A 57,671-nucleotide genomic window follows, 5' to 3' on the forward strand; every position below is an offset into this window, starting at 1 on the left:
CGGTGTTTGCGGCTGGTTTAATCTTAACGGGCTCCACGCAGGGCGCCTGTGGTCCGGGGGCGACCGCCGCCGGCAGCCGTGTTTTCGCTCGCCCCGGTCGATGCGTGAAACATGCCGCTGCACCGGCCTTGCGTGAGGCTGCATAGGGGACAGGCAGGTGCCGGCGATCGGTCATGCTGCGTCGCCGCATGACAGCATGTGCTTGCGAGCGAATCAGCACGCATGACAAATCGCGTATTTGACACAGTATGTGTCGCAATCCGAATGATCGTGTGTCGCCAGCGGCGGGCGGCTGTGTCACTTCGCGGCGAAACGCGCGTGCCAGGCGCGTTAGCCCTGTTCCGGCATGGAATATGCAAACGCTCTCCGGAAGCAAGAACCTGGCGACGAATCAGGCGAAGCACGGTCGTTACCCGTATCCGAGCCAGGCGCACTCGGTGCGACACGGTAGCGCGGTCATTGACGAATCGGACGGCTTCATCAATCTGGAGGAGACATGAACGTACGCACCCTGGTTCTCGGACTGGCGGTGGTAGCGGCGACGGCCCTGAATTCATTTGTTGCACAGGCCGATCCGCAGCTCGACACGCTGATCAAGAACCCATCGAACTGGGCGGCACAGGCGGGCGATTACTCGAATCACCGCTACAGTCCACTCAAGCAGATCAACGAAAGCAATGTGGGCAAGCTGCAGGTTGCGTGGACGATGTCCACTGGCGTCCTGCGCGGTCATGAAGGCTCACCGCTCGTCATCGGCGACACGATGTATATCCACTCGCCGTTTCCTAACAAGGTCATCGCGATCAACCTGAAGGATCAGACGTTCATCTGGCAATACGAGCCGAAGCAGGACACGCAGGTGATTTCGGTGATGTGCTGCGACACGGTCAATCGCGGCCTCGCTTACGGCGACGGCAAGATCTTCCTCCAGCAGGCCGATACGAAACTCGTCGCGCTGGACGCGAAGACGGGCGATGTGATCTGGACCGCGCAGAACGGCAATCCGAAAGCGGGTGAAACCAACACCAACGCGCCGCACGTATTCGGCGACAAGGTGATCACCGGCATCTCGGGCGGCGAGTTCGGTGTGCGCGGCCGTCTGATCGCGTATGACATCAAGACCGGCAAGGAGGTCTGGAAGGCCTACAGCACGGGCCCTGACTCGGAAATGTTGATCGATCCCGACAAGACGATGACGTGGTCGGACGGCAAGATGACGCCGGTCGGCGCGGATTCGTCGCTCAAGAGCTGGAAGGGCGACCAGTGGAAGCTGGGCGGCGGCACCACGTGGGGCTGGTACGCATGGGATCCAAAGCTCAACCTTGTCTACTACGGCACCGGCAATCCGGGTACATGGAACCCGTCGCAACGTCCCGGTGACAACAAGTGGTCGATGTCGATCTTCGCGCGTGACCTGAACACCGGCATGGCGAAGTGGGTCTACCAGATGACCCCGCACGACGAATGGGACTATGACGGCGTCAACGAAATGATCCTCGTCGACCTGCCGATCGGCGGCAAGACGACCCCGGCACTCGTCCACTTCGACCGTAACGGCTTTGGTTACACATTGAATCGTGTGACCGGCCAGCTGCTGGTTGCCAACAAGTTCGACCCGGCGGTGAACTGGGCCAGCAGCGTCGATGTGAAATCGGGCCTGCCGGTGCGCGACGCGGCCTACTCGACGCAGAAAGCCGGTCCGGATCACAACGTCAAGGGCATCTGCCCGGCCGCGCTCGGTTCGAAAGACCAGCAGCCGGCGGCCTTCGACCCCGCGTCGAAGCTGTTCCTCGTGCCGACCAACCACGTCTGCATGGATTACGAGCCGTTCGATGTCGACTACGTGTCCGGTCAGCCGTTCGTGGGCGCGACGCTGTCGATGTATCCGGGTCCGAACGAGAACGGCGCGATGGGCAATTTCATCGCGTGGGATGCGGCGAAGGGCAAGATTGTCTGGTCGAAGCCGGAGAAGTTCTCGGTGTGGTCGGGCCCGCTCGTGACGGCTGGCGGCATAGCGTTCTACGGCACGCTTGAAGGCTATATCAAGGCCGTGCGCATCAAGGATGGCAAGGAACTGTGGAAGTTCAAGACGCCGTCCGGGATCATCGGCAACGTGTTTACGTACGAGTACCAGGGCAAGCAGTTCGTCGGCGTCTATTCGGGCATCGGCGGCTGGGCGGGTATCGGCATGGCCGCGGGCCTCCAGAAATCGACGGAAGGTCTCGGCGCGGTCGGCGGCTATCGCGAACTGGCGAAGTACACGGCACTCGGCGGCACGCTCTTCGTGTTCGCCATTCCAGGCGGCAACGGCTGATCGTATGCCTGGACGATGAAGTGAGGAACGACGCCCGCCGCGCAACGGTTCAGGGTTGCGCGGCGGCGTCAGCGGTAGCGGCACGACATATATGCTGCTGGCCGGAGTAATTTCGTTTCGCGACGCGTGCCGCACAGAGGCATGCGCGCGAAACCCATAAACCGATGGAGACGAACGCATGAAAGGCCGATTTTTCCTGCCGCTCGCGATGACACTCGTCGTGATGCCCGCATCCTTTGCCCAGACCAGCGGCGGGGCGATGAAACCGGTGGCTTACAAGGTCGTCGACGGCAACAAGGTCGATGCCGATACCTTGCAGGGATGGAGAACGTGGCGCGCGCTCGCGTGCGAACGGTGTCACGGCGCGAAGCAGGAAGGCCTCGTCGGCCCCTCGCTGATCGACGCATTCAAGACGCTCGACAAGACCGAATTCCATCGCACCGTATTTGGCGGACGCGTGGATAAAGGCATGCCGGATTTCAGCACCAGCACGATGATGCAGAAGAACTGGGAAAATCTGTATGCGTATCTGAAGGGCCGTTCCGACGGCAAGATCAACCCCGGCGATCTGCAGGCCATCGATGCCAAATGAAGCAATACATGAAGCAGTGCGCGATATAACAGGCGATACAACGTATGTGAGTGTTGTGTCGTGCCTCGTGAGCCGCTCGTCCCGTTCTCCCGGAGGTATCGATGGCTGATCGCAAGCAGGGCCCGCTCGCGCTCGCGCGCGTCGCCACGTTGTGCTGTGCAGGACTGGCGGCGCATGCCGCGTACGCCGATCCGCCCTTGCCGAACAACGATGGCAACGACGGCGTGCTGCGCGTCTGCGCGGACCCAAACAACATGCCCCTGTCGAACAACAAGGGTGAAGGCTACGAAAACCATATCGCCGCGCAGATGGCGAGCGATTTCGGCTACAAGCTCGAATACACGTATTTTCCGCAGCGAATGGGCTTTGTGCGGCACACGTTGCGCGACAAGGTGCCCGATACGGAAAACTTCAGGTGCGATCTGGTCATCGGCGTGCCGAAAGGCTACGACATGACGGCGACAACGCGTCCGTATCTGCATTCCACGTACGCGATGGTGTTCTCGAACCGCCCGGAACTGGCGAGCATCAATACACCCAGCGATCTGCTGAAGCTGCCGCCCGGGACATTAAGCAAGCTGCGTCTGGGCATTTTCTCGCAGACGCCGGCCGTCGACTGGCTGCTCGGCAACAACCTGATTGACCAGGCTGTGTCGTATCAGGCGCAAAGCGGCGATCCTGCTGCGTTTCCGGGCGAGATGATCGAACACGATCTGGTCGCGGGCAACGTCGACGTGGTGTTCCTGTGGGGGCCGATCGCGGGCTACTTCGCGAAGCGCGAGGGCGACAAGGTGAAACTCGTGCCGTTCCCGCCGACACCCGGCATCCGCTTCGACTATGAGATCTCGATGGGCACGCGCTACGGCGAGAAAACGTGGAATACCAAGGTCGATCAGTGGATCGGTGCGAACCAGAACAAGATCGACAAGATTCTCACGAGCTTCCAGGTGCCGATACTGCCGGTCGCGAGCGCGCCGACCGCTTCGCAATGAAGTGCCGGATGGGGTATGCGACGCGCAGTGCGGGTTGCTGCGCGTTTGCGTTTGTGTCCGCCGTCGCGATTGCTTTTGCGCTCATGCTGCCAGGCAGCGCGGCGTTCGCCGCGGACACGACAGCCGGTGGCGACATCACGCCCGCGGAGAAACTGCTCTTCATGACGACGCATATGAGCGGCGTCGAAGCGCTGACGGAACTCGACTACGCGTTCATTCTTTCCGGCCCGCCGGCGAAGATCAACGACACCGTCCGCGTGCTGGTGACGAGCCCCGCCAACGCGAAGAGCGATGCGCATATCACCGATCGCAGCGGCAACGTCGACGTTTCCTCCGAAGGGCTGCCGTGCAACCCCGTGATCCTTTATTTTCTCGAGCACGACGTTGCGGAGATGGAGCAGCTCACCGGCGGGCAGCGCCGTTATTTCCAGCGCCGCGTGCGTCTCGCGCTGGCGGCCGGACCGCCCATCACGCCCGTGGTGATGGAGGTGGGCGGCAAGTCCGTCAAGGCGCGCAAGATCGTGATCCAGCCGTACCTCGGCGATCCTAACGCGGCGCGCTTCGCGCAATACACCGGCAAGCGCTATACGTTCATCATCGCCGACGATACCGTGCCGGGGCGAGTCATGTCGATCCATACGGAGGTGCCGGGCGCGAACAACGATTTCGCGCATCCGCTCCAGACCGAATCGCTGAGTTTCACCGGCGCGTTGCGCAGCCTGGCACCACCGCCGGCCAAACCCGGCGAGCCGGCGCCGGTCAGGACACCGCAGGCGCCGCGTGCGAGTCGCTGAACGTGAACTTCATCCGCTCACTGACGCTGCGGCAGTTGCAGATTTTCGTGGTGGCGAGCCGCTACCCGAGCTTTGCGCGCGCGGCGGAGGAACTGCATCTGACGCAACCCGCGGTGTCGATGCAGATCCGCCAGCTCGAGGACGTGGTGGGCCTGCCGCTCTTCGAGCGCGTCGCGCGCAAGCTTTCGTTGACGGAGGCGGGTGAGCGTTTCTCGCATCACGCGAGCCGCATCATCGGCGAGATCAAGGATGCGGAAGACGCGATGACTTCGCTCACGCAGGCCGACAGCGGCTCGATTGCGGTGAGCATCGTGAGTTCGGCGACCTATTTCGCGCCCAAGCTGCTCGCGCTCTATTCGCAGCAGTATCCGAAAGTGGACGTGCGCTTTTCGGTGGGCAACCGGGAAACGCTGTTGCGCCTCCTGCAGGACAACGCGACCGATCTCGCGATCATGGGCCGCCCGCCGCCTGAACTCGGCACGACCGCCGAGCCGATGGCGTATCACCCGCATGTGATCGCCGCGCCGCTCTCGCATCCGCTGCGCGACGCGCGGAGTTTCGATCTGCAGGAGCTGGCAGGCGATACGTTCCTGCTGCGCGAGCCGGGTTCGGGCACACGCGCCGTGGTGGAGCACACGTTTCGTCAGCATCTGTTCCAGCCCGCGCGCACCGTCACGCTCGGCAGCAACGAGACCATCAAGCAGGCCGTCATGGCGGGAATGGGCGTGAGCCTGATTTCGCTGCATACGCTCGGGCTCGAACTGCGCACGGGCGAGATCGCGCTGCTCGACGTGAACGGCACGCCGATCGAGCGGACGTGGCAACTCGTGCATTCGCGCTCGAAGCAGTTGTCGCCGACCTGCCTCGCGTTTCGCCGGTTCCTGCTCGAACACGCCGAGCCGTTTCTCGAGAACGAATACGCGCAGTTCGCGTTCAGGCCGCCGAAGCGGGCCGCTGCGCGGATACTCGAAGGCGCGGCGCCCGCCGGGCCAGGCCAGACAAAATGAGCACTGCGCTGCGGCGTGTGATTCTCGTGGCGCTGTCAGGTTTCGCGTTGATGTTGATGATGTCCGCGGCGCAGTCGGCGAGTGCGCTGAAAGTGCGGGAAATCGCGCCTGGTCTTTACGTGCATCGCGGGCAGGACGATGTCGCGACGCGCGCGAACCGGGGCGACATCGCGAATATCGGCTTTATCGTCGGCACGCGCTGCGTGGCGGTTATCGATACCGGTGGAACCGCGCAGGAAGGCCGCGCGTTGCGCGCCGCGATTCGCGCGGTCACGCCGCTGCCGGTCTGCTACGTGATCAACACGCACATGCATCCGGACCATATTTTCGGCAATGCCGCGTTCGAGCACGATCATCCGCAGTTTGTCGGCAGCGCGACGCTCGGCGAAGCGGAAATGTCGCACGCGGAAAGCTATCTGCGCGTGCTGCATCGCGAACTGGGCACGCTCGCCGAAGGCAGCACGATCGTGCCGCCGACGTTGCCGTTCAGCGGCGATCTGACGCTCGATATCGGCAATCGCGTGCTGAAACTGCGCACATGGAAAACAGCGCATACGAACAACGACGTGACGGTCTACGATGAAAGGAGCGGCACGCTGTGGCTCGCCGATCTGCTGTTCGTGCAGTGCATTCCGGTGATCGACGGCAGCGTGCTGGGCTGGCTCGACGATATCGCGACGATCCGTCAGATGAATCCGCGTCGCGTGGTGCCCGGCCACGGCCCGATCGACACGCCGTGGCGCCCCGCGCTCGATGCGGAAGAGGCGTATCTCGCCGGGCTGGTCCGGGATGTGCGTGCAGCCATCAGGCAAGGTGTGACGATGCAGCAGGCGATCGATACGATCGGACTCGATCAGCGCGACAGGTGGCGGCTTTTCGACATCTATCATCAGCGCAATGTGAGCGCCGCGTACGCCGAGCTGGAGTGGGAGCAGTAGATCGAGGAAGGGGAACATCATGAGCACGACAATGCGAACCACGCTGCACGGTTTGCTGATGGCGCTGGCCGGACTGACGACACTGGCCGCGCTTGCCGGCCATCCGTCGTTCGCCGCGCAGCCCGGCGACGATCCGGACAAAAGCGCGCGCTGGCTCGATTTCAGGGAAGGCACGTTCAAGGATCGCCCGATCGATGCGCATGGCGACAGCGTGATCCGCTTCGACGCACCCGCGCGCGCCGCCGATGCGGCGGTCGTGCCGGTTTCGATCACCGCGCAGTTTCCGCAGACGCCGTCGCGCTACATCAAAAAGCTGTACATGTTCATCGACGAAAATCCGGAGCCGTATGTCGGCTGGTTCGAATTCACGCCGGAGTCGGGGCTCGCGAGTCTGGAAACGCGGGTCCGTGTCGAGGATTACACGTATATGCGCGTGATCGCCGAGACGAACGACGGCCATCTGTATAGCGCGGTGCGCTTCATCAAGGCTTCCGGTGGATGCTCGGCGCCGGCCGGCAAGGACGACGCCGCCGCCGAAGCGAACGCGGGGCAGGTGCGCCTGCAGCCGCAAGGACCGTCGACGCCCGGCAAGCCGCAACTCGTGCAGCTGATGGTGCGCCATCCGAACCGTACCGGCATGGCGATGGACCAGGTGACGCGCCTGTATGCGTCGGCGTATTTCGTGCGCAAGGTGGCGGTGACGTACGCGGACAAACCCGTGATGACCGCGAACGTGAATTTTTCGATCAGCGAGAATCCGAACTTCCGCTTCTACTTCGTGCCGCATGATGGCGGCGTGCTGAAAGCGCACATCGAGGATACGAAGAACCGGCAGTTCGACAGCCAGGTCGCGATCGGTCCGCATCCGGCCGCGCAGCAAACGTCGTCGGCGACGCCTTGAAGGGGACGGACCAGTTCCTGCGTCGCGCGTGGGTGGCCGCTTTCGCGGCGTGCGTAGCCATGCGGGTCGCGCACGCGGATGCCACAACGGATAGAGCGCCCGTTCAGCCGCCGCATCCGTTGACCGTGCCGGTGCCGGTTCAGGTCGCGCAGGGCGTCTATGTGATGGAAGGCAATGGCGAAGCCGTCGCGCCGGCGAATCGCGGGGTCGTCGCGAACAACGGTTTTATCGTCGGCAAGCGTGGTGTGACGGTGATCGACACCGGTTCGTCGTACCGCTATGGCCGCGCGATGATCGAGGCGATCCGCGCGATTACGCCGTTGCCGGTCGAGCGCGTGATCATCACGCATCAGGCGCCGGAATTCGTGTTCGGCGCCGCGGCGTTTCGCGATCGCGATATCCCGATCCTCGCGCACCGGCGCGCGGCCGAACTGATTCGCGACCGTTGCTGGATCTGCCTGAAGAACCTGCGGCGCACGCTCGGCGAAGATGAAATGGCGGGTTCGCGCGTGACGGTGCCCGACCATACCGTCGACAGCACGACGACGCTCGATTCCGGCGGTCGCGCACTCCAGCTGCTGTATTTCGGCCCGGCCGCCACGCCGGGAGACCTCGCCGTGCTCGACACGGCGACGGGCGTGCTGTTCGCCGGCGGACTGGTGAGCGTCGGGCGCATTCCCGAACTGCGCAACGAGAGCATTCCGGGCTGGCTCGCCGCGCTGCGGAAAATCGGCTCGCTCGATGTGCATATCGTGGTGCCGGGCTTCGGGCCGCCCGTGGCGCCCGGCGGCATCGCCCCGACGGGCGCCTATCTGCGCGAACTGGATGCGGGCGTGCGCCGCGCGTACGCGTCGGGCGCCGGACTGAGCGAAGCGATGCGCACCGTCCAGACGCCGGATTTCAGGCAATACCGGCTTTACCCGACCGCGCAGCCGGCGAACGTGCAACGGCTGTATCTGCAACTGGAAAAGCAGTGACGTCACGCGGTATTGACGCAAAAACGGCGTAACGTCGCGGCTGTGGCAAATGGTTCTAACGGACCCTTGAAGAAAGTACCTTCAACGTACCCAACGGAGACAGGATCATGGCAAAACTCGTCGTGCTTTACAAAAATCCGGCCGACAAGGCGGCGTTCGACGCGCATTACGAATCGACCCACGTGCCCCTCGCGAAGAAGATTCCCGGGCTGCAGAAATACGAAATCAGCACCGGGCCGGTCAAGCTGCTGGGCGGCGAGTCGCCGTATTACCTGATCGCCGTGCTGCACTTCGCATCGAGCGAGGCGTTGATGCAGGGACTCGGCACGCCGGAAGGCAAGGCCGCGGCCGGCGATCTCGGCAACTTCGCGCAGGCCGGCGCGGAACTGCTGGTCATGGACTCGAAGGAAGTCTGAGCCGCGCGGGGTGCCAGGCAAAGGCCGCCGTCGCGCGCTATCCTGCGAAGTCGACGTGTGGCCGGCCCCGTTCTGAACGGTTTGACAGGCGGCTCGAACCGGCGCCAGCCGGCTTGAGGGACAGGATTTCCCGGCCCGCGAAAAACGCGGGCAGCCGTGGCCAGCACGTTGGAACCTGTATAAATATACAGTATAGTGTGCAATCGAAGCCCGCCTCGCCAGGAGCGTCGCGTGGCTGGGCGCACTTCCATTCGCGGCGGCGCAGGCAGGCCGCGGCACTGGCTAAACTCATTCAGACGGACAGATAAATTGTCATCTAATGGTACGAACCGTGGAACGATCCGCATCCGCGGCGCACGTCAGCACAATCTCAAGAACCTCGACCTCGACCTGCACACCGGCGAAATGACCGTCGTGACCGGACCATCCGGTTCGGGCAAGTCGAGCCTCGTGTTCGATACGTTGTATGCGGAAGGCCAGCGGCGCTACGTCGAGACGTTCAGCGCCTACGCACGGCAGTTCCTCGACCGCATGGACCGCCCGCAGGTGGACCGGGTCGACGGCGTGCCGCCCGCCATCGCGATCGACCAGACCAATCCGGTGCGCAGCTCGCGCTCGACGGTCGGCACGATGACCGAACTCAACGACCATCTGAAGCTGCTGTACGCGCGCGGCGCCGAACTCTTCGACCGCGTGACGGCACAGCCGGTGCGGCACGACACGCCGGAAACCGTCTACGCCGATCTGATGGCGCGCACGGCGGGCACCGATCCGCGGCTCGCGGTCACGTTTCCGGTGGAACTGCCGGAAACCGCGACGCAGGCCGAAGTCGAGCAGTGGCTCTCGGCAAGCGGCTACACGCGCGTGCAGGCGCAGCGCGATGTGGTGTCGCCCACGGGCGCACGCAAGGTGCTGGATGTCGTCGCCGACCGTTTCCGCCTGCACCAGACGGAGAAGGTGCGGGCGCTGGAAGCCATCGAGGCGTCGCTCAAACGCGGCGCCGGGCGCGTGAACGTGTACGTGCTGCCGCAGGTGCCGGAAGACAGCGCCGAGCCGCGGATCTGGCGCTTCTCGACCGGGCTGCACAACCCGGATAGCGATCTGCGTTACGCCGATCCGCAGCCGGCGCTGTTCTCGTTCAACTCGGCGTATGGCGCGTGCGAAACGTGTCGCGGTTTTGGCCGGGTGATCGGCGTCGATCTGGGCCTCGTGATTCCCGACGGGCGCAAGACGCTGCGCGGCGGCGCGATCAAGCCGATGCAGACGCCGGCGTGGAAGGAATGCCAGGACGACCTGATGCGCTACGCCGCGAAGGCGGATATTCCGCGCGATACGGCGTGGTCGTCGCTGTCGCAGGCAGAGCGCGACTGGGTGATCGACGGCTCGCCCGACTGGGACGGCAAATGGCAGAGCCAGTGGTACGGCGTGAAGCGCTTCTTCGCGTACCTCGAATCGAAAGCGTACAAGATGCACATCCGCGTGCTGCTGTCGAAATACCGCAGCTACACGCCGTGCGAAACCTGCGGCGGCGCGCGCCTCAAGACGGAATCCCTGCTGTGGCGCCTCGGCACGAAGCCCAACGCGGACGCCGTGCTCGACGCCGCGAACCGCTTCCTGCCGCGCGGCGTCGACTGGTCGCGCGCGCAGCTCGAAGCGCTGCCGGGCCTGACCGTCCACGATCTGATGCTGTTGCCGATCGAGCGCATCCGGCGTTTTTTCGACGACATCACGCTGCCGGGCGTCCTGCTCGACGACGCGCTGAAACTCCTGCTGGCCGAAGTGCGCACGCGCCTCAAATATCTGTGCGACGTGGGTCTCGGTTATCTGACGCTGGATCGCCAGAGCCGCACGCTCTCGGGCGGCGAAGTGCAGCGGATCAACCTGACCACCGCGCTCGGCACGTCGCTTACCAAGACGCTCTTCGTGCTCGACGAGCCGAGCATCGGGCTGCATCCGCGCGACCTGAACCGCATCGTCGAGGCCATGCACCGGCTGCGCGATGCGGGCAATACGCTCGTCGTCGTCGAGCACGACCCTTCGGTAATGCTCGCCGCGGATCGTCTGATCGACATGGGCCCCGGCCCCGGCGAGCGCGGCGGCACGATCATCTACGATGGCACGCCCGACAACATCCGCACGGCGGGCACGCTTACGGGCGAGTACCTCAGCGGGCGCCGGCATGTGGCGGATGCGTCGCGCTGGTCGCGCCGTCCGGTCGAGGCCGGCACGCCGCGCATCGTGCTGGAGGGTGCGCGCGAACATAATCTGCGCGATGTGACGGTCGGGATTCCGCTGCAACGTCTCGTCTGCGTGACGGGCGTGTCCGGTTCGGGCAAGTCGACGCTGTTGCAGGACGTGCTGCATCCCGCGATGGCGCGGCACTTCGGCAAGGCGACGGATTCGCCGGGCGCGTTTCGCAGTCTCGAAGGCGCGGACCGCGTGAGCGATGTCGTGTTCGTCGACCAGTCGCCGATCGGCAAGACGGCGCGCTCGAACCCGGCGAGCTACGTCGGCGCGTTCGACGAAATCCGCAAGCTGTTCGCGAAGGCGCCGCTCGCGGCGCAACGCGGCTACACGGCCGGCACATTCAGCTTCAACTCCGGCGACGGGCGCTGCCCGACCTGCGGCGGCTCCGGCTTCGAACACATCGAGATGCAGTTCCTGAGCGACGTCTATCTGCGTTGCCCGGATTGCGACGGACGCCGCTATCGCGCCGAAGTGCTCGAAGTGAAGATTGAACGCGGCAACCCGTCGCGCGCGCTCTCCGTCGCGGACGTGCTGGAACTGACAGTGCATGAGGCCACCGGATACTTCGCCGCCGATGCCGAAGTGCTGCGTGTGTTGCAGCCTATCGTCGATGTCGGGCTCGAATACGTGAAGCTCGGCCAACCGGTGCCGACGCTCTCGGGCGGCGAGGCGCAGCGTCTGAAGCTCGCGGGCTTTCTCGCGGAAACGGCGCAGGCGAAGACGCCGCGCGGCGCGAAACAGGCCGCCGCCGCGGGCAAGCTCTTCATGTTCGACGAGCCGACTACGGGCCTGCATTTCGACGACATCGCGAAACTGATGCAGGCATTCGGCAAGCTGCTCGCGGGCGGGCATTCGCTGATCGTGATCGAACACAACCTGGACGTGATCCGCGCGGCCGACTGGATCATCGACCTCGGTCCGGAAGGCGGTGACGGCGGCGGGCGCGTGCTGTGCGCCGGCACGCCGGACGAAGTGAAAGAGTGCGAGGAATCGCATACCGGCCGGGCGCTGCTGCAATACGACGAATCGATGGGCGTGGAAGTCGCGCCGGCTTCGCAGGGCGTGCCGCTGCAAACGGCGCTGACGGCGGCGCGCGCGCGTCGTGCGGTGGAAGGCGAGGACGTCGTGCGGATCGTGAACGCGCGCGAGCACAATCTGAAGTCGCTCGACGTCGATATTCCGCATGGCAAGTTCAACGTCGTGACGGGCGTGTCCGGTTCGGGCAAGTCGACGCTCGCGTTCGACATTCTTTTCCACGAAGGCCAGCGTCGTTATCTGGAATCGCTGAACGCGTATGCGCGTTCGATCGTGCAGCCGGCCGGTCGGCCGGAAGTCGATGCGGTCTACGGCATTCCGCCGACGGTCGCGATCGAGCAGCGTCTGTCGCGCGGCGGGCGCAAGAGCACGGTCGCGACGACTTCCGAGGTGTGGCACTTCCTGCGGCTGCTCTACGTCAAGCTTGGGCTGCAGCATTGCATCCACGACGGCACGCCGGTTACCGCGCAGAGCGTCGAATCGATCGCCGCGCAGCTGCTGCGCGATCACAGGGGCCAGCACGTCGGGCTGCTCGCGCCGCTCGTCGTGAACCGCAAGGGCGTCTACACCGATCTCGCGAAATGGGCGAAGGCGCGCGGCAATACGCATCTGCGTGTCGACGGCGAATTCGTGCCGGTCGATCCGTGGCCGAAGCTCGACCGTTTCCGCGAACACACGATCGAACTGCCGGTGGCGGATCTCGTCGTCTCGGCGGATCACGAGGCGCAGCTGCGCCGCGCGCTCGACGACACGCTCGAAGCCGGCAAGGGCGTGATCCATCTGCTCGCGCCGCTCGACGGCCTGCACGCCGCGATGAACGGCAAGGGTGAGACGGGGCATGTCGGCGAAGTGAAGGTGCTGTCGGTGAAGCGCGCGTGTCCGGTGTGCGGCACGAGCTATCCGGAACTCGATCCGCGGATGTTCTCGTACAACAGCAAGCACGGCTGGTGCACGACCTGCGTCGGCACGGGCCTCGCGCTCACGCGCGAACAGCGCGCCGCGTACGACGACACCGTGATCGTCGACGACAATCGCGGTCGCGAGCAGAGCCTGCCTTCGGAAGAGCAGGAACCGGAAGGCGTGGGCGACGAACCGTGCCCGGACTGCAGCGGCACGCGGCTGAACCCGGTCGCGCGCGCGGTGACGTTCGACGGGCAACCCATTGTCGACGTCGCGCGGTGGACGGTGTCGCAGACGCGCCAGTGGGTCGATTCGCTCGAACTCACCGGACGCGATGCGGGCATCGCACGCGATGTCGTCAGCGAGATCGGCAGCCGGTTGCAGTTTCTCGAAGAAGTCGGGCTTGGCTATCTGAGCCTCGATCGTGCGGCGCCGAGCCTGTCGGGCGGCGAGGCGCAACGCATCCGCCTCGCGGCGCAACTCGGCAGCAACCTGCAGGGCGTCTGTTACGTGCTGGATGAACCGACCATCGGCCTGCATCCGCGCGACAACCAGATCCTGCTGAACGCATTGCGCAAGCTCGGCGAGAAGGGTAATACGCTGGTCGTCGTCGAACACGACGAAGACACGATCCGGCGCGCCGATCACATCATCGACATCGGTCCGGGCGCGGGCAAGCGCGGCGGCAATCTCGTCGCGCAGGGCAGCGTGAAGGACCTCGCGGCGCAGGCCGGGTCGCTGACCGGGCAGTTCCTCGCGAATCCGATCACGCATCCGTTGCAGCCGCGCCGTCCCGTTTCGCCCGCCCGCAAAAGCGCAGCGGCGGTGCCGGAGAACTGGCTGACGGTACACGGCGGCAAGCTGCACAACTTGCAGGACGTGACGGTCGGCATTCCGCTCGCGCGGCTCGTCGCCGTGACGGGCGTGAGCGGCTCCGGCAAATCGACGCTCGCGCGTGACGTGCTGATGGCGAACATGCTCGACGCGGTGGGCCGCTCGGTGCTGTCGTCGCCGGCTACGAAACGTGCGCGCAAGGTCGCGCAGGCCGACGCGCCCGCGAAGCAATCGCGTTCCAGCGTGCTTGCACGCAGCGCGCCGCGGCCGGCGCTGAACGTGACCCACGCGTGGCAGGGTTGCGAATCGATGACCGGCTGGGAAACGATCGACCGCGTGCTCGAAGTCGACCAGACGCCGATCGGCAAGACGCCGCGCTCGTGTCCTGCGACGTACATCGGCGTGTGGGACGCGATCCGGCGTCTTTTCGCCGATACGCTTGAGGCGCGGGCGCGCGGCTATACGGCTTCACGCTTCTCGTTCAACACGGGTGACGGCCGTTGCCCGGCGTGCGAAGGCCAGGGCGTGCGCACGATCGGCATGAGCTTCCTGCCGGATGTGAAGGTGCTGTGCGATGTCTGTCACGGCCAGCGCTTCAATCCCGAGACGCTCGCGGTGACGTGGCGCGGCAAGAACATCGGCGACGTGCTGACCATGGAGATCGACGAAGCCGTCGAGTTCTTCGCGCCGCTGTCGAACATCGCGCATCCGTTGCAGCTGATGAAGGACGTCGGGCTCGGTTATCTCACGCTCGGCCAGCCTTCACCCACGCTCTCTGGTGGGGAGGCGCAGCGCATCAAGCTCGTCACCGAACTGAGCAAGGTGCGCGACGACATCACACGTCGCGGGCAGAAGGCGCCGCATACGCTGTACGTGCTCGATGAACCGACGGTCGGCCTGCATATGGCCGACGTCGCGAAGCTGATTCGCGTGCTGCACCGGCTCGTCGATGCGGGCCATAGCGTGGTGGTGATCGAACACGATCTCGACGTGATCGCCGAAGCCGACTGGATCATCGATCTTGGGCCGGAAGGCGGCGTGGGCGGCGGCACGATCGTCGCGGCGACGCATCCGGAAGGGCTCGTGCAGGTGAAGGCGAGTCACACGGGTCGTGCGCTGGCGCCAGTGCTCGCGCGCGAGCGCAATGATGATATGGCCGCGTCTCTTGAGCAGGGCGTGGCGAAGACCGGATAACAGGGGGAGTATGCAAGGCCGCGCAGCGTGGCGGCCGTGTGGTTCTAACCGGCTGCGTCGTGCCGTGTCAGACAGCGTCAGGCAAGCATCGGGGCCGCATGCGTGAAGCATGCGGCCCCGATGTCTTTACAGCGCGCCCTGTTTCGTCGCGGCGCACGCCGGGTTTGCGACGCCATTCGCCGAAGCCTTCCCCACAGCACATTCGCGCGCGGCGATCCGCTTGCGCCAGCTCTCGAGGATGGTATCCGCGAGACTGCTGTAATCATGGCCGAAGTGATGCCCGCCGGGCGTCCGTATGACGTTCGCGCCGGTTTTGACGAGCGCCGGGCACAGCGTGTCCTCTTCGTCCTCGCCGTAGATGCACTGCACGATCGCGGGCGGCACCTTCGCTACTTCCGGCATCGCGGGCAGTGCTTCGCTGCTGGCCGGCATGCCGAGCCAGCCGGTCACGCGGATCTGGAAGTCGGCGTCGTGCGCGAAGCCGAGCAGCGCCATCTGCGAGACCTTCGCGCGCAGCGATTCGGGCAGGCGGTTGTACGCGAACGGCATCACGTCCGCGCCGAACGAATAGCCGATCAGCGCGACGTGTCGGGTATGCCAGCGCGCACCGTACGTCTCCATGATGCGTGCGAGATCGTGACTCGTCTGCTCCGGCGACTTCGTGCTCCAGAAGTAGCGCAGCGCGTCCACGCCCACCACCGAAACGTTTTTCTTTTGCAGCGCTTCGGCAATCGTCTTGTCGAGATCGCGCCAGCCGCCATCGCCGGAAATCACGATTGCAAGCATGTCGGTCGGATGGGCGGCGGGCAATTCGATCAGCGGCAGGTCGGACACGTCCTGCTCGTCCGCCTCGTGCACACGCAGATGCGGGGTGACGAGCGCGACCATCGCGTCGGCTGTCGACGTGTTCGCCGCGAGGCGCCGCACCGGCACCGGCTTGCCGCCGATGGGCGCGGGGGCGTCGACGGCGGCGGTCGTAGTGGCCGCGACTTCGACGAAACCTGGCAGGCCGTTGCCGCGGCTGATCGTCGGATCGGCCGGGCAGGGGTTGAAGCGCGCGTCGAGCTTCGCATCGGGATCGACCGATGCCGCGCCGGAAAGCGTATTCGACGGCGCGGTGGAGATCATCCGCGTGGCAAGCGTGCCGCCTTCGCCGGTGCCCGCGACGACCGGCAGGAAGTAGCGGCTCAACTGCGCTTCGCGCTGCAACTGGTGGCTGATGTTTTCGACGTCGCCCACCAGGTTGTGACAGGTCTCCGGCTGCGGCGCGGCGCTCGCGACGTAGCGCGACGTGTCGACGCCGACAACCATCGCGCCGTCTTTCGCGAGCGCGTCGGCGGCCTGCTGGTCACTCGTGTGCCAGCCGCTGGCCTTCGAAAACAGCACGACGAAGCCGCGCATCGCACCCGCGGGATGCGTGACCGTGACGTTGCCGAAACGGCCGCCGGATACGGTGGTGACCGGCGCGGCGGCCGTATGGGTGGCAGGGGCAGTCGCGGCAAGCGCATCGGACGATGCGGCAGCAAACAGGCCCGGGGACAATCCCAGGGCCACGGCGATACTCAGTAGTTTCATGAACGCCAGCCTTCGGCGAGAAGTGAGAGGTCGGCGAGGGTCAGCACGACGCCAACCGAACCGGACGCCGCGAGATAACGCGGCTCCCAGGTCGGCTGGAATTTGCTCTTGAAGCCCCGCAGACCGCGGAAGTTATAGAAGCGGCAACCGAAACGCCACATCAGACTGGCGATGCGGTGCCACGGTGAAGCGAGCGGCGTCGGGTTCATGCCCGACAGCGGTGCCATGCCGAGGCTCAGGCTGCGGAAATTTTCCTGCTTCAGATGCAGCGCGAGCTTGGTGAACAGATACTCCATCGCATACGGCGACGCATCCGGCGCGTGGCGCATCACGCCCACGGTCGCATCGAGATTCAGGTCGGTCGTCATGAACGTGACGAACGCGACCGGCGTGCCCTGCTGGCGGACCAGCATCACGGATTGCGCGGCGAGGTAGTCGTCGGTGAAGGCGGCCACCGAGAAGCTCTTTTCCTTCGCGGAACGGCTGTCGAGCCACGCATCGGAAATACCGCGCAGCGTCGGCAGCAGATCGGGAACGTGCGGCGGTTCGTACATCTCGACGGCGAGGCCGTCGCGCTCGCCGCGCTTCAACGCATAGCGCAGGTGCGTGCGATGCGAGCCGGCGAGTTCGAAGTCGCTCAGCACGATGCGCGCTTCCTCGCCAAGCTTCATCAGCGAAAGCCCGGCGTCGAGATAGAGCGGCAGCGCGTCGGCGCGCACCTGGTAGAATGCGGCGCGCCCGCCATGCGCATGCGCGAGCGCCATGAATTCGCCGATCAGCTCGACCCATTCCTCGCGCGGTCCGACCGGATCGTGCAGCGCGGCCCACGTGCGGCCGCGCTTCGCGTACATCAGGAACGCCTCGCGCGACTTCGAGAACAGGAAACTCTTGTCGCCCATCAGCGCGAGGCCGGCGTCGCTGCGCTCCTGCGCGCGGACGATTTTCGCGGCGTCGACAAGGTCGGGCGCGGGCGGTTTCACGAAGCGTCCCGCAGCCGGCCGCAGCAGCTGCCAGAACGCGATGAACATCGCGAAGAGACACGCGCCGAGCGTCGCGCGCAGCGCGCGCGGGGCGCGTTCGTCGAACGCGAAATCCCACCAGAGGTCGCGGCTGTACTGCACGTCGCGAAACGCGAAGAACATCACCCACGCCGCGACGATCATCACGATCCCGACCGACACCAGCCAGGTCACGGTAAAGCGCTCGCCAAAGAGCGACGACGAACGGTTGAAGCGGCCGCGCGTCGTGGCGAGCAGCACGATCAGCACGCCCAGCACGCCGGCCTCGCCAAACGCGAGACCCTTGGTCAGCGAAAGCGCGAGGCTTGCGACGGCGAGCAGCATCGTGAGCCACCACGCGGCGTCGAGCCGGCGCAGCAGCCCGCGCGCGACGAACAGCAGCAGCACGCCGAGCAGGCTCGCGAGCAGCTGCGAGCCTTCGAGCACCCACAGCGGCAGCACGGTCTGAAGCAGCGCGAGGCGGCGCGCGAACGCGGGCGTCGCGCCGGAGATCACCAGCATCCCGCCGACCGCGAACGTGACGACGCTCAGAAAGAGCGGCGCAAGCTGCGTGATCTGCTGCGAGTTGCGCGAGGTAAAGCGCGCCTTGAGCGCCCGACCTTCGAAACCGGCGAGGAGCGCCGACGACAGCAGCAGCGGCACGCCGAAGTAGATCACGCGATAGGCGAGCAGCGCCGCGACCATCGCGGGCGTCGGCATGGTGCCGCCGAGCGCGAATACCATCGACGCCTCGAACACGCCCAGACCGCCGGGCGTATGGCCGATCATGCCGAGCAGCATCGCCACCGAGAAAATCGCGATGAAGTGCACAAAGCCGATGTCCGTCTGCGGCAGCAGCGCCCACAGCGCGATACTGGCGGCGGCGACATCGGCGGCGGCGAGCGCGAGCTGCGCGACGAAATCGCGGCGCGCGGGCACGTCGAGCTTGAGCGGGCCGAGCTGGATCTGACGCGCAACCGGCGGGCACGCCGCGATCAGCACCGCGAAGAGCGCGACGATGACGAGGCCGGTGCAGACCAGCGGCGTGGGCGAAAGATGCGTCATGCGGCTCATCGATCCGGCGGCGTACAGCATGCCGAGGCCCGAAAGCAGCACGAGCGCGAGGCCGAGCGTGACGCTTGTGAACAGCGTGATGCGGCCGACCTGTGCCGGCTTGATGCCTTCGGCGCCGTAGATGCGGATGCGCACGGCGCCGCCCGTCAGCGCGCCAAAACCGGTGGCGTTACCGAGCGCCGACGCAACCGTCGCGCCGATCCACAGCACCGGGCGCGACACGCTTGCGCCGATCGAGCGCAGCCCGACCGCATCGCGGGCGACGAGCACGACGTAGCTGGCGGCGGTCGCGGCGAGCGACGTGATGAGCGCCTGCGGCGGCAGATTGCGCAGGCCGCGGATGACGGAGTGATAGTCGACGGTTTTCGACAGATGCTGGAAGACCAGCAGAACGATGGCGCAGACGGCCAGCGCAAGGGCGGGAACGACGACGCGCCGCAGAGGAAGGGATTTCAGCCGCCCGATCCAGATCGGACCGAGGGCGCGCGAGAAGGGGGCGAAGAAGCCCGGTTTCCCCTGGTGCACCGTATCGGTGCGTGCCGACACTTTATTTGAACCGATACTGCTCAATTGCCTGCCCCGTTGAAAGCCATACGTACTATAACGGTCAGGCAGTCAGAAAGTTGACGCGCTTTGAGTCAATCTGGTGCAAATACGCATTAAAGGCGGGAAAGGCAGTGGGGCGCCCGTCCCGCGGACGCCCTCAGTCGTTTATCCGTGCTGTTCGAGGTGCCGCTGGATGTCCTTCGCGGCCAGTTTGGAGATGTCGCCGGATATCTCGTCAAAGACGAGCTTGCGTGTCTCATCGGTCATGTGACGGCGCACGAGACCGAGAAACCGGGGCTCGATCGCAAGGCGCAGCCGCTGGAAACGCTGCTGCAGACGCCCCTGATCCAGATAATCGACGAGCATGCGGGCGAACTGGTCACGCGCGGTGTCGTCGGGGCTGTTCTGGGCGGGTTTCGCGTTCTGGCCCGGTTCGCCGTTGCGCAACGAGGGGTCGCGCGTGCGGGCCTGCGGGTCGGCAAAGCCTTCGATTTCACGCAGGTCGAGCTTGAGTCCGCTGGTTTCGAAAATACGGGCGCGATTGCCGTCCGCGACGACAACCCAGGAAGTCGTGGTCATGCTTTCCTCCTTTCAAGAGCGTGAGGGCGCACGAGGAACAATAGTGCCCCACGCGCGTGCCTGCCGGGTTTTCGCCATGGGCCGACGCCGGCCGGGGCGCAGCGCGGCGCGGCTCGCGGGCGAATGAAGCGCTCGCTTCAATGCGGGCGCGCACGTCTGGTACGGTCCTTTTTCTATTCCGTGTGCGCGCCTTTGGCGCCGCAGGCGCGAATCACCAGCGCGACGACCTGTTCGGTCGCTTCTTCGAATGCCTTCCTTGACAGCGCGCGTTTGCCCGCCAGCGCTTCGATCTGCGCATCGAAATCCGCGTAATGCTGGGTCATCGCCCAGATCATGAAAAGGAACGCGCGCGCATCGATGGGGGCAAGCAGCCCGCGCGCGATCCAGTCGTTGATCACGACGACGCGCGTTTCCATCCAGGGCTTCACGCGACCCGACAGGATGTCCTGCATGTGCGTCGCGCCGCGAATGATTTCATTTGCCCATACCTTCGATGCCAGCGGTCGACGTCGCGACAGTTCCATCTTCGCGCGCACGTAACCGCCGATTGCTTCCACCGGATCGTCGCTGCTGTCGAACGTATCGGCGGCGCGGTACCACTCCTCGAAGATGTCGTCGAGCACGCGCCGGTAGAGCGCAAGCTTGGTCGGGAAGTAGTAATGCAGGTTCGCTTTAGGCAGGCCGGCGCGTTCCGCGATCATCGCCGTGCTCGTGCCTTCAAGACCGCGTTCGGCAAACACGGCTTCGGCACAGGCAAGCAGATGCGCCTCGTTCGTATTGCGGATGTGTGCCTTGCGCCGCCGCATTGGCTTTGCCGCTTCTTCGCTTTCGACGGTCATCGCCGGCGCATCGTCGCTTTTCATCATGGCCTCGTTTGGCGCGCTTGCCGTGTCGCGCCTCATTGTAGTCGCAATGCGGCACGCGAATGCGGCGTGCCGTGCCCATGCGAACGACGTGCCTTACGTCATGTTGCAGCGCAATGGCACGCTTTTCGCTCAGAGAGAAGTCATTGAAATATAGCCGGTAATCGTCTACAACCTGTCCAACTGGACAGGATTGGACGAGCAGGGAAAACACGTAAACAACGGTGTGCGGATGGTGCACCGCAGACGGGCGCGATGCCCCACGACATGCCGCCGATGCACCGCGTTTGCGTACACAACCCCGCTTTTGAATGACCCGATTCGCTGAGGAGAGAGACTGATGAACGCAGTGACGGAGACAGGACTCGACGTGTCGATCAAGGTGAACGGTCAGCGTCTTTGGAACAGCCTCATGACGATGGCGAAGATCGGCGCAACGCCTAAAGGCGGCGTCTGCCGTCTTGCGCTAACGGATCTCGACCGGGAAGGGCGCGACCTGATCGTGAGCTGGGCAAAGGAGGCGGGCTGCACGGTGAGCGTCGACCAGATGGGCAACGTGTTCATGCGGCGCGCGGGACGCAATCCGTCGGCGCTGCCGGTGATGACAGGCTCGCACGCGGATTCGCAGCCGACGGGCGGCCGCTTTGACGGCATCTACGGTGTGCTTGGCGGCCTCGAAGTGATCCGCAGCCTGAACGACCATGGCATCGAGACCGAGCATCCGGTCGAAGTCGTGATCTGGACCAACGAGGAAGGCTCGCGTTTCGCGCCGGCCATGGTTGCATCGGGTGTATTCGCGGGCGTCTTCACGCTCGACTATGGGCTTTCGCGCAAGGACGTCGACGGCAAGACGATCGGCGAGGAACTCAAACGCATCGGCTACGCGGGCGACGTGCCGTGCGGCGGCAGGCCGGTTCACGCCGCGTTCGAACTGCATATCGAGCAGGGCCCGATTCTCGAAGCGGAGCACAAGACGATTGGCGTCGTGACCGATGCGCAAGGCCAGCGCTGGTACGAGATCGTGTTGACCGGGCAGGAGGCGCATGCGGGGCCGACGCCGATGCCGCGCCGGCGCGATGCATTGCTCGGCGCCTCGCGCGTGGTGGATCTCGTGAATCGCGTTGGGCTGAATCACGCGCCCTTTGGCTGCGCGACGGTCGGCATGATGCAGGTCTATCCGAACTCGCGCAACGTGATTCCCGGACGCGTGTTTTTCACCGTCGATTTTCGTCATCCGGACGACGCCGTGCTGGCGCGGATGGATGCGGAACTGCGTGAGGGCGTCGCGCGCATCGCGGGCGAAATCGGCCTTGAAACGCAGCTCGAACAGATTTTCTACTACAAGCCGGTCGCCTTCGATGCAGCCTGCGTGAAGTCAGTGCGCGCGGCCGCCGAACGCTTCGGCTATCCGAACCGCGACATCGTATCGGGCGCGGGCCATGACGCCTGCTATCTGTCGCAGGTCGCGCCGACCTCGATGGTGTTCGTGCCGTGTGTCGACGGCATCAGTCACAACGAGATCGAGGACGCGACGATCGAATGGATCGAAGCGGGCGCGAACGTGCTGCTGCACGCGATGCTCGAGCGCGCGTGCGAGCCTGCTTCATAGGCCCTGCCTGAACCGCTGCAGCAGACACTCTTTAAAGGCTGTTTCCAGATTTCGACGCTGGCTTTGCTAAAGGCGAAGCCAGCGGGTTCGTGTTGTTTCTCTTGCCGAAGGAACGCGCATGGCTACGAAGGAAACCGGCGATATCGCCGCGGGCCGGCTACAGGCCGACCAGCTCGCGTGTCAGTTCACCGACGTCGCGCCCCTGCTCGAACCCGGCGCGGCGGCGATCGCCGCGAGCCGCTGTCATTACTGCTACGACGCACCGTGCGTGAACGCGTGTCCCACGCAGATCGATATTCCCGGCTTTATCCGCAAGATCGGCAACGGCAATCTTAAGGGCGCCGCGGTCGACATTCTCTCCGCGAATCCTTTAGGCGGCATGTGCGCGCGCGTATGCCCGACCGAAATCCTGTGCGAAGGCGCGTGCGTGCGCAACCATCAGGATGCAGAGCCCGTCGCGATCGGCGCGTTGCAGCGTCATGCAACCGACTGGGCGATGGTGCGCGATCTCAAACTGTTCACCCGCGCGGCGGAAACCGGCCGGCATGCGGCGGTCGTCGGTGCGGGTCCGGCGGGTCTTGCGTGTGCGCATCGTCTGGCACTCGACGGTCATCGCGTGACGCTGTTCGACGCGCATTCGAAAGCAGGCGGTCTTAACGAATATGGGATTGCCGCGTACAAGACCGTCGATGAATTCGCGCAAAGGGAAGTCGACTGGCTGCTGTCGGTGGGCGGCATCGAACCGAAGACGGGTGTCGCGCTGGGTCGCGACGTGACGCTGGATGCGCTTCGCCAGCAGCATGACGCCGTGTTTCTCGCGGTGGGTCTCGCGGGCGTGAAGGCGTTGCGGATCGAAGGCGAGGCGCTCGAAGGCGTGGAAAACGCGGTCGATTTCATCGCGCGCCTGCGTCAGGCGGATGATCTTTCGACGCTGCCGGTCGGGCGTCGCGTGGTGGTGATCGGCGGCGGCAACACGGCGATCGACGCCGCGGTGCAAAGCCGCAAGCTCGGCGCCGAAAGCGTTTCGATGGTGTATCGGCGCGGCGTCGAGGCGATGGGCGCGACCTGGGCCGAACAGGAATTCGCGCAGACGCAGGGCGTCTCGATCGTGCTGTACGCGCAACCCGTCCGTTTGCTGGGCGACGGCAGCACGGTCACGGGCGTCGAATTCGAGCGCGCGCGTGAAGAGGGCGGACGCCTTACCGGCACCGGCGAGCGCTTCACGATCGCTGCCGACGTCGTGCTGAAGGCCATCGGCCAGACGCTCGTCGCAACCGGGCTCGACGCTGACATCCTGACGACGGATGGCACGCGCATCGCCGTCGATGAAGAACGGCGTACGTCGCTGGAGAACGTCTGGGCAGGCGGCGACTGTGCGGCCACAGGTCTCGATCTGACCGTCCATGCGGTACAGGACGGCAAGCTCGCGGCGGCTTCGATTAACCGCGTGTTCGCGCGCACCGCGAAGCGCGCGGCGTAGCGGGACGAAGCGGAACATCGCAGCACGTTGTACGGAAAGCGCGGGCCTCGACGCTACGCGCAGCGATAAAAAGCGTTTCACCCCACGGAGCCAGATATGGCCGATCTTCGTTGCACCATCGCCGGCATCACGTCGCCGAATCCTTTCTGGCTGGCCTCGGCGCCGCCCACCGACAAGGCTTATAACGTCAATCGCGCCTTCGAGGCGGGCTGGGGCGGCGTCGTATGGAAGACGCTGGGCCTCGACCCGCACGTCGTCAACGTGAGTTCACGCTATGGCGCGGTGCAGTGGAACGGTCAGCGCATCGCTGGCCTGAACAACATCGAACTGATCACCGACCGTCCGCTCGACGAAAACCTGCGCGAGATCGCGCAGGTCAAGCGCGACTGGCCCGATCGCGCGATGATCGTCTCGCTGATGGTGCCGTGCAACGAGCGCGACTGGAAATGGATCCTGCCGCTCGTCGAGGACACCGGCGCCGATGCGGTCGAACTGAACTTCGGCTGTCCGCATGGCATGAGCGAGCGCGGCATGGGCGCGGCGGTGGGGCAGGTGCCGGAATACATCGAGATGGTCACGCGCTGGGTGAAGGAAGGCTCGCGCCTGCCGTGTCTCGTGAAGCTCACGCCGAACATCACCGACATCCGTCTCGGTTCGCGCGCCGCATACAAGGGCGGCGCCGATGGCGTGTCGCTCATCAACACGATCAACTCGATCGTCGCCGTCGATCTCGACGCGATGGCGCCGATGCCGACCGTCGACGGCAAGGGCACGCACGGCGGCTATTGCGGTCCAGCGGTCAAGCCGATCGCGCTGAACATGGTCGCGGAAATCGCACGCGACGCGGAAACGCCGGGCCTGCCGATCTCGGGCATCGGCGGCATCACGACATGGCGCGACGCGGCCGAGTTCATGGTGCTCGGCGCGGGCAGCGTGCAGGTATGCACCGCCGCGATGCACTACGGCTTCCGGATCGTCTCCGATATGGCGGACGGCCTCTCGAACTGGATGGACGAAAAAGGCTACGCGACGCTCGACGAGATTCGCGGACGTGCCGTGCCGAACGTCACGGACTGGAAATTCCTGAACCTGAGCTACGACATCAAGGCGCGCATCGACCAGGACAAGTGCATCCAGTGCGGCCTGTGTCACATCGCGTGCGAAGACACCGCGCATCAGGCCATCCTGCGCGAGAAAGACGGTGTGCGTCATTTCGAAGTGGTCGACGCGCAATGCGTCGGGTGCAATCTTTGCATGCATGTGTGTCCGGTCGATCAGTGCATCACGATGGAGCGCGTCGACGCGGGTGCGTATTCGAACTGGACGACGCATCCGAACAATCCTTCCGCGGCGAACGCCAACGCCGCGACGCAGGAAACCGAAGCACCGGCACCTGTATCCGCACAAGCGGTCTGATGGTTGACATGCGCGCTGGACGCATCGCACTGAATGACGATGCGCCAGCTTTTCGACAATGGGAGAGTCTTTGATGAACCAGTCTGTGGGTACCAGCGATTCGCTACTGCAACCGGCGGCACGCAACAGCTCGCTCTATAACGACGATCTCGCGCCAACCGGCAAGTCGCAGCGCACGTGGAAGTGGTATCACTTCGCGGCGCTGTGGGTCGGCATGGTGATGAACATCGCGTCATACATGCTCGCGGCCGGCCTGACGGAGCAGGGCATGTCGCCATGGCAGGCCGTCTCGACGGTGCTGCTCGGCAACCTGATCGTGCTGGTGCCGATGCTGCTGATCGGTCATGCCGGCGCGAAGCACGGCATTCCGTATGCGGTGCTGGTGCGCTCGTCGTTCGGCACGCAGGGCGCGAAACTGCCCGCGCTCCTGCGCGCGATCGTCGCGTGCGGCTGGTATGGCATCCAGACGTGGCTCGGCGGCAGCGCGATCTATGTGCTGCTCAACATTCTCACCGGCAATGCGCTGCACGGCACGCCGCTTCCGTTCATCGACATTTCGATCGGACAGGCCGCGTGTTTTCTCGCGTTCTGGGCGTTGCAGATCTACTTCATCGTCAACGGCACCGATTCGATCCGCTGGCTTGAAAGCTGGTCGGCACCGATCAAGGTCGTGATGTGCATCGCGCTGGTGTGGTGGGCGACATCGAAAGCGGGCGGCGCGGGTTCGATGCTCTCGACGCCTTCGCAGTTCGTCGCCGGCGGCAAGAAGGCGGGTCTTTTCTGGGTCACGTTCTGGCCTGGCCTCACGGCGATGGTCGGTTTCTGGGCCACGCTCGCGCTGAATATTCCCGACTTCACGCGCTTTGCAAGGACGCAGCGCGACCAGATGGTCGGCCAGGCGATCGGCCTGCCGGTGCCGATGGCATTGCTGTCGGTGATCTCGGTGGTGGTCACCTCGGCGACTGTCGTGATCTACGGCAAGGCGATCTGGGACCCGATCGATCTGACGAGCCGCATGACGGGCGTCGGCGTCGGCATCGCGCTCATCATCCTGACGCTTGACACGATGTGCTGCAATCTCGCGGCGAATCTCGTCGGCCCGGCTTACGATTTTTCGAGCCTGTGGCCGAAGGGCATCTCGTACAAGGCCGGCGGCATGATTACCGCGACGATCGCCATCGTGATGATGCCGTGGAAGATTCTCGCCACCACGCAGGGCTATATCTTCACGTGGCTCGTCGGCTATTCGGCGCTGCTCGGGCCGGTGGCCGGCATCATGATGGTCGATTACTTCCTGATTCGCGGCACGCGTCTCGATCATCACGAACTGTTCGACGAAAACGGCGAATATTCCTACACGGGTGGCTGGAATATCGCGGCGGTGGTCGCGCTGGTGACCGGCGTGCTGCCGAATCTGCCGGGCTTTCTGCACACGGCGTTTCCCGCGGCTTTTCCGAACGTGCCCGAGATGTTCAACACGCTCTATACGTATGCATGGTTCGTGGGCCTCGCGCTGGCGGCCATCGTCTACGGCGTGTGGATGAAACTCGGCAAGCGCGCAAGCCCGCGTATCGCCCGCGCGTGAGCGGGCGGTGATGGATGTATGGCGGTCGAGGGTCAACTGAAGGAGACGGCAGCATGGCAACCCTGATTCGTGGCGGGACGGTAGTCGACGCCAACCAGACTTATCGCGCCGACGTGTTGTGTCATGACAGCGCGGAAGGCGGCACGATCGCGCAGATCGGCGTCGATCTCACGGCGCCCGCCGGCGCGACCGTCATCGATGCCGGCGGGCAGTACGTGATGCCAGGCGGCATCGATCCGCACACGCACATGGAACTGCCGTTCATGGGCACGACCGCCAGCGACGACTTCTATAGCGGCACGGCAGCCGGTCTCGCGGGCGGCACGACGAGCATCATCGACTTCGTGATTCCGTCGCCGCGTCAGCCGTTGATGGCGGCGTTCAACGAATGGCGCGGCTGGGCGGAGAAGGCCGCATCCGATTACGGCTTTCACGTCGCGGTGACATGGTGGGACGAATCGGTGCATCGCGACATGGGCACGCTCGTGCACGAGCACGGTGTATCGAGCTTCAAGCACTTCATGGCCTACAAGAACGCGATCATGGCCGACGACGAAATTCTCGTGAACAGCTTCGCACGCGCGCTCGAACTCGGCGCGCTGCCTACCGTGCACGCGGAAAACGGCGAACTGGTGTTCCAGTTGCAGCGTCAGTTGCTGGCGCGTGGCTTCACGGGACCGGAGGCGCATCCGTTGTCGCGGCCGCCGGAAGTGGAGGGCGAAGCGGCCAATCGCGCGATCCGTATCGCGCAGGTACTCGGCGTGCCGGTGTATATCGTGCACGTGTCGGCGAAAGACGCGCTCGACGCCGTGATCCGCGCGCACAGCGAAGGCCAGCGCGTGTTCGCCGAAGTGCTTGCCGGCCATCTCGTGATCGACGAATCGGTGTATCGCGACACCGACTGGGGACGCGCGGCCGCGCACGTGATGAGCCCGCCGTTTCGCACGAAGGAGCATCGCGATGCGTTATGGCGCGGCCTGCAGGGCGGCCATCTGCACACGACGGCGACGGATCACTGCGTGTTCTGCGCTTCGCAGAAAGCGATGGGACGTGAAGACTTCACGAAGATCCCGAACGGATGCGGCGGCGTCGAGGACCGCATGTCGATTCTCTGGCATCACGGCGTGAACACCGGGCGCCTGACGCCGAACGAGTTCGTGCGCGTGACGTCGACCAACGCCGCGCAGATTTTCAACCTCTATCCGCGCAAGGGCGCGGTCGAAGTGGGCGCCGACGCGGACCTCGTCGTCTGGGACCCACAGGCGACACGCACGATCTCCGTGAAGACGCATCACCAGAACGTCGACTTCAACGTGTTCGAAGGGATGAACGTGCAGGGCGTGGCGACGCATACGCTTTCGCGCGGCTACGTGGCGTGGGCCAACGGCGATCTGCGGGCGCAGCGTGGCGCGGGGCGCTATTTGAAACGGCCGCCGAACCCGGCGTATTTCGAGGCGATCCGGGTTGCCAATCGCCTCAAGGAAGTGGAGCCGGTGGTACGTTGAGCGTGCGCGTATCGCGCGGTACACGGCAGTGAAAACCGGATGTCCATTCAGGGCATCCGGTTTTTTTATGGTGCGAGGAAAACCCGCTACAGCACGGCGCCCGCGGGCGCGAGCGTCGCAACCAGCACGGCGGCGACGGCCTCGATGCCGTCGCGGTCTTCCTCGGTGAAACGGGCGGTTAGCGGGCTGTCGATATCGAGCACGCCAAGCACCGCGCCATCGGGCATCACGAGCGGCACGACCAGTTCCGAGCGCGATGCCGAATCGCACGCAATATGACCGGGGAACGCCTGGACGTCCGGTACGAGTTGCGTCTCGCGGGTTTGCGCGGCGGTGCCGCATGCGCCGCGACCCATCGCGATACGCACGCAGGCGGGCTTGCCCTGAAACGGCCCGACGACGAGTTCGCCTTCGACGAGAAAATAGAAGCCTGCCCAGTTCACATCCGGCATCGCGTTAAAGAGCAGCGCGGAAAGATTCGCGGCGTTGGCGACGAGATTCGTTTCACCGGCGAGGAGACCGCGCGCCTGCGCAGTCAGCTCGATATAGAACTCGCGTTTTGGCAACGCGGCGGAGACGGTTCCCTGAAACATGATCGTATGTCCTGCGTGGTCGGTGCATGAAAGGCGCCGGGCCGCATTTGCGCGACCGGGCCTGTGATTCTCCCACCTTTGGCGCGATCCTGCCGCGCACCGCGACAGCGCTGTGCATGGCACTGTTTTCCTCGCGTCTGTAAGCATTCTGGACCGCCTGCCACGCGTTTGTCCGCCGACGCCTACAATATTCCTGCACGCCTTCATGCATCGGGGCGTCGTCACGTTTCGCGCGTTCCGGCTGCAGCGCGATCAACTGCACGTGCGACGCGCAAAAGGACGTTCATGGATCATCTCGAATCGCTGCGTGTCTTCTGCACCGTGGTCGAAGTTCGCAGTTTCACGCGTGCGGCGCAGGTCCACGGTCTTTCGACGCCCGCTATTTCGCGCTCGGTGAGCGAACTCGAATCCCGCATGGGTGTACGCCTCTTTCATCGTTCGACGCGGCATATCTCCACAACCGAAGTCGCCGAACAGTTTTTCAAGGGCTGTTCGCGCCTCCTCGCGGAACTCGACGTGCTGGAAGCGCAGGCGCGCCACGGCGTCAGCGAGCCGACGGGCGTGCTGAGAGTCGTGGCGCACACGACAGTCACCGTGAATCTGCTCGTGCCGCTGATAGCCGGATTCAAGAAGCAATATCCGACGGTGCATCTCGATCTCACGCTGAGCGAGCGGCCCGTCGATCTGATCGAAGAGGGCTACGATCTCGGCATTCTGCTGCCGTTCATGCTGACGACCGACCAGATGATCACGCGCCCGCTGACGCGCATCGCGATGGTCGTGGTGACATCGCCCGACTATCTGAAGACGCACCCGCGCCCCGACACACCGGACGATCTCGCGCGGCACGAATTCGTCGCGCTGTCGCCGTCGATCCAGGGTTTGCCGCTGCGTTTCCGGCGCGGCGATGAAGAGACGTCGGTCGATCTGAACGTCGAGATATCGACGAACAACGCGACGTTGCGCAAGGAGATGGTGCTGCACGGATTCGGGCTTGGCGCGTTGCCGCGCTCGCTGGTCGAAGACGAACTGCGCGACGGCCGGCTCGTGCCTTTGCTGGAAAACTACGAACTGGTCGACAGCGACATCGAGTTGCGGCTGGCATACAGCAACCGCAAGTTCATGCCCGCCAAGGTGCGTGCCTTCGTCGACTACGCGATGGCCTTTTACGACGTCGCGCCCGTTGAGGATGCAGCGCAGGGCGAACCCGCACGCTAGCCGTCCGGCAGCGGTGCTGTGGCCAGATCGAAACCGGGGCGGGCCCGGTTTGTATTCCGGCATGAATCATCCCGACGCTTCGGGCTTCCACAATTTTTGTTTCGTGATACGTTTCACCGCGAAAAGCAAGACGCTGGCACAATTTAGGGTCTCAATGCACCGCGATCGCTTTATAACCAGAAGAAATATTGATCTCCTTTGAAATGCTTTGTGGAAATAAGGCCCGTTTGCTACAGTCCGCTGCGCACTTCGGACCGGTAGCATCGCCAACACGCAATGCACGTTCAGGCTGGACACACAACACCAAGAGGACTATTTGATGAAATCGATTCGTTCCATTCTGCTGATCGGCCTGCTGCAGGCAGTTGTCGCAACGTCGGCGTTCGCTGCCGACGAACTCGCGCAGATCAAGTCGGCCGGTGTCTTCAAGATCGGTACGGAAGGCACGTACGCACCGTTCACGTTCCATGACGCATCGAACCAGCTGACGGGCTTCGACGTCGAGATCGGCCGCGCGATCGCGCAGCGGCTCGGCGTGAAGGCGGAATTCATCGAAGGCAAGTGGGACGGCCTGATCGCCGGCCTCGACGCGAACCGTTACGATGCCGTCATCAACGAAGTGTCGATCACCGATGCGCGCAAGGCGAAATACGATTTCTCGAGCCCGTACATCACGTCGCATGCGGCGCTGATCGTGCGCTCGGATAACACCACCATCAAGACGTTCGACGACCTGAAGGGCAAGAAATCGGCGAATACGCTGACCAGCAACTTCGGCAAGATCGCGCTCGCGCATGGCGCGGATGTGGTCGCCGTGCAGGGCTTCAACGAATCGGTCGATCTGCTGACGTCGGGCCGCGTCGATGCGACGGTGAACGACTCGCTGTCGTACCTCGACTTCAAGAAGCACAAGCCAGACGCGAAGGTGAAGATCGTCGCGCTGGACAATACCGACAGCGACCAGTCGGGCGTCCTGATCCGCAAGGGTAGTCCGGAACTGCAGGCCGCCATCAACAAGGCACTCGCCGACATGAAGGCCGACGGAACCTACGACAAGATCTCGATCAAGTACTTCGGCAAGGACGTATCGAAGTAATGCCCGAGAATCCTGAGAACCCTGGGAAGCGGGCCTGAATCATGCCGGCATGGCTGCATTTGATGGGTGGGTCGCTCTGGCCCCTGCTGTACGCGGGGCTGGTGTTTACCGTGCCGCTCACCCTGATTTCCTTCGTGCTGGGTCTGGCGCTGGCGTTCGCCGTCGCGCTGATCCGGCTTTTCGGACCCGGCTGGGCCGTCGCCATCGTGCGGTTCTACGTCTGGCTGATTCGCGGTTCGCCGTTGCTCGTGCAACTGTTCGTGATCTTCTACGGGCTGCCGAATGTCGGGATCGTGCTCGATCCGTTGACGGCGGCCATCATCGGTTTTTCGCTGAACGTCGGCGCCTACAATTCCGAGGTGATCCGCGGCGTCATCGAATCGATCCCGAAAGGGCAGTGGGAAGCCGCCTATTCGATGGGGATGACGCGCGGCCAGGCGCTGCGTCGCGCGATCCTGCCGCAGGCGGCGCGCGTGGCACTGCCGCCGCTGTCGAACTCGTTCATCGCGCTCGTGAAAGACACGTCGCTAGCCGCCGTGCTGACCGTGCCGGAAATTTTCCAGGCTGCGCAGCGCATCGCGTCGGTCACGTATGAGCCGCTCATTCTGTACTCGGAAGCGGCGTTGATCTATCTGGTGTTCAGTTCGGTGCTGTCGTCGGCGCAGGTCAGGCTCGAACGACGCTTCGGGCGCCACGCGCTTTTCACGGGTGGTAACGGATGATCAAGCTGCAGAAAATCGAAAAGTACTTTGGCGATCACCGGGTGTTGAACGCGGTCGATCTCTCGCTCGCCCAGGGCAACGTCACGGCGCTGATCGGTCCGTCCGGCAGCGGCAAGAGCACACTCCTGCGCTGTGTGAACCTGCTGGAGATTCCCGAAGCCGGCACGCTCGAACTCGGCGACCAGCGGCTCGAATTCAGCCGCACGGAAAAACCCTCGCGCGACGCGGTGCTCGCGATCCGTCGGCGTACCGGCATGGTGTTCCAGAATTTCCAGCTGTTTCCGCATCGCACGGTCATCGAAAACGTGATGGAAGGGCTCATCACCGTGCAGAAGTGGGACGTCGCGCGCGCACGCACGCGGGCGCACGAACTGCTGACGAAAGTCGGCATCGCCCACAAATCGGACGCGTGGCCTTCGACGCTCTCCGGCGGCCAGCAGCAGCGCGTCGCGATTGCGCGGGCGCTGGCGCCTTCGCCGGACGTGCTGCTGTGCGACGAGCCGACCTCGGCGCTCGATCCAGGGCTCGCCGCGGAAGTCGTCGACGTGCTGCGCCAGCTTGCGAAGGAAGGCATGACGATGCTGATGGCGACGCACGACCTGCGGCTTGCCGCATCGATCGCGCGCGACGTCGTGTTCCTGACCGACGGCGCGGTGGTCGAATCGGGTCCGGCGCGCGACATCTTCACGCGCCCGGGGCGGCCGGAAACCGCCAGCTTCGTGTCCACACTCACGCAAAAGCTGCCGGACAGCTGGGACGACTGATCCCGGCTTCGAAGCGCGGAGGCAGCAGGTGAACGAGACGGTCGGGACGTTCCGCCTGCCGGCGGCCGCGCACGCGATTTCCATCGTCTACACTGGATGAGTCGATCCACGATATCGAAGGAGTCGAGCATGTCGCGATCATCCCGGCTGTTGTCATCTGTCGTTTTCGTCGCGCTGTGCGCGGCGACAGGACCGGTTGTTGCACAGGGACTTTCCGTGCCCGACGATCTGAGTCTGCCGGTCAACAATCCGAAGCTCATGCCGAAGGCGCCGCTGGGCAGCGAATATCCGTCGCACGGAAACCAGCAGGCCGGTGAGATGAACCTGAATCCGACCGATCCGCGCGCGCAACTCGTCAACGGTTTGCCGAACAATACGCAGGCCGGTGGCTACGGTTCACCGCTCGCGGGTGTGCGCACTTACGTGCAGCCGGCGGGGCCGTGACGTAGTGATGTAGCGACGAAGCGCGGTTCATATCCACGCAGGCGGGCGCGGACGTCGACGCGTTTTTTGAAGGTCAGGATGCCCGCCAGCGGCCGCGCCGGATGTGTATCCTGTGACACAAACCAGTCAGATCGACGCCACTCCGGATGCTTTCAGGTTAAAGGCAAAATGGGCCCTGCAAACGCCTGGCCGCGGTGAACCGTTGCCTGTGGCGGCACGGCAATCGCGCAGCCGATGCCGGATGATTAAATCACTCCCGCGGGAACAGTCGTTGCTGACGACAGCGTTATGAAAGAACACGCGTCAACGCGTCGGGAGTTCCATGTGCACTGTTTTACTGGCTGACGACAACGTCCACGACATAGAAGCGCTCAAGCGCGTTCTGGAGCACGAAGGGCATCGGGTGCTGACTGCCGATAACGGCGCCGAGGCGTTGCTTTCGGTGCAGCGCGAGCGCCCGGACGTCGTGATCACGGACTGGAACATGCCACTCATGGACGGCGTCCAACTGTGCTTCCAGATGAAGCGTCAGCCGGCGCTGGCGTCGATTCCGGTGATGATGGTCTCGGCCTCCTCGCCGCCGGGTATCAGTGCCGCGCCGTGGACCGTTTTCTACCGCAAGCCCGTTTCGATGCATCGTCTTCTCGAACGCGTCGGCGAACTCGTACCCCCGCAGCCAGCGAAGGGTTGATTCGTCGACGATTTCATCGAGGCCGGGGCATCCGTTTTGCGTTTTCCCGCAGCCGGTGAATTCCGGCGCATGGCGGCCGATGCGGGGCATGCGTGGGGCGCCCGTGCGATACAATTGCCGGCGGCCTGAACAACGGAAAATCAATGAAGATTCGGACTCTATCTCTCGCCTGTGCGATGACTGCTGTGATGCTCTCGGCAGGATGTACGGCCGTCTACAGGAATTCGGACGCGTGCGAGCAGATGACGCGTGAGAAACTCGCCGAAAAGTATCCGCAGAAGCTGACGGTTTCGCATACCGGCGCGGCCATTCGCGGTGAGCGGGTCGTCGTGGAAGGTCAGTTCGAGGCGCCGCCCAAAGCGGCGTCCGGGGTGGCGGCTTCGGGCGTCGTCGCCGCTTCGGGCACGCCGGCGGTTGTTGCAACCGGCAAGAAAAAGAAGGTCTACACCGCCACGGCTGCGGAGTGCATATTCTCCGGACCGGATCTGACAGCGTTTCGCTGGCTCGCTCCAGCCGATCTCGCGAATCCCGACGACGAAGCGTCGGAATAAAATCTCCCTGTGAATACGTGTGGCACGGCGGGGCCTGGTTCACAGTGCTACGATTGAACCACCGCCGACCGGGAGGACCATGATGGACGGCTTTGTCAGACATCAGATAGAAGGCGCGTCGGTGGACATCGACGTTGTGCCTGTCAATCCGCGTGGCTTCTGCGCGCGGTTCCGCATTTTTCGCGACGCGGCCGACCGGCCCGAGTGGCACCAGGTTCACATCTCCGGAAGCGTGTTCGACACGGCGGACGAAGCCGAAGAAGCGGCCCGCTCGATGGCGCTCGAAAAGGTGCTGGCGCGCGGTTCATAGTACGGCGGGCATCGCCGGCTGGGCATTCGCCGGATGCCTGTGCCGCGCCGACCGTACGCACCGGGCCAGCCGTTCACCAAATTGCGCCGCATTTCCCGCGAAGAAGCGCTCAACCGCTTTCCCGTCGATCAGCCGCTGGCGCAGCGTCTCGCGCTCGCCGTGGTCCGTCGCCAGCCGGGCAGCGGCTTCGATATACGCATCCACCGTTCCGGCTATGGTCCACGAAGGCATGCCCGCACGCGTGAACATCGCGCCGTCGATATGCTCGAACACCTCGGGCCCGGTCTTGCAGACGCCCGGCAGGCCGACCGTGAGCGCATCGACGATGCCGTTTGTATTGCCGAACGGGAACGGGCTGATAAACATGTCGGCGTCGTTCACGCGCGCGAGATAGGCCGGGTAATCGTGAAAGCCGTGAACATGCGCGCCCGGCAGAACGCGTGCGATGACTGTGCGCATGTGCGCGTGCTGCAGTCCGTTGCGTGTGCCTGTCATGAAATGAAACTGCACGGGCACGCCTGCGCGCTTTTGAATCCGCGCGCAGGCTTCGAGAAAACGTGGATTGATCTTCATGGCGCTCGCCGTGACGATAATTTTCACGACGCCGCGCCGTGCCGGCACGCGCGGGACAATTTCCGGAAGCGCGGCTGACGGACGATAGGGCTGCCCGTCGACAGGAAGCGTCAGCAGCGTTTCGCTAAAGCATGCCGGGTCGCCGACGTAGTCTTCCTCGACGCTCACATAATCGATCTGCGCGGAGTGCGTGGTGGCCGGATGGCCGAGTCCCGCTACCTGCAACGGCGCGACACGCAGATTCGACAGGAACACCGTCAGCACGAACATGCCGACGCTCGGCATGTACAGCACCTGCGCCTCGTGGGCTTTTGCGAATTCGCGGATCGTGCCCAGGCACTCGCCGATATAGTCGGGCTCCTCCAGTTCGATGAACCGGTCGAATATCGCGCGCCCCGCAGCATCGACGGCATACCCGAAACCGAAACCGACAACCTCGAAATGCTGCCGTGCCGCTTCGATTGCACGCGAATGGGTGCGGTAGATCGAGTGGCCGCCCGAAAACCATTCCACGACAACGATCATCAGCGGCTTTCGACGGCCGCGCCCGGATGGCCGTCCCGACCCAGGGTCGAGGTCCGCGAGGCCCAGCCGCGCGAGCTTGCGCCGGACCAGCACGTTGACGTCCTTTTTTATTGCGTGCCGTGCCGGTGAATCCGCGTAGCTGCAATACATATAGACGTTGTGCAGGATGTCCGTTGGCAGCGCGTCGAGGTCGTCGATCTGTGCGAGCTTGCCGGGCAACCAGGCGAGCAGCGCCTCGCGTTTGGCGTGCGCGGCAGGCGAGCCCTGGAATTCGGGTGAGAGCAGGGCGAGCGCGAGTCCCGCGGCGAGTGCGCTGTTCCTGACCCAGAGCGCGTCGAGATCGAGCGCCAGATCCGACTCGTTCGAGTAGAGCAGCCAGCGCTTCGAGCGGGCCGGGCCCTGGCGCGGGGTGGTGGCGTCTTGCGCACCGCGCCCGTCCAGATAGCGCGCGACGTGGTCCGCATTCCCCAGTGCCGTTGCCGCGAAGATCGCACCGATCCACGGATGCAAGCCCAGTAAGGCCGCGTATTGCAACGGCGTGGGGATGCAGCCGGGATTCGCCAGTAGCGAACCCGCCGCGCCCGCAAGACGGGTGAGAAAGCGCTCATGCTGCCCGGCTGCAGTCAGCCCTGTCATCGACGATGCGCTGAAATCGTCGCCCAGTTCGCCGTGCCTTGCGCGCAGATGGGCGAGGATCGCGATGAACTGGTCGAGCGCATGGCCGGTCTCGCCGGTATGCACGCGCTGCTCGAGCAGGTCGAGGCACAGGTTCTGAGGCATGTTCATCCACATGATAAATCTGTATGACTAACTAAACGGCGTGGTCGGATACCCATCGACATCCGCTGCATTCTCGCAGAAACCGGACCGCCTGTGCGTCGATTCCAGGAATTTGGGAGTTTTCTTGTATCTGATAGATGACCCGATTTGTAGGATTCGATTGTCGTACGTGTAGGGGAATTCTGTCCTGCGCGTCGGTGTGGCACTTTCGGGCACGTCATGCTTTTGCGGATCGCGGGCGGGCCGGCGGCGGGCGCATGGCGATCGTGTGCGCGGCCTGGTTCTTGTTCTGTTTCTGTTAATTCGGATTGCGAATGACGTGTTGATTCTATGTGGCTTTTCAGGTCGAAGAAGCCGCGTTGACACCGGCTGTCGTCCGGGCAGTCACTACTCGTCTTAAGGTATCAAATGAATAAATCGCACCGCGTCGTCTGGAACGACGTCACGAACACGTGGGTCGCTGTGTCGGAACTCGCTACGGCAAGACGGAGTAAGGCTTCACGGCGGGCCGGCGTGGCCGTGGCCATGGCTGGTCTTGGCGCGATGACGCTTGCGCCCTCAGCCGGCGCTGTTGAAGCGGAAGACGCCAGACAGATGCAGACCATGCTCGCTACCTTGCTTGCCGGGTCGGTCGCGACTACACAGACCCCTGTGCTTACCGCCGCGCCTGACCCGACGATCTATATCGCCGTGAGCCCGAACGTGACACAGGGCAACGCGACGCACGCCAGCGATGCGACGAACGCAATGGCCATTGGCCCGGTATCGTCGGCCATCGGCGAAAACTCAACGGCGATCGGCGCCGGGTCGTTCGCGGCCTACGACGGTTCGACGGCGGTCGGTGCAACGGCGGGGGCGCTCGCCCTGAACGCGACCGCGATCGGAAGTAGCGCCACGACTGGTTCGGACGCGGAAAACTCGGTATCGATCGGTCACTTCGCGAAAACGTACGGCGCAAATACATTGGCACTGGGCGGGTTGACCACCGCGCGCGGTGAGGATTCCGCTGCTATCGGCACGAACGCGATCACGGCCATCGAAGCGGACCGTTCGATGGCGCTTGGGGCGAATGCCGCGGCAAACGTGAGCGATACCGTGGCACTGGGTAGTGCGTCGGTTGCTGATCGCGAGTTCACCGTCTCGGTGGGCAACAGCACGACACAGCGGCAGATCGTCAACGTGGCGGGCGGCACCCAGGACAACGATGCGGTGAACGTCACGCAGTTGAAGGGGGTGATCAACGCGATGGGCGGTGGCGCGGCACTGAATCCGGACGGTTCGATGACGCCGCCCGCCTACACAGTGGGCGGTGAGACGTACACAAACGTTGGCGACGCGATCACGCATGTAGATGGTGCGGTAACGAACGTGTCGAACATTGTCAACAACATCGAGAACGGCGCGGGCATCAAGTACGTGCACGTGAACTCGACACTCGATGATTCGAGCGCCGAGGGTGTGGACTCGGCTGCGATCGGCGGCAACGCGCGCGCCACGGCCGACAACGCGGTCGCGCTCGGTGCCAATGCAGTCGCAGACCGCGCGAACACGGTTTCCATTGGCGCGGCGGGCAACGAACGTCAGCTGGCCAACGTCGCGGCCGGTACGGCGGATACGGATGCCGTCAACATGTGGCAGTTGCGGCAGGCCGGCATCAACACCGACGGCGATGGTAACGTCACGAACGCGTTTGTCACGTATGACGACACGTCGAAAGGGCACATCACGCTGGGCGGCGCGGATTCCGCTGCCCCGGTTGGCATCTCGAACCTCAAGGCGGGCGCTGTCGCCGAAAGTAGTCAGGATGCGATCAACGGTGGGCAGTTCTACGGTCTGGCGAGCAGTGTTGCTGACGCGATCGGGGGCGGCGCGAGCGTCAACCCGGATGGCTCGATGACAGGCCCGACGTACAACATCGGGGGCGACACCTACACGAACATTGGCGATGCGATCACGCATGTCGACGGCGCGGTGACGAACGTCACCAACGTGGTCAACAACATCGAGAACGGCGCGGGCATCAAGTACATGCACGTGAACTCGACACTCGATGATTCGAGCGCCGAGGGTGTGGAGTCGGCTGCGATCGGCGGCAACGCGCGCGCCACGGCCGACAACGCGGTCGCGCTCGGTGCCAATGCAATCGCTGATCGTGCGAACACGGTTTCCATTGGCGCGGCGGGCAACGAACGTCAGCTGGCCAACGTCGCAGCCGGTACGGCGGATACGGATGCCGTCAACATGTGGCAGTTGCGGCAGGCCGGCATCAACACCGACGGCGACGGCAACGTCACGAATGCGTTTGTCACGTACGACGACACGTCGAAAGGGCACATCACGCTGGGCGGCGCGGATTCTGCTGCCCCGGTTGGCATCTCGAACCTCAAGACGGGCGCGGTCGCGGAAAACAGCGGAGACGCGGTTAATGGCGGGCAGCTGTACAACCTGGCTAACAGCGTCGCGAGTGCGATGGGTGGCGGCTCGGCTGTCACGCCCGACGGCGCCATCTCGCCACCAACGTATACGGTGGGTGGCGACACCTATCAGAGCGTGGGTGACGCGATCACGCACATCGATGGCGATGTGACCAACGTGATGAACGTGGTCAACAATATCCAGAACGGCGTGGGCATCAAGTACTTCCAGACACGCTCCACATTGGCGGATGCCGTGGCGAGCGGAGACGAGTCGATCGCAATCGGCGGCAACGCGCAGGCGAGTGCGGATAATTCCGTTGCGCTGGGCGCCAACGCCACGACTACAGCCGATCTTACCCAGGCAGCGTATCGGCCTGGCTCGGGCACGGTGGCGGGTGCTGTGCCCGTCGGTGAAGTGTCGGTCGGGTCGGCTGGCAATGAGCGTCGTGTGACGAACGTTGCAGCGGGTGCGGCAGATACCGATGCCGTCAATGTGAGCCAGCTGAAATCGGTGGTCGCGGGCAGCGTCGCCGACGCGGTGATGTACGACGATCCGGATCACACGGGCATTACGCTGGGTGGCTCGGATTCCACGACACCCGTACATCTGGGTAACGTCGCGTCGGGTCAGGTGGTGGCCAACAGTACCGATGCCACGAACGGTGGCCAGATGTACAACCTGGCCAGCACGGTCGCCGATGCGCTTGGCGGGGGCACCGCTGTCAATCCGGACGGCTCGATTACGCAGCCCACGTACATCATCGATGGCGACACGTACCACAGTATCGGCGACGTGGTGACGAACATTGACGGGCGCGTGACGACCAACACGAATTCGATCACGAATCTCACGCAGATCCTGAACAACATCACGAACTCCGGCGTCAGCGTGAAGTATGTGCACGTCAATTCGACGGGCGACGATTCGGTCGCGTCGGGCGCCGATGCCGTGGCAATCGGGGGCAATGCACGGGCGGGTTTCGATAACTCGGTGGCGCTCGGGGCGAATTCGACGACGGACCGGGCCAATTCCGTATCGGTCGGCTCGGTCGGGCACGAACGGCAGATCACCAACGTCGCCGCCGGTACGGCGGATACGGACGCGGTCAACGTCGCGCAGCTGAAGCAGGCAGGCGTCATCGATGGCAATGGCAACACAAAGACAGCCGTCACCTACGACAGCCAGGACGGTGTGACTGACTACGCCAGCGTCACGTTTGGAAACGGCGCCGCGAATGGCACGGTTCTGCATAACGTCGGGACCGGCACACTCGATTCCGACGCGGTGAACGTCGGGCAGTTGACCGACGCGCTGGGGAAAATCTCGAACGACATCGCGAGCGGCGGCAGTCCGTTCCTGAGTGTGAACGGCGACCGCGACAACGAACCGGCACTGGCAAGCGGTACACACGCGGCTGCTCTGGGCGCGAACGCGGTAGCGAACGGCACCGATGCGGTCGCGTTTGGCGCGAACGCCAATGCCACAGGAAACGGCGCGACCGTGGTCGGGTCGGGCGCCAGTGTGCGAGCCACGAACGCGACGGCGCTTGGCTGGGGTAGCTCGGCGAGCGCCGATGGAGCGGTCGCGCTGGGCGCCGGCTCGGTGGCCGATCGGGCCAATTCGGTTTCGGTGGGCAGCGTCGGTGCCGAGCGGCAGATCACGAACGTGGCGCCTGGCACGCAGGGCACGGATGCGGTGAACGTCAACCAGTTGAACGCCGCGCTCGGCCAGACCAGCCAGTCGATCCAGGATCTCGACCGCAGTACGCGCAAGGGGATTGCCGCGGCTTCTGCGTTGCAGATCGTCACGCCGTACCTGCCGGGCCGCACGACGCTGAACGCGGGCGTGGCGGGCTATCGCGGACAGGCCGCGCTGGGTCTTGGCGTGTCGCGCTGGAACGAGAAAGGCACGATCAATTTCAACGCGGGTGTCGCGTCCTCGGGCAGCACCAGCACGATCGTGCGTGCCGGCATCGGCATCGTTCTTGGCGATTGATGGAATCCGGGCGTCCGGCACTGTGTGAGGGAGCGGGTGGCGCGATACATCGATTGATCGTCGCCCGTTCCGAAGGAAAGTTATGAAACACTCGATTCTCGCGGCAGCTATGGCTGCCGCGCTTACCGGTTGCGCGGGCACAGCTTCGCGCGATCAACTGAACATTCAGAACCCAACTGTGTTGCAGCGAGGTTTCGGTACGCCTCAAGACATCTCGTCGGGCGCGGCCACGAAGCAATGGACCGACGTCTACACGCAGATCAAACACCGTGGCGATGTGCTGGACACCCTGCAGGGCCGGCTCGATGCTGCTGGCCCGCGTAAAGACAGCTATGCGGGCGCAAAAGCGCAGTGCTGGATCAACGCAGGCAAGGAAGCGTTTGCTGCGCACGACGACTGGGGCTTCGTCGAAGAGGCTATCGGCGAGGCCGCGCGACTCACCGTAAGTCTGGACGCCGCGGATAGCGCTACGTCATCCACGGCTCAAGCGGCGGCGCAGTCCGAAGCACAGGCGAACCCCGCGCTTCGGACGGTGACAAAAGTGCGCCCAGACCTGTGGGAGCAACTGGCGAAGATTCGGGTCGATCCACGATTTGCCTGGTGTCCGCAGGCACGCAAGCTGGTCGCGTGCTCCGAAGTCGAACTCATGTACGCAGGCCATGAAGCCTGGACGCGTGCGTTCGACAAGGCGAAGCAGCGTACCGACGCGCTTCAGGATCAGGTCCGGGCCAGCGAGCAGGCGCTGTCGAGTTGTGCGGTGCCTGCGCCGCCGCTGCCGAAGGTCATGTCGCTCTCTTCGGACGCGCTCTTTGCATTCGACCGGGGCGATGTACCGGCCATCACGCCACAAGGGCGCGCTCAACTCGATGATATTGCGAACCGGCTGCGAGGTAGCGGGTTTACCGACCGCATGACCGTGTCGGGCTATACGGACCGGCTCGGCACTTCCCTTTACAACCTCAGGCTGTCGCAAGAACGTGCGAACTCGGTCAAGCAATACCTGATCAGCAAGGGTGTGACGATTCCGGTTGACGCACAAGGTTTCGGCAAGGCAGACCCAGGCACAGCATGTACAACGCGCAACCGGAAAGCCTTGATCGAGTGTCTGGCACCCGACCGGCGCGTGGATATCCGGTTCGTTGGGCAAAAGACCGTAACGCCCTCGCAGTAATTCGGGCGACAAGAAGCCACGTGCGGTGATTGATTCGCGCTCCGCGCCGATCAATCACCGCACATGGCCAGGCTAAAACGCGTAGTACGGACCGGGGCCGGCGGGTGTCGCACGGGAATCGATGGCCGTGAAGACCTTGCGTCCGAAGAAAAACGGCAGACCCCAGTCGAACACATTCCCTGCGGTACCGGCGAGGTTGTTGAACGCGAAGTTTGACGTCGCGAACAACGTCTGGGCGTTGCCGACCGGGAACGACTGGGTGTTCGTCGCGCTGTCGGTTCCCTTGATCGTGGCGACTGACGTTTGCGTCGATGTCGGGCAGTACCAGAGTCCGCAGACCTGTAATGTCGAACTGGTGAAGAAGAGTCCGTTAGAACCGCTATCGAAGAAGCTCTGCGTGTACGGCTTTCCGTCGACGGTCGTGGTGACGTAACCGGTACCCGAATTCGCCTTGAGAACCGTCACGCCATCCAGGCTGTTGTTTGCCTGCGTCCCGATGCCGAAAATCAGGGAGCCGGCTACGGACGGAGAGCCGGTGTCAGGAACAGCCGGCAGGTCGATGACGACACCGTTGTTGTCAAATGCAAAACGGCTGACAGGATTGGTCACCTGCGATGCGACGGGTTGCGCGGTGGATGTGCAGGTGCCGTCGGACCCACAGGCGTAGTACCAGCGCGGTAGCGCGGCGCGGGCGCAACTTGCGCCGCAATCCGCGGCAAAGAGTCCGATGCCCAGAATACCGTTGCCGTGAAGCGCGCCCGTTGTCATCAGTGCGAGCCCGGCGCTTCCGCAATCGGCGGGCACGGTCGGCACGGACGCGTCAGCAATGATGTGGACGGGCAAGGCCGCGGCGATTTCGCCGGCCATGCGCACGTCGGCGCTGCGCACCGCGCCCCATGTGTAGCCGGTACCGAACACCGCACACTGGCCGACTGTGCCGGTCGCCGAGGGCAGGGCGGGCAAGGTCAGGTCCGCCGGTAACGCGGAGGCGAGCAGGCGTAACCCCTGCGACCCCGTGTCGACCTGAATATTGTCGATGGTCGCGCAGTGATCCGTGCCCGGTTCGCATACTGTGACGCTCGTCATCAGCATGTTGCGCGTGAGTCCGGGCGTCGCACTTACGGTGACGGGCTGCTGGTTGGGAACCGTCGATTGCTGCACGGGAGGATTGACTGGCGTGCTCGCAGCAACCGGAGTCCCGGTGGGGGGTGTCGCGGAGGCGGGCGCGCCCGCGCCCTCACTGGTCGTTTCTCCCGTACCTCCGCCGCCGCAACCGGCGATTGCAGCGCAAAGCAGTAACACGCAGGGCAGAAACAGTCTTTTCGCCATTGCGTCGGCCCCTTTAGCGCAGGTCGTCGGCGGAGACGCCAGCGGGGAGTGCGCCGGGCAGCCAGGCGCGTCCCACGTAACTGCGCATCTGGCCACCCGATTCGACGACGACATCAGGTTGCGCAATGCGTGTCGCGTGAAGGGTGCTCGCGCTGGCCTGAGCGGACGCGGCGCCGTCGCGCCACGAATCGTAGAAGCTGCCGAGGAGTGTCTTCAGGTCGGGCATCGTCGGGCCTTGCCAGGTATAGGCGAAGACCTGTCCGGCGGGCGTCGTGTATTCGCTGATCGTTGTGCCGCCGTCGTCGGTTGTCGTTCGTACCTGGAACGAGCCGCTTTTCAGCGAATGCACGATGGCCGTGCCCGCAGCAGGGGGGCGCGCAGCCATGCGGCCCAGTTCCGCGTGGCACGCACCGGGCGCGCTCATTGCACCGGCCAGCACGGCGGCCCACACGGCGTAAAACGGAATGACCTTGCTCATTGATGTATCCGGGAGAGTCTTTTCAGGTGGTGTTGAAACGTTCATTTCAAGATAACACCTGGTTTTCCTGATTAATCTGAAGCCCTTTGAGAAGAATCTCGATCGGTCTCGGAATTTTCGGTGGAGGATGTCGGGAAATATCTTACAAAACAGGAATCTAGGACGATTTTTGGTGCAGTCCCGATTGCGCCCGGAATGATTGCCAACTGTTAATTTTTGGGCGTGTCGGAAAACGTTTGTGCCCGGTTCGGTGGGCCCTGGTTTTGAGGCGATTCGTCGCCCCCGTTTACCCCCAAATGCGGGTTTTTGCACTTCCGGGCGCGGGACCGGTAAAATCACGGGTTGATCCACGGAAACTTGCCGTGGCGTAGCGGAAGGATTCCCTGAACATGACTGATCGTCGTCTTACCCCGCGGTTCGCAGCATTGCTGGTGGCAGGCGGGCTCGTCGCCGGCTGCAGCGCGCCGTCGCCCACTCAAGTCGATTACAAGAGCGATTCGAAATCGAAGGAAGTGTCGCTGGCCGTGCCGCCGAACATGATCGAAGAAACGGCCGATCAGCGGTCCCTGCCGCCGCAGGGCGGCGAAACATCGCTGTCCACGCTGAAACAGGTCCAGGAAACGGCGCCCGTCACGAACGCAGTGGTGCCGGCGGTCGCGAACATGCACATCCAGCGCGACGGCACCGAAAGCTGGCTCGTGATCGATAACAGGTCACCCGATCAGGCATGGCCGCAAATCCGCCGTTTCTGGCAGGAACAGGGTTTCCTGCTGGTCGTCGACCAGCGCGACAAGGGCGTGATGGAAACCGACTGGAACGAAACGCACGCGCAGATCAACGATGGCTTGATCCGCAATACGCTGTCGAAGGCGATGGGCACCTCGTATGTGACGTCGGAACGCAATAAATATCGCACGCGTCTCGAACCGGCGCCGAATGGCGGCACTTACGTGTTCGTGAGCCAGAAGGGCATGCGTGAAGCGCTGACCGGTCCGAACAACGACTCGAGCCAATGGCAGGCGAAGCCCAATGATCCCGCCCTCGAGACCGAATACCTGAAACGCCTGATGGCCTCGCTGGCGGTGGCCGACTCGCGCAGCCAGACCGGCTCGCAGTCTGCCGCGGCGTCGCCGGCAGGGGCGCAAACCGCGCCTGCTGCGGCAACTGGCGCTTCGGCCGCGAAATCGGCCGCGGCCGCCACGGCGGCGCAGAACGTCGCGCTTGCCGCGCAAACCCCGACGCCGGACGAGCGCGATGCGGGCGGCAGTCAGTACACGTCCACGGAACTCACGCTCGGCGAGCCGTACGATCGCGCCTGGCTGCGCGTGGGCCTGGCGCTCGATCGCAGCAACTTCACGGTGGACGACCGCGACCGTACGAAGGGCCTGTACTTCGTGCGTTACGTGGATCCGAAAGACATGTCCTCGGCTGAGCAGGGCTTCTGGAGCCAGGTGTTCCACGGCAAGAAAGAGAAGGTCGCAAAGCAGTATCGCGTGAATGTCCGTGCGGTGACGCCGAACCAGACGCGCGTGGCAGTCGTCGACGAAAAGGGTGAAATCGATTCGTCCGCACCGGCCAGGCAGATCATGGCACTGGTGGTCGATCAGTTGCACTGAGCCTGAGCCGCGGTTCTCAAGCGACGTGTGACATCAAACCCGCCTGGCTGGCCCGCAGGCGGGTTTTTTGCGCCCGGAACCAGAAGAAGTAGCGTTTCGCCCGTTGATGGCCTGTGCGCCCGCGCGCCGAACCTCGCTCACCCGGTGGCAGTGGTTTTGCCCGCCAGCCTCCCCGGCGGCGGGCAATTTCCGGTTCTCGCGGGCAGGGCGGATGACTCTCTAGCCGGCCTCGCGGCTGCGCGCGCCGAAACCCGGGATGCGTTTGATCACATCCGTTGCCAGCGCCGTCCCGACGAGAATCACCGCGCATCCTTCGACCATGGCGGACGAAACCTGCTCGCCGAGAAAGAGTGCGCCCCACAGGATGCCGAAGATCGGAATCACGAACGTGACGGTGATTGCACGAGCGGGCCCGGCCACCGCGATCAGGTGGAAGAACAGCATGTACGCGACGCCGGTGCACGCGACACCCAGCGCGATCACGGCGCCCCAGGCATGCACGGAGACCGGCGTGACGGGCCACGTGGCGATGGCGACCGGTAGCAGGAGGATCGTCGCGCCCATCATCGTGCCGGCGGCGACGGTAAGCGAGTCGACGCCCATCAGATGCCGCTTCGTGTAATTCGCCGCGATGCCATACAGCAGCGTCGCGCCGAGCGCGGCTGCAGCGGCGAGCGCGGTGGTCGCGGGCGTGACGCCTGCGCCTTGCGGTGCGGCGATCTGCTCCCACACGAGCATCAGCACACCGAGAAAGCCGATCACCATGCCGAGGCTGCGCAGTGCGCTGAGCCGGTCCTTGAGCCACAGGAACCCGACGAGCGCGCCCCACAGCGGCGTCGTCGCGTTGATGACCGACGTCACCCCGGCGGAGAGCGTCAGCTCCGCATAAGCGAAGAGGCAGAACGGCGCCGCCGAGTTCAGAAGGCCCACGACGACGAGTGGCCACGCGCGGCTGCGAAGTGTGCCGAACGCTTCGCGCGCGGGACGTCGCGCGAGCAGCACGGCGAAGAGAAACAGCGCGCCGATGCCGACGCGCAGCGCCATCAGCGGCGCGACGCCAAAGTCGCTCACCCCGACGCGAATAAACAGGAACGACGCGCCCCACAGGGCCGCGAGGATGAGTAGCTGGACGAGATTTTTGAGGGTCATCGAAGGAGCGTCGCGCGCAGTTGGGTCGCGACTCGCAGGCATGGTAGCACCGGCGTCCTGGGGAATACTTCAGGCTGGAGTGAAACAGCAAGCACGCGCGCACCGCCTGCGCGGACACCTCTCGTTATCGTGACGCCGCCCCGCACGCAGGCGGCGCCACGACGATCCGGATCCGCCCCCCGCCATGCACGGCGGGACACGCCCGGCTAATGCAAAATCAATGTGGAATCATCCCCGTCAGCACGTTCTGCTGCAGCCAGACGAGAACCCCGAGCAGAACAGTGAGAAGACTCCTTCGTTGTTACAGGAATCGACGCGCTATAAAAAATCTGATCGTCGCGCCGCTTGAGACAGGACGGACCGAAGCGACATCGTCGGACTACACACGTTGTTTCGCTAATTAAACAGACAGTTCGCAAACCAGTCGCAGCATAGAGCCCTGCCCCGCGCCGTTAAGAGGGGAAACTACCGGCGAGGAGGATTTGAAGGCAAAACGAAAGAAAGCGATCTGATTCGATGCGTTGGCATGGCAACGGACACGCTCTTCCATCACGCAGGATGACTACGTTCCGAACCGCGACGATACGGTCCTAGTGACCGTGTCCTCCGCCGTGGTAGTAGCCGCCTCCGCCGTGGTGATACCCGCCGCCGTGATAGTAGCCGCCGTGATAACAGCATCCGCCGCCCCAGAATCCGAAGCCGATCGCGACCGAAGGCCCATACCAGGCGGGATAGCCGTAATACGCGGGGTAAGCCGGGTATGCAGGGTATGCGGGGTAGTAGGCCGGCACGGCGGGGGGCACGTAGCCGGTCGATGCGGTGTTTTGCTGCGTCGACTGCGTCGGCGGCACCGCCTGCGTGTAGACGCCGTTCTGGTCAGTCTGCTGGCCGGCGGGCATTTCCTGCTGGGTCGCGGCGGCAGGGACGGCGTTGTAGCCGTACGGATAATAACCGTATGGGTAATAACCGTACGGGTAGTAACAGCCGGACAGCGCCAGCAACAGGGCGGCCCCGGCTGAACGAAGGATGATGGAGACGGGCTTCATGACGCACTCCCTGACTGGTCACGCTACGTGGCCACACCGCGCGCGGCCAGCACATCATTCCCATGCGTGGCCGCGTCCATTGCGTCGCCTCGCCGGGCGATGCGCTTCCTCGAGCTTACGCCGACGTCGGCCATATGGGGTTAGGAAGCGGTTACCGCATATTTCAGCGTCACCTTGCCCGTGGCAGTCAAGCGACGCAAACCGGCGCGCTGTTCGTGCGCGACCGTCGCACGTGGATTTCGAGCCACATGAGCCGCGCCCCAACGGCAGCGCGCACAAGCTCAGCTCACACAAAGCGTCATTCCATCGCTTACTTGCCGACCTGATTCCCGATTACACCGCCGACGGCGGCACCGCCGAGCGTCGACAGCGTGCTGCCGCCGATCGCAGCGCCCGCCGCGCCACCCACGCCCGCGCCGATTGCCGTGTCCCGCGTACGCGGACTCATGCCGTCGCAGGCCGACAGACTCGCGACCACCGTGACCAGGGCCGCAATCGCGCTCACTCGCTGAATCGCTTTCATGGTGACACCTCTTCCTGTCTGGATGATGAAAGAAGAAGCATCCCGCGTTCCTGCCCATCCGATGGGGGCGAAGCCCGCTGCTACACGGCACGCACAAAAGATGAAGCCCGCCGAAGCGGGCTTCCTTGCCTGCCGTTCACGCGCGGCATCGCGTGTTTGCGGCAGTGATGGCCATGGCCGTGAATTACTGCCGTTGATAAATCTCAGCGCCTTTCTTCAGGAACTCGATCGACTTCACTTCCATTCCCTTCTTCAAGGCTTCGTCGTCGCTGATGCCTTGTTGCGCCGCGTATTCGCGCACGTCCTGCGTGATCTTCATCGAGCAGAAGTGCGGTCCGCACATCGAGCAGAAATGCGCGACCTTCGCGGAGTCCTTCGGCAGGGTTTCGTCGTGGAATTCGCGTGCCTTGTCCGGGTCGAGGCCGAGATTGAACTGGTCTTCCCAGCGGAATTCGAAGCGTGCCTTCGACAGCGCGTTGTCACGCACCTGCGCGCCCGGATGACCCTTCGCAAGATCGGCGGCGTGCGCGGCGAGCTTGTACGTGATGATGCCGGTCTTCACGTCGTCCTTGTTCGGCAAGCCCAGGTGTTCCTTCGGCGTCACATAGCACAGCATCGCCGTGCCGAACCAGCCGATCATCGCGGCGCCGATGCCCGACGTGATGTGGTCGTAGCCCGGCGCGATGTCGGTCGTGAGCGGCCCGAGCGTGTAGAAGGGCGCTTCGTCGCACCATTCCAGCTGCAGGTCCATGTTCTCCTTGATCAGCTGCATCGGCACGTGGCCGGGGCCTTCGATCATTGTCTGCACGTCGTGCTTCCACGCGATCTGCGTGAGTTCGCCGAGCGTCTTCAGTTCGCCCAGCTGCGCTTCGTCGTTCGCGTCGTAGATCGAGCCGGGGCGCAGGCCGTCGCCGAGCGAGAAGGCCACGTCGTACGCCTTCATGATTTCGCAGATGTCCTCGAAGTGCTCGTACAGGAAGCTTTCCTTGTGATGCGCGAGGCACCACTTCGCCATGATCGAGCCGCCGCGCGACACGATGCCGGTCATGCGCTTCGCGGTGAGCGGCACGTATTGCAGACGCACGCCCGCGTGAATCGTGAAGTAGTCGACGCCCTGTTCGGCCTGTTCGATCAGTGTGTCCCGGAAGATTTCCCACGTCAGGTCTTCAGCCTTCCCGTTGACCTTTTCGAGCGCCTGATAGATCGGCACCGTGCCGATCGGCACCGGCGAATTGCGGATGATCCACTCACGCGTTTCGTGAATGTGCTTGCCGGTGGAGAGATCCATCACCGTGTCGCCGCCCCAGCGGATCGCCCACGTCATCTTGTCGACTTCCTCGCCGATCGAGGACGTGACCGCCGAGTTGCCGATGTTCGCATTCACCTTCACGAGGAAGTTGCGGCCGATGATCATCGGTTCGCTTTCCGGGTGATTGATGTTGTTCGGGATGATCGCGCGGCCGCGCGCCACTTCCTCGCGCACGAATTCCGGCGTGATTTCCTTGAGTGCATCCGGGCCGAACGCGCTTGCACCGAACGCCTGGCCCGGATGCTGACGGCCCATCATCGCGGCGAGCTTTTCGCCGTTCGGACCGCTCGTACGCAGGCTTTCCAGATATTCGGCACGACGCTGGTTCTCGCGAATCGCGATGTATTCCATTTCCGGCGTGACGATGCCTTGCCGCGCGTAATGCATCTGCGACACGTTCTTGCCGGCCATCGCGCGACGCGGCGTGCGATGCAGGCCCTGGAAGCGCAGATCGGCGGTGGCGGAGTCGGCGGCGCGTTCGCGGCCGAATTCGCTCGTCAGGCCGGGGAGCGCTTCGGTGTCGCCGCGTGCTTCGATCCAGCGCTGACGCAGCGCGGGCAGACCCGCGCGAATGTCGATCTGCGCGTCCGGATCGGTGTACGGACCCGACGTGTCGTAGACATAGACCGGCGGATTCTTTTCACCGCCGAAGCTGTCCGAGGTGTCGGACTGCGTGATTTCGCGCATCGGCACGCGGATATCCGGCTGCGAACCGGTGACGTAGACCTTGCGGGAGTTCGGCAGGGGGGCGACAGCAGCAGCATCGACGTGAGCGTCGGCGGAAAGAAACTTCGGATTGGCGTTCATGCATATCTCCTGTGTGTCGACCAGAGTTCGCGTGTCGGCCGGAGTTGGCGCTTTAGCGCTTACTTCGGCCCCATGCAAAGCACTATGGGGAAGCCAGGCGGGAGACGAGACGGAAGGAGTCGGATTTCGTTGTGGCGTGAAGCAGGTGAGGCGGCGAAATCCGTACGCTTCCCTGCGCTGGCATTATCCAGATCAGGTTCAAAGGGTATTTCTCACCCACGAAGCACACCGACCATCGTTCGATGCGCCACGCAGGACCCCCGCGTTAGCAGCGCACACAATACACCGGGTTTTGGGCGCATGGCAACCCGTCTCGAAAAAATCGCCGCGGCCAGCGGCGCGTGATTCATGCCGGCATTTCGTCTGACCTTGTGGCTTTCTTTCGACTTGCGTTGTTGCCGGACACACGTCTGGCGGTAACCATTTCGTAATCTTCGGGGCTCGCCGCGCACCAATAAAGACATGAGTCGCTCCCCGTAACGATCGTCCTTTTACTTTTACGGCAGCGGTGCTGCCATACCCGCAAAAAAAATTCGCCCGCGCTGTCATAACCGCGGATGCGCAACGACAAACGTGCAGATTTCCAGACGGAGCCTGCCATGCAAATGCTTTCAACCCGATCGTCGACATCGCGCGAACCGGCACGTTGCGCGCACGTGGTGCGTGCTTTCGTGCTGACGCTCGCGCTGGCGACGAGCGGTGTCGCGCAGGCCGCTAACGCGATGTGCACCGCGCGCAGCCCGGCGCATCGCGTCGCGCTCGTCGAGCTGTACAGCAGCGAGGGTTGCAACAGCTGTCCGCCCGCGGACCGCTGGCTGAGCCAGTGGAAGGGCGGCGGCGTGCCGGAAAGTGTTGTGCCGCTCGCGCTGCACGTCGATTACTGGAACAGCCTCGGCTGGACGGACCGTTTTTCGCAGCATCGATTCACCGAGCGTCAGCAAAGCCTGACCGATCGCGCGGGCGGTCACACGATCTACACGCCGGAAGTATTCGTCTCCGGGCGCGAACTGCGCAGCTGGTCGCAGCGTTCCAGCTTCGAATCGCGCGTGCAGGACGTGACGGCAAGTCCCGCCCAGGCCGATGTCGCGATCGCCCTCGCCCCGCTGGCCACGGGTGCGGCAGCCGCGCTCGATGTCGACGCCACCTTTACCGCGCGCGCAACCGGCAGCGACAGGTTGAACGCTTACGTGGCGGTCTATGAAAACAACCTGAGTTCGCAGGTGCGCGCCGGCGAAAACAGCGGCGCGACGCTGCATCACGAGCGGGTCGTGCGGCAATGGATCGGGCCGGTGCCGCTCGTCGCCGGTCACGCGCGGATTCATCAGGATGTCGCGTTGAGCGCATTCGATCGCGATGCCGGTACTGACGCCGGCACAAATACGTCCACGTCAGGGAATAAATTCGGTGTGGTTGCGTTCGTTGAGAATGCCGCGACTGGCGATGTGCTTCAGGTGGCCGATCTCGGCGCCTGTCACTGAACCGTCGCTTTACGGATCCACCGATCCACTGATTCACGGAAACTGAGGAGCATTCGATGCATACGTCCCGTCTTCACGCCAGCGCCGCGCCGCCGGCCGCGCCCGCGAGTGGCGCGATACATCCGGCCTGGGTGCGCGTCACGCACTGGCTCAACGCGCTTGCCGCCATCGTCATGATGCTGTCGGGCTGGCGCATCTACGATGCGTCGCCGATTTTTCCGGCGTTCATGTTTCCGCCGTCGCTGACGCTCGGCGGCTGGCTCGGCGGCGCGCTGCAATGGCATTTCGCCGCGATGTGGCTGCTGGTTTTCAACGGCCTCGTATACCTCACGCTCAATCTCGCGGGCGGGCGCTTCTGGCACAAGTTCCTGCCGCTCTCGCCGCGCGCGATCGCCGGCGATCTCGTGGCCGCGCTCACGGGCAAGCTCTCGCACGCCGACCTGCGTCAGTACAACGCCGTGCAGAAATTCGCGTACCTGTTCGTCATTGGCGACCTGATCGTGCTCGTGCTGTCGGGCCTCGCGATCTGGAAGTCGGTGCAGTTTCCGCTGCTGCGCGAACTGATGGGCGGCTACGACACGGCACGCATCGTTCATTTCACCGCGATGTCGCTGATGGCCGCGTTTATCGTCGTGCACGTCGCGATGGTCGCGCTCGTGCCGCGCTCGCTGCTCACGATGCTGCGCGGCCGTCAGGGAGGTTCCAGATCATGAAGCCGGAACACAAACCCGCTATCAAACTCGACCGCGAATCGATCCTGATCGACGCCCGCCGCGAACTCGCGATGCCGTCACGGCGCCTGTTCGGCAAACAGATTCTGACGCTCGGCGGTCTCACGATGCTGACCGGCTGCTCGATCACCGACAACGATTCGGTGAACACGTTTCTTACCGCCGTGTCGCGTCTGAACGACAGCGCGCAGGCGTTCATTTTCGATCCGAAGCAGATGGCGCCGACCTACACCGAAACGCAGATCACGCGGCCGTTTCCGTTCAACGCGTTCTACGATATCGACGACGTGCCGGAAGTCGATGCGTCGAGCTACAAGCTCCAGCTGGGCGGCCTTATCACGGGCAAGAAGACGTGGACGCTGCCCGAGCTCTACGCATTGCCGCACGCCGAGCAGATCACACGCCACATCTGCGTGGAAGGGTGGAGCGCGATCGGCCGCTGGGGCGGCACGCCGTTTGGCGATTTCCTGCGACGCGTGGGCGCGGACACATCGGCGAAATACGTCGGCTTCAAATGCGCGGACAACTACTTCGAAAGCATCGACATGCCGACGGCGCTGCATCCGCAGACGCTGCTCACGTTCGACTACGACGGACAGCGCCTGCCGCCGAAATACGGCTTCCCGATGAAGCTGCGAATGCCCACCAAGCTCGGCTACAAGAACCCGAAGCACATCGTCGAGATGTTCGTGACGAATACGTATCCCGGCGGCTACTGGGTCAATCAGGGCTACAACTGGTTCGGAGGCTCCTGACGCGCGCGGATCATGCGTGCGGGCCCGCAGAGGTTTGTACAGGTTTGCATGGGGACCACACGGCATGATCCCGGACGGCAGAAGCTTCAGCAATACCCGGCACACGCCGGTTCAATCTTTGACAACAAAACGGAGTGATCTCATGAAAAAGCTCGTAATCGCCGCACTGGCAATCGTATCCCTCGCTGGCGGCACGTCGGCATTCGCGCAGGCAGCCAGCGGCGCGATGGCTAACGGCGCGATGTCGCACGATTCGATGTCGAAAGACTCGATGTCGAAAGACTCCATGTCGAAAGACAAGATGAGCCACAAGAAGATGAAAAAGGGCAGCGACGCGATGGGCATGAAGCACGAGGCATCGGGCGCAATGGCGAACTGACAGGCACACGCGGCATCCGCGCGCCGCGCGGATGCCGTCATGCCGCCAGTATCGGTGTAACAGGGACCGGACCCGCTCGCGCGGGCCCGGTCCTTTTCCGTGGGCTGCAGCGATTATTTATTACGTTTGCTTTCAGTGAGACCGGCCGGCGGTATTGCATAATGCTGCCGATGCCCGCTGAACGCGGGCTCGATCCGCGCTTAATCCGCGTCATTGCGTGTCAAGTCGGCCCATTTCCCGCCAGCAAACGTTTCCTGCCGTACTGCCGCCATGTCGTCCTGCTTCAATCGCTTATCCGCCTCTTCCGGGCGGCGCACGCCCCCACGTTCCCATGCTGCCGCCTCCCGGCTGGCGCCTTCATCGGCGTGGGCGGGTTGAGCGCATGTCGTTCCAGTTTCCCGAAACCTTCCCGTTTCGCGCACCGAAGACACCGCAAGGCCGGATCGCGCTCGCGCTGGCGGTTGTCTATATCGTGTGGGGCTCGACGTATCTCGCCGTACACGTGGCGCTCGGGTCCTTCCCGCCGCTGCTGCTGTCGGGGCTGCGTAACCTGTTCGCGGGCATTGGCCTCTTTGTCTTCGCGGTGCGTCGCCGGCCGGCCTGGCCGACGGCGGCGGAAGTCCGCAACGCCGGGCTCGTCGGCACGATGCTGGTGGGCTTGTCGAGCGGCATGCTGGCTTACGGGATGCGCACCGTCGGTACCGGCACGGCCGCCGTCATGGTCGCCACCGTGCCGCTGTTCGCGACCGTGATCGCGGCCCTTGCGGGCCGCAAGATCGGCAAGGGCGAATGGTTCGCGATCGGTCTCGGCCTTGCCGGTATCGCGATCCTGAGTCACGGCGATACGTCGCCGGGATCGGCGGGCGGCAGTCTCGCGATTCTTTGCGGCGCGCTCTTCTGGGCGGGCGGCGCGCATCTGGCCGGACGGCTGAAACTGCCGTCCGACCTGTTTCTGTCGACATCGCTGCAGATCGGCCTCGGCGGTGGAATGGCGACGCTCGTCGCGTGGGTATCCGGCGAGCGGATGCAGGCGGTGCACTTCCTGCCGGTGGTCGCGTTTCTGTATCTGATGCTGGTCGGCACGATGGCCGCGTACGTCGCGTATGGCTACCTGATCCGCCACACGAGCCCGATCATCGCGAGCAGTTGCATGTATGTGAATCCAGTCGTCGCGGTCGCGCTCGGCGCGTTGCTGCTCGGCGAACCCGTGACGCGCTCGACCGTGGTCGCGACCGCGGTGATTCTGTCGAGCGTGGGCCTGTCGTTCTTGTTCGACTCGCGCCGGCGCCGCGTCGCCTGACTGGTTTTTTCTCGACCTGCGTGTCTGGCCTGTAGTCCAGTCGCCGGACAACTGAAGCCGAAACCAGCCTGATTTAAAGGCGCGCGGCGAGTTCCGCGCCTTCGCGGATTGCACGCTTCGCGTCCAGTTCCGTCGCGAGCGCCGCACCGCCGATCACGTGAAAACGCGGGCCACTTGTGTGGGGCGAGGCGGGCACGGCGGGGTACAGGTCGCGCATCGATTCCTGCCCGGCGCATACGACGATCGTTTCCACCTCCAGCCACTGTTCCTCGCCGTTGTGCGCGATCCGGATGCCGCGCGGGGCGATCTCCAGATACGACACGCCATCGAGCATCCGCACGCCGTTACGTATCAGCGTCGCACGGTGCACCCAGCCGGACGTCTTGCCGAGGCCCGCGCCGGGTTTGCCCGGCTTGCGCTGCAGCAACCAGATGTCACGTGGCGGCGTGGCGGCTTCAACCGGCTTCAGGCCGCCGCGCGTCGTGACGGCGAGGTCGACGCCCCATTCGTCGAGCCACGCTTCGCGCGTTTGCGGCAACGGCTCGCCGTCGCGATGCAGCAGGAACTCGCTGACGTCGAAGCCGATACCGCCCGCGCCGATCACCGCGACACTGCGGCCCACCGGCGCGCCGAGCAGGACGTCGACATACGACAGCACGTTCGCGCCGTCGATGCCGGGAATCGACGGGCGACGCGGCACGATGCCCGTCGCGACGATCACGTCGTCGTAGCGGGAGGCCGCGAGCAACGGCGCATCGACGCGCGTTTGAAGGCGCACGTCCACGCCGTGCCGGTCGAGCTGGCTCTGGAAATAGCGGATCGTTTCGGCAAACTCCTCCTTGCCGGGAACGCGCATCGCCAGATTGAACTGCCCGCCGATGGTTGAGCCCGCATCGAACAGCGTCACGCGATGACCGCGAAGCGCGGCAACCGTCGCCGCCGACAGACCCGCCGGCCCCGCGCCGATCACCGCCACCGCGCGCGGCCGCGCCATATTGGCGAGCGGCCGGTACACGAGTTCGGTCTCGTGCCCCGCGCGCGGATTCACAAGACAGGTCGCACGCTGGTTCCTGAACGTGTGATCGAGGCACGCCTGATTGCAGGCGATGCAGGTGTTGATTTCGTGCGTGCGCCCTTCGGCGGTCTTCACGACGAAGTCAGGATCGGCCAGCAATGGCCGCGCCATCGAAACAAGATCGCCCGCGCCTTCGGCGAGCAACCGCTCGGCGACTTCGGGTGTGTTGATGCGGTTCGATACGATGACGGGCACGCGCACGGCGGCCTTCAGACGCGCGCTCAACGACGCGAACGCCGCGCGCGGCACCGACGTCACGATGGTCGGCACACGCGCCTCGTGCCAGCCGATACCGGTGTTGAACATCGTGACGCCCGCTGCTTCGAGTGCCCGCGCGACCTGGACGGTTTCGTCCCACGTGTTGCCGCCTTCGACCAGATCGATCAGCGACAGCCGGTACACCACGATGAACGGGCTGCCGCACGCCGCGCGTACGTGCTCGACGATCTCGCGTGCGATCCGCATGCGGTTTTCGATGCTGCCGCCATAGCCGTCCGTGCGCCGGTTCGTGCGCGGGCAGAGGAACTGGTTGAGCAGATAACCTTCGCTGCCCATGATCTCGATGCCGTCGTAGCCCGCGCGCTGCGCAAGCCGCGCGCAACGCGCGTAGGCGCGCACCGTGCGCGCGATGCCGGCTTCGGTGAGCGCGCGTGGTGTGAACTTCGAGATCGGCGATTTCACAGCCGATGCGGACACAACCAGTGGCTGATAGCCATATCTCCCCGCATGCAGGATCTGCAGCGCGATCTTGCCGCCTTCCTCATGAACTGCTTCAGTCAGTTTGCGGTGATTGTGCAGATCGAGGACTGAATTGAGCGTGCCGCCGAACGGCAACAGCCAGCCTTCGCGATTCGGCGAGATGCCGCCCGTGATGATGAGTCCGACGCCGCCCCGTGCGCGCTCGCGAAAATACGCTGCCAGCTTTGGGTAATGCCAGAACCGGTCTTCCATGCCGGTATGCATGGAGCCCATCACGACGCGGTTGCGCAGCGTCGTGTAGCCGAGGTCGAGCGGTGCGAGCAGATGGCGGTAAGACATGCAGGGTCGCTTGTAAAGTCGGGATGCTGACGAACGATACACGGCGATGCGTGTGCAATGCCGCAAAACTGTCGAGGAAAAATTCTAGCCCCCGCGAAAGCATTGAATCGCGGGGCTTTTCGTTGCGGTAATCGTTTCATGACGACCCGAGGCACACCAATTGCTCGACTGGATCGTCCGAACGATGCGGACATCGTGTCTGGAGAAGGCACGTCCGCCAGGGATATGAAAGGCCGCCGGCGTTTAGACGAAGGTACTGCACGACGCCATTTCAACGAACGACGAAACAGGTGCCGGCAGAAAACGGCGACCACACATTAACGGCTTAAAGCCATTTGTGAGAGGTGGAGAACATGAAGCTTATCCGAACCATGGCGGCGCTGGCTGGCGCGGCATCGATCCTGTCGGCGTGCGGTGGCGGCACCAACGACGTAGG

General features: G+C 64.1%; 46 protein-coding genes (1 of these 46 running past the window's edge). 33 read left to right on the top strand and 13 right to left on the bottom strand.

The window, feature by feature from the left end; genetic code table 11:
* The first annotated feature begins 353 nt into the window (after positions 1 to 353).
* From LPA37_RS00005 to uvrA, 11 genes are all read left to right on the top strand, one after another.
* On the top strand, positions 354 to 500 hold the full coding sequence (locus LPA37_RS00005) for a hypothetical protein (RefSeq protein ID WP_228975973.1): 147 nt from the start codon (positions 354 to 356) through the stop codon (positions 498 to 500).
* Positions 497 to 2,314: a methanol/ethanol family PQQ-dependent dehydrogenase gene (locus LPA37_RS00010; protein ID WP_228975971.1), complete on the top strand. Its 1,818-nt coding sequence runs from the start codon at positions 497 to 499 to the stop codon at positions 2,312 to 2,314. Before LPA37_RS00005 ends, LPA37_RS00010 begins: the two co-directional genes overlap by 4 nt.
* Positions 2,315 to 2,492: 178 nt before the next feature.
* Positions 2,493 to 2,906 (top strand): c-type cytochrome, encoded by a 414-nt coding sequence (locus tag LPA37_RS00015; RefSeq protein ID WP_228975969.1) that lies wholly within the window; start codon positions 2,493 to 2,495, stop codon positions 2,904 to 2,906.
* A 101-nt stretch (positions 2,907 to 3,007) separates the two neighbouring features.
* Positions 3,008 to 3,898 (top strand): quinoprotein dehydrogenase-associated putative ABC transporter substrate-binding protein, encoded by an 891-nt coding sequence (locus tag LPA37_RS00020; RefSeq protein WP_228975966.1) that lies wholly within the window; start codon positions 3,008 to 3,010, stop codon positions 3,896 to 3,898.
* Between the two features lie 8 nt (positions 3,899 to 3,906).
* Positions 3,907 to 4,692: a hypothetical protein gene (locus tag LPA37_RS00025; RefSeq protein WP_407672461.1), complete on the top strand. Its 786-nt coding sequence runs from the start codon at positions 3,907 to 3,909 to the stop codon at positions 4,690 to 4,692.
* Between the two features lie 2 nt (positions 4,693 to 4,694).
* The gene (locus LPA37_RS00030; protein WP_229010953.1) at positions 4,695 to 5,699 is read left to right on the top strand and encodes a LysR family transcriptional regulator; all 1,005 of its coding nucleotides are present in this window, start codon (positions 4,695 to 4,697) and stop codon (positions 5,697 to 5,699) included.
* A complete protein-coding gene (locus LPA37_RS00035) occupies positions 5,696 to 6,637 on the top strand; it encodes a quinoprotein relay system zinc metallohydrolase 2 (RefSeq protein WP_228975962.1) in 942 nt (313 codons plus the stop codon). Before LPA37_RS00030 ends, LPA37_RS00035 begins: the two co-directional genes overlap by 4 nt.
* 19 nt (positions 6,638 to 6,656) lie before the next feature.
* On the top strand, positions 6,657 to 7,538 hold the full coding sequence (locus LPA37_RS00040) for a quinoprotein dehydrogenase-associated SoxYZ-like carrier (protein ID WP_228975960.1): 882 nt from the start codon (positions 6,657 to 6,659) through the stop codon (positions 7,536 to 7,538).
* The gene (locus LPA37_RS00045) at positions 7,535 to 8,515 is read left to right on the top strand and encodes an MBL fold metallo-hydrolase (RefSeq protein ID WP_228975958.1); all 981 of its coding nucleotides are present in this window, start codon (positions 7,535 to 7,537) and stop codon (positions 8,513 to 8,515) included. The genes LPA37_RS00040 and LPA37_RS00045 overlap by 4 nt, the downstream gene beginning before the upstream one ends.
* 107 nt (positions 8,516 to 8,622) lie before the next feature.
* The gene (locus tag LPA37_RS00050; protein WP_228975955.1) at positions 8,623 to 8,931 is read left to right on the top strand and encodes an EthD family reductase; all 309 of its coding nucleotides are present in this window, start codon (positions 8,623 to 8,625) and stop codon (positions 8,929 to 8,931) included.
* Positions 8,932 to 9,240: 309 nt separating this feature from the next.
* Complete coding sequence (uvrA, locus tag LPA37_RS00055) at positions 9,241 to 15,141, top strand: excinuclease ABC subunit UvrA (protein WP_229010954.1); 5,901 nt, start codon at positions 9,241 to 9,243, stop codon at positions 15,139 to 15,141.
* Positions 15,142 to 15,267: 126 nt separating this feature from the next.
* Here the strand turns inward: uvrA and LPA37_RS00060 are convergent, their stop codons facing one another.
* The 4 genes from LPA37_RS00060 to LPA37_RS00075 all read right to left on the bottom strand — a co-directional run bounded on the left by LPA37_RS00060 (position 15,268) and on the right by LPA37_RS00075 (position 20,776).
* Positions 15,268 to 16,689, bottom strand: a complete 1,422-nt coding sequence (locus LPA37_RS00060) for a virulence factor family protein (RefSeq protein ID WP_407672468.1) — start codon at positions 16,687 to 16,689, stop codon at positions 15,268 to 15,270.
* A gap of 23 nt (positions 16,690 to 16,712) precedes the next feature.
* On the bottom strand, positions 16,713 to 19,259 hold the full coding sequence (mprF, locus tag LPA37_RS00065; protein WP_229011196.1) for a bifunctional lysylphosphatidylglycerol flippase/synthetase MprF: 2,547 nt from the start codon (positions 19,257 to 19,259) through the stop codon (positions 16,713 to 16,715).
* A gap of 240 nt (positions 19,260 to 19,499) precedes the next feature.
* Entirely contained in the window at positions 19,500 to 19,913 is a 414-nt protein-coding gene (locus LPA37_RS00070; protein ID WP_229010957.1) for a host attachment protein, read from the bottom strand.
* Between the two features lie 173 nt (positions 19,914 to 20,086).
* Positions 20,087 to 20,776 carry a TetR/AcrR family transcriptional regulator gene (locus tag LPA37_RS00075; protein WP_229011198.1) on the bottom strand — a complete coding sequence of 230 codons (690 nt, stop codon included), beginning with the start codon at positions 20,774 to 20,776 and terminating at the stop codon, positions 20,087 to 20,089.
* A 340-nt stretch (positions 20,777 to 21,116) separates the two neighbouring features.
* On the opposite strand from LPA37_RS00075, the gene LPA37_RS00080 reads away from it, so the two are divergent.
* The 5 genes from LPA37_RS00080 to hydA all read left to right on the top strand — a co-directional run bounded on the left by LPA37_RS00080 (position 21,117) and on the right by hydA (position 28,371).
* On the top strand, positions 21,117 to 22,385 hold the full coding sequence (locus tag LPA37_RS00080; RefSeq protein ID WP_229010959.1) for a Zn-dependent hydrolase: 1,269 nt from the start codon (positions 21,117 to 21,119) through the stop codon (positions 22,383 to 22,385).
* A 118-nt stretch (positions 22,386 to 22,503) separates the two neighbouring features.
* The gene (locus tag LPA37_RS00085) at positions 22,504 to 23,865 is read left to right on the top strand and encodes an NAD(P)-dependent oxidoreductase (RefSeq protein ID WP_229010960.1); all 1,362 of its coding nucleotides are present in this window, start codon (positions 22,504 to 22,506) and stop codon (positions 23,863 to 23,865) included.
* Between the two features lie 96 nt (positions 23,866 to 23,961).
* Positions 23,962 to 25,281, top strand: coding sequence for an NAD-dependent dihydropyrimidine dehydrogenase subunit PreA (gene preA / locus LPA37_RS00090; protein ID WP_229010962.1), 1,320 nt, complete (start codon positions 23,962 to 23,964; stop codon positions 25,279 to 25,281).
* 73 nt (positions 25,282 to 25,354) lie between these two features.
* Positions 25,355 to 26,866: an NCS1 family nucleobase:cation symporter-1 gene (locus tag LPA37_RS00095; RefSeq protein WP_229010964.1), complete on the top strand. Its 1,512-nt coding sequence runs from the start codon at positions 25,355 to 25,357 to the stop codon at positions 26,864 to 26,866.
* Positions 26,867 to 26,919: 53 nt separating this feature from the next.
* Entirely contained in the window at positions 26,920 to 28,371 is a 1,452-nt protein-coding gene (gene hydA / locus LPA37_RS00100; protein WP_228975939.1) for a dihydropyrimidinase, read from the top strand.
* A gap of 86 nt (positions 28,372 to 28,457) precedes the next feature.
* Here the strand turns inward: hydA and LPA37_RS00105 are convergent, their stop codons facing one another.
* A complete protein-coding gene (locus LPA37_RS00105; protein WP_229010966.1) occupies positions 28,458 to 28,964 on the bottom strand; it encodes a GAF domain-containing protein in 507 nt (168 codons plus the stop codon).
* Positions 28,965 to 29,249: 285 nt separating this feature from the next.
* On the opposite strand from LPA37_RS00105, the gene LPA37_RS00110 reads away from it, so the two are divergent.
* From LPA37_RS00110 to LPA37_RS00145, 8 genes are all read left to right on the top strand, one after another.
* Positions 29,250 to 30,182 (top strand): LysR family transcriptional regulator, encoded by a 933-nt coding sequence (locus LPA37_RS00110; RefSeq protein WP_228975935.1) that lies wholly within the window; start codon positions 29,250 to 29,252, stop codon positions 30,180 to 30,182.
* A gap of 319 nt (positions 30,183 to 30,501) precedes the next feature.
* Positions 30,502 to 31,278 (top strand): amino acid ABC transporter substrate-binding protein, encoded by a 777-nt coding sequence (locus tag LPA37_RS00115; RefSeq protein WP_228975934.1) that lies wholly within the window; start codon positions 30,502 to 30,504, stop codon positions 31,276 to 31,278.
* A gap of 41 nt (positions 31,279 to 31,319) precedes the next feature.
* Entirely contained in the window at positions 31,320 to 32,000 is a 681-nt protein-coding gene (locus tag LPA37_RS00120) for an amino acid ABC transporter permease (protein WP_228975931.1), read from the top strand.
* Complete coding sequence (locus tag LPA37_RS00125) at positions 31,997 to 32,764, top strand: amino acid ABC transporter ATP-binding protein (protein ID WP_228975929.1); 768 nt, start codon at positions 31,997 to 31,999, stop codon at positions 32,762 to 32,764. The genes LPA37_RS00120 and LPA37_RS00125 overlap by 4 nt, the downstream gene beginning before the upstream one ends.
* Positions 32,765 to 32,893: 129 nt before the next feature.
* The gene (locus LPA37_RS00130) at positions 32,894 to 33,208 is read left to right on the top strand and encodes a hypothetical protein (RefSeq protein ID WP_229010968.1); all 315 of its coding nucleotides are present in this window, start codon (positions 32,894 to 32,896) and stop codon (positions 33,206 to 33,208) included.
* 322 nt (positions 33,209 to 33,530) lie between these two features.
* Positions 33,531 to 33,899: a response regulator gene (locus LPA37_RS00135; protein WP_228975925.1), complete on the top strand. Its 369-nt coding sequence runs from the start codon at positions 33,531 to 33,533 to the stop codon at positions 33,897 to 33,899.
* Positions 33,900 to 34,042: 143 nt separating this feature from the next.
* Positions 34,043 to 34,450 (top strand): hypothetical protein, encoded by a 408-nt coding sequence (locus LPA37_RS00140; protein ID WP_228975923.1) that lies wholly within the window; start codon positions 34,043 to 34,045, stop codon positions 34,448 to 34,450.
* Positions 34,451 to 34,571: 121 nt separating this feature from the next.
* The gene (locus tag LPA37_RS00145; RefSeq protein WP_228975921.1) at positions 34,572 to 34,760 is read left to right on the top strand and encodes a hypothetical protein; all 189 of its coding nucleotides are present in this window, start codon (positions 34,572 to 34,574) and stop codon (positions 34,758 to 34,760) included.
* Here the strand turns inward: LPA37_RS00145 and LPA37_RS00150 are convergent.
* Entirely contained in the window at positions 34,755 to 36,638 is a 1,884-nt protein-coding gene (locus LPA37_RS00150; RefSeq protein WP_229010971.1) for a glycosyl transferase family 1, read from the bottom strand. The two genes, LPA37_RS00145 and LPA37_RS00150, sit on opposite strands and share 6 nt — an antisense overlap.
* Before the next feature lie 408 nt (positions 36,639 to 37,046).
* Here LPA37_RS00150 and LPA37_RS00155 point away from each other — a divergent pair, with 408 nt between their 5' ends.
* Together LPA37_RS00155 and LPA37_RS00160 are read left to right on the top strand one after the other, a co-directional pair.
* Positions 37,047 to 41,051 carry an ESPR-type extended signal peptide-containing protein gene (locus tag LPA37_RS00155; RefSeq protein ID WP_229010972.1) on the top strand — a complete coding sequence of 1,335 codons (4,005 nt, stop codon included), beginning with the start codon at positions 37,047 to 37,049 and terminating at the stop codon, positions 41,049 to 41,051.
* 82 nt (positions 41,052 to 41,133) lie between these two features.
* A complete protein-coding gene (locus LPA37_RS00160) occupies positions 41,134 to 42,222 on the top strand; it encodes an OmpA family protein (protein ID WP_228975910.1) in 1,089 nt (362 codons plus the stop codon).
* 72 nt (positions 42,223 to 42,294) lie between these two features.
* On the opposite strand, the gene LPA37_RS00165 is transcribed toward LPA37_RS00160, so the two are convergent.
* Both LPA37_RS00165 and LPA37_RS00170 read right to left on the bottom strand, forming a co-directional pair.
* A complete protein-coding gene (locus tag LPA37_RS00165) occupies positions 42,295 to 43,551 on the bottom strand; it encodes a DUF3443 domain-containing protein (protein ID WP_228975908.1) in 1,257 nt (418 codons plus the stop codon).
* 13 nt (positions 43,552 to 43,564) lie between these two features.
* On the bottom strand, positions 43,565 to 44,029 hold the full coding sequence (locus LPA37_RS00170; RefSeq protein ID WP_229010974.1) for a DUF2844 domain-containing protein: 465 nt from the start codon (positions 44,027 to 44,029) through the stop codon (positions 43,565 to 43,567).
* A gap of 389 nt (positions 44,030 to 44,418) precedes the next feature.
* On the opposite strand from LPA37_RS00170, the gene bamC reads away from it, so the two are divergent.
* The gene (gene bamC, locus LPA37_RS00175; protein ID WP_228975904.1) at positions 44,419 to 45,645 is read left to right on the top strand and encodes an outer membrane protein assembly factor BamC; all 1,227 of its coding nucleotides are present in this window, start codon (positions 44,419 to 44,421) and stop codon (positions 45,643 to 45,645) included.
* A gap of 219 nt (positions 45,646 to 45,864) precedes the next feature.
* On the opposite strand, the gene LPA37_RS00180 is transcribed toward bamC, so the two are convergent.
* From LPA37_RS00180 to thiC, 4 genes are all read right to left on the bottom strand, one after another.
* On the bottom strand, positions 45,865 to 46,794 hold the full coding sequence (locus LPA37_RS00180; RefSeq protein ID WP_229010976.1) for a DMT family transporter: 930 nt from the start codon (positions 46,792 to 46,794) through the stop codon (positions 45,865 to 45,867).
* A gap of 590 nt (positions 46,795 to 47,384) precedes the next feature.
* The gene (locus tag LPA37_RS00185) at positions 47,385 to 47,840 is read right to left on the bottom strand and encodes a hypothetical protein (protein WP_228975900.1); all 456 of its coding nucleotides are present in this window, start codon (positions 47,838 to 47,840) and stop codon (positions 47,385 to 47,387) included.
* Positions 47,841 to 48,150: 310 nt separating this feature from the next.
* Positions 48,151 to 48,363 carry a glycine zipper 2TM domain-containing protein gene (locus tag LPA37_RS00190; protein WP_228975898.1) on the bottom strand — a complete coding sequence of 71 codons (213 nt, stop codon included), beginning with the start codon at positions 48,361 to 48,363 and terminating at the stop codon, positions 48,151 to 48,153.
* A gap of 184 nt (positions 48,364 to 48,547) precedes the next feature.
* Positions 48,548 to 50,479: a phosphomethylpyrimidine synthase ThiC gene (thiC, locus tag LPA37_RS00195; protein ID WP_229010978.1), complete on the bottom strand. Its 1,932-nt coding sequence runs from the start codon at positions 50,477 to 50,479 to the stop codon at positions 48,548 to 48,550.
* Between the two features lie 605 nt (positions 50,480 to 51,084).
* Here thiC and LPA37_RS00200 point away from each other — a divergent pair.
* From LPA37_RS00200 to LPA37_RS00220, 5 genes are all read left to right on the top strand, one after another.
* On the top strand, positions 51,085 to 51,957 hold the full coding sequence (locus LPA37_RS00200) for a DUF1223 domain-containing protein (RefSeq protein ID WP_407672469.1): 873 nt from the start codon (positions 51,085 to 51,087) through the stop codon (positions 51,955 to 51,957).
* A gap of 56 nt (positions 51,958 to 52,013) precedes the next feature.
* Positions 52,014 to 52,670 carry a cytochrome b/b6 domain-containing protein gene (locus tag LPA37_RS00205; RefSeq protein WP_228975894.1) on the top strand — a complete coding sequence of 219 codons (657 nt, stop codon included), beginning with the start codon at positions 52,014 to 52,016 and terminating at the stop codon, positions 52,668 to 52,670.
* Positions 52,667 to 53,443, top strand: a complete 777-nt coding sequence (locus LPA37_RS00210; protein ID WP_229010981.1) for a molybdopterin-dependent oxidoreductase — start codon at positions 52,667 to 52,669, stop codon at positions 53,441 to 53,443. Before LPA37_RS00205 ends, LPA37_RS00210 begins: the two co-directional genes overlap by 4 nt.
* 142 nt (positions 53,444 to 53,585) lie before the next feature.
* Positions 53,586 to 53,822 carry a pentapeptide MXKDX repeat protein gene (locus LPA37_RS00215; protein WP_229010983.1) on the top strand — a complete coding sequence of 79 codons (237 nt, stop codon included), beginning with the start codon at positions 53,586 to 53,588 and terminating at the stop codon, positions 53,820 to 53,822.
* Positions 53,823 to 54,204: 382 nt separating this feature from the next.
* A complete protein-coding gene (locus tag LPA37_RS00220; RefSeq protein WP_228975888.1) occupies positions 54,205 to 55,122 on the top strand; it encodes an EamA family transporter in 918 nt (305 codons plus the stop codon).
* Between the two features lie 73 nt (positions 55,123 to 55,195).
* On the opposite strand, the gene LPA37_RS00225 is transcribed toward LPA37_RS00220, so the two are convergent.
* Positions 55,196 to 57,235, bottom strand: coding sequence for an NADPH-dependent 2,4-dienoyl-CoA reductase (locus LPA37_RS00225; RefSeq protein WP_229010984.1), 2,040 nt, complete (start codon positions 57,233 to 57,235; stop codon positions 55,196 to 55,198).
* A 353-nt stretch (positions 57,236 to 57,588) separates the two neighbouring features.
* Here LPA37_RS00225 and LPA37_RS00230 point away from each other — a divergent pair, with 353 nt between their 5' ends.
* A protein-coding gene (locus LPA37_RS00230; protein ID WP_228975884.1) for a DUF4397 domain-containing protein crosses the window boundary here: on the top strand, positions 57,589 to 57,671 show its start. It continues 703 nt past the right edge of the window; the window shows 83 of its 786 coding nt (coding positions 1-83); its start codon is at positions 57,589 to 57,591; its stop codon lies off the right edge, out of view.

Source organism: Paraburkholderia gardini (genome assembly GCF_907164545.1).
In the GTDB taxonomy this organism is placed as follows: domain Bacteria; phylum Pseudomonadota; class Gammaproteobacteria; order Burkholderiales; family Burkholderiaceae; genus Paraburkholderia; species Paraburkholderia gardini.

Coding starts and splice junctions, on each gene's coding strand:
- LPA37_RS00185 (WP_228975900.1), bottom strand. CDS start 47,840: ATGAAGCCCGTCTCCATCATCCTTCGTTCAGCCGGGGCCGCCCTGTTG.
- LPA37_RS00035 (WP_228975962.1), top strand. CDS start 5,696: ATGAGCACTGCGCTGCGGCGTGTGATTCTCGTGGCGCTGTCAGGTTTC.
- hydA (WP_228975939.1), top strand. CDS start 26,920: ATGGCAACCCTGATTCGTGGCGGGACGGTAGTCGACGCCAACCAGACT.
- preA (WP_229010962.1), top strand. CDS start 23,962: ATGGCCGATCTTCGTTGCACCATCGCCGGCATCACGTCGCCGAATCCT.
- thiC (WP_229010978.1), bottom strand. CDS start 50,479: ATGAACGCCAATCCGAAGTTTCTTTCCGCCGACGCTCACGTCGATGCT.
- bamC (WP_228975904.1), top strand. CDS start 44,419: ATGACTGATCGTCGTCTTACCCCGCGGTTCGCAGCATTGCTGGTGGCA.
- LPA37_RS00110 (WP_228975935.1), top strand. CDS start 29,250: ATGGATCATCTCGAATCGCTGCGTGTCTTCTGCACCGTGGTCGAAGTT.
- LPA37_RS00075 (WP_229011198.1), bottom strand. CDS start 20,776: ATGAAAAGCGACGATGCGCCGGCGATGACCGTCGAAAGCGAAGAAGCG.
- LPA37_RS00015 (WP_228975969.1), top strand. CDS start 2,493: ATGAAAGGCCGATTTTTCCTGCCGCTCGCGATGACACTCGTCGTGATG.
- LPA37_RS00155 (WP_229010972.1), top strand. CDS start 37,047: ATGAATAAATCGCACCGCGTCGTCTGGAACGACGTCACGAACACGTGG.
- LPA37_RS00150 (WP_229010971.1), bottom strand. CDS start 36,638: ATGCCTCAGAACCTGTGCCTCGACCTGCTCGAGCAGCGCGTGCATACC.
- LPA37_RS00225 (WP_229010984.1), bottom strand. CDS start 57,235: ATGTCTTACCGCCATCTGCTCGCACCGCTCGACCTCGGCTACACGACG.
- LPA37_RS00130 (WP_229010968.1), top strand. CDS start 32,894: ATGTCGCGATCATCCCGGCTGTTGTCATCTGTCGTTTTCGTCGCGCTG.
- LPA37_RS00125 (WP_228975929.1), top strand. CDS start 31,997: ATGATCAAGCTGCAGAAAATCGAAAAGTACTTTGGCGATCACCGGGTG.
- LPA37_RS00050 (WP_228975955.1), top strand. CDS start 8,623: ATGGCAAAACTCGTCGTGCTTTACAAAAATCCGGCCGACAAGGCGGCG.
- LPA37_RS00070 (WP_229010957.1), bottom strand. CDS start 19,913: ATGACCACGACTTCCTGGGTTGTCGTCGCGGACGGCAATCGCGCCCGT.
- LPA37_RS00080 (WP_229010959.1), top strand. CDS start 21,117: ATGAACGCAGTGACGGAGACAGGACTCGACGTGTCGATCAAGGTGAAC.
- LPA37_RS00040 (WP_228975960.1), top strand. CDS start 6,657: ATGAGCACGACAATGCGAACCACGCTGCACGGTTTGCTGATGGCGCTG.
- LPA37_RS00140 (WP_228975923.1), top strand. CDS start 34,043: ATGAAGATTCGGACTCTATCTCTCGCCTGTGCGATGACTGCTGTGATG.
- LPA37_RS00190 (WP_228975898.1), bottom strand. CDS start 48,363: ATGAAAGCGATTCAGCGAGTGAGCGCGATTGCGGCCCTGGTCACGGTG.
- LPA37_RS00005 (WP_228975973.1), top strand. CDS start 354: ATGCAAACGCTCTCCGGAAGCAAGAACCTGGCGACGAATCAGGCGAAG.
- LPA37_RS00205 (WP_228975894.1), top strand. CDS start 52,014: ATGCATACGTCCCGTCTTCACGCCAGCGCCGCGCCGCCGGCCGCGCCC.
- LPA37_RS00220 (WP_228975888.1), top strand. CDS start 54,205: ATGTCGTTCCAGTTTCCCGAAACCTTCCCGTTTCGCGCACCGAAGACA.
- LPA37_RS00215 (WP_229010983.1), top strand. CDS start 53,586: ATGAAAAAGCTCGTAATCGCCGCACTGGCAATCGTATCCCTCGCTGGC.
- LPA37_RS00025 (WP_407672461.1), top strand. CDS start 3,907: ATGGGGTATGCGACGCGCAGTGCGGGTTGCTGCGCGTTTGCGTTTGTG.
- LPA37_RS00095 (WP_229010964.1), top strand. CDS start 25,355: ATGAACCAGTCTGTGGGTACCAGCGATTCGCTACTGCAACCGGCGGCA.
- LPA37_RS00020 (WP_228975966.1), top strand. CDS start 3,008: ATGGCTGATCGCAAGCAGGGCCCGCTCGCGCTCGCGCGCGTCGCCACG.
- LPA37_RS00165 (WP_228975908.1), bottom strand. CDS start 43,551: ATGGCGAAAAGACTGTTTCTGCCCTGCGTGTTACTGCTTTGCGCTGCA.
- LPA37_RS00200 (WP_407672469.1), top strand. CDS start 51,085: ATGCTTTCAACCCGATCGTCGACATCGCGCGAACCGGCACGTTGCGCG.
- LPA37_RS00135 (WP_228975925.1), top strand. CDS start 33,531: ATGTGCACTGTTTTACTGGCTGACGACAACGTCCACGACATAGAAGCG.
- LPA37_RS00180 (WP_229010976.1), bottom strand. CDS start 46,794: ATGACCCTCAAAAATCTCGTCCAGCTACTCATCCTCGCGGCCCTGTGG.
- LPA37_RS00170 (WP_229010974.1), bottom strand. CDS start 44,029: ATGAGCAAGGTCATTCCGTTTTACGCCGTGTGGGCCGCCGTGCTGGCC.
- LPA37_RS00010 (WP_228975971.1), top strand. CDS start 497: ATGAACGTACGCACCCTGGTTCTCGGACTGGCGGTGGTAGCGGCGACG.
- LPA37_RS00085 (WP_229010960.1), top strand. CDS start 22,504: ATGGCTACGAAGGAAACCGGCGATATCGCCGCGGGCCGGCTACAGGCC.
- LPA37_RS00115 (WP_228975934.1), top strand. CDS start 30,502: ATGAAATCGATTCGTTCCATTCTGCTGATCGGCCTGCTGCAGGCAGTT.
- LPA37_RS00120 (WP_228975931.1), top strand. CDS start 31,320: ATGCCGGCATGGCTGCATTTGATGGGTGGGTCGCTCTGGCCCCTGCTG.
- LPA37_RS00210 (WP_229010981.1), top strand. CDS start 52,667: ATGAAGCCGGAACACAAACCCGCTATCAAACTCGACCGCGAATCGATC.
- LPA37_RS00160 (WP_228975910.1), top strand. CDS start 41,134: ATGAAACACTCGATTCTCGCGGCAGCTATGGCTGCCGCGCTTACCGGT.
- LPA37_RS00105 (WP_229010966.1), bottom strand. CDS start 28,964: ATGTTTCAGGGAACCGTCTCCGCCGCGTTGCCAAAACGCGAGTTCTAT.